Source organism: Pseudoduganella sp. UC29_71 (assembly GCF_042693265.1).
Taxonomy (GTDB): Bacteria; Pseudomonadota; Gammaproteobacteria; order Burkholderiales; family Burkholderiaceae_D; genus Rugamonas.
The window spans coordinates 3413261-3468777 of sequence record NZ_CP170549.1 but is presented as its reverse complement, the minus strand read 5'-3'; the positions used below and the strand labels follow the sequence as shown (position 1 = coordinate 3468777).

51 protein-coding genes and 4 tRNA genes (2 of these 55 running past the window's edge) are annotated in these 55517 nt (G+C 67.2%); 29 read left to right on the top strand and 26 right to left on the bottom strand.

The window, feature by feature from the left end:
- The 3 genes in view from ACFJI2_RS15195 to ACFJI2_RS15185 are tightly spaced (at most 29 nt apart) and all read right to left on the bottom strand, a layout consistent with a single transcriptional unit that may run on beyond the window.
- Positions 1-1026: the 5' portion of a hypothetical protein gene (locus ACFJI2_RS15195; protein WP_377700804.1), read on the bottom strand. Its footprint begins 483 nt before the window's first position; only the first 1026 of its 1509 coding nucleotides appear in the window; the start codon lies at positions 1024-1026; its stop codon lies off the left edge, out of view.
- A 29-nt stretch (positions 1027-1055) separates the two neighbouring features.
- On the bottom strand, positions 1056-1319 hold the full coding sequence (locus ACFJI2_RS15190) for a PAAR domain-containing protein (RefSeq protein WP_107868381.1): 264 nt from the start codon (positions 1317-1319) through the stop codon (positions 1056-1058).
- A gap of 13 nt (positions 1320-1332) precedes the next feature.
- Positions 1333-2151, bottom strand: coding sequence for a M15 family metallopeptidase (locus ACFJI2_RS15185; protein ID WP_377700803.1), 819 nt, complete (start codon positions 2149-2151; stop codon positions 1333-1335).
- 206 nt (positions 2152-2357) lie between these two features.
- Between ACFJI2_RS15185 and ACFJI2_RS15180 the strand changes: the two genes are divergently transcribed.
- On the top strand, positions 2358-3389 hold the full coding sequence (locus ACFJI2_RS15180; RefSeq protein ID WP_377700802.1) for a hypothetical protein: 1032 nt from the start codon (positions 2358-2360) through the stop codon (positions 3387-3389).
- Entirely contained in the window at positions 3386-6400 is a 3015-nt protein-coding gene (locus ACFJI2_RS15175) for a type VI secretion system Vgr family protein (RefSeq protein WP_377700801.1), read from the top strand. Before ACFJI2_RS15180 ends, ACFJI2_RS15175 begins: the two co-directional genes overlap by 4 nt.
- Before the next feature lie 18 nt (positions 6401-6418).
- On the opposite strand, the gene ACFJI2_RS15170 is transcribed toward ACFJI2_RS15175, so the two are convergent.
- The 4 genes from ACFJI2_RS15170 to ACFJI2_RS15155 form a co-directional block, all read right to left on the bottom strand.
- Positions 6419-7144 carry a hypothetical protein gene (locus ACFJI2_RS15170; protein WP_377705774.1) on the bottom strand — a complete coding sequence of 242 codons (726 nt, stop codon included), beginning with the start codon at positions 7142-7144 and terminating at the stop codon, positions 6419-6421.
- A gap of 10 nt (positions 7145-7154) precedes the next feature.
- Positions 7155-8306 carry a hypothetical protein gene (locus tag ACFJI2_RS15165; protein WP_132139022.1) on the bottom strand — a complete coding sequence of 384 codons (1152 nt, stop codon included), beginning with the start codon at positions 8304-8306 and terminating at the stop codon, positions 7155-7157.
- A complete protein-coding gene (locus ACFJI2_RS15160) occupies positions 8303-11353 on the bottom strand; it encodes a type VI secretion system Vgr family protein (protein WP_377705773.1) in 3051 nt (1016 codons plus the stop codon). Before ACFJI2_RS15160 ends, ACFJI2_RS15165 begins: the two co-directional genes overlap by 4 nt.
- 150 nt (positions 11354-11503) lie before the next feature.
- Positions 11504-12316: a hypothetical protein gene (locus tag ACFJI2_RS15155; RefSeq protein WP_377705772.1), complete on the bottom strand. Its 813-nt coding sequence runs from the start codon at positions 12314-12316 to the stop codon at positions 11504-11506.
- Positions 12317-12644: 328 nt separating this feature from the next.
- On the opposite strand from ACFJI2_RS15155, the gene ACFJI2_RS15150 reads away from it, so the two are divergent.
- The 5 genes from ACFJI2_RS15150 (at position 12645) to ACFJI2_RS15130 (ending at position 17345) form a co-directional block, all read left to right on the top strand.
- Entirely contained in the window at positions 12645-13058 is a 414-nt protein-coding gene (locus ACFJI2_RS15150; RefSeq protein WP_377705770.1) for a phosphate ABC transporter substrate-binding protein, read from the top strand.
- Complete coding sequence (locus ACFJI2_RS15145) at positions 13058-15715, top strand: EAL domain-containing protein (RefSeq protein WP_377705769.1); 2658 nt, start codon at positions 13058-13060, stop codon at positions 15713-15715. The genes ACFJI2_RS15150 and ACFJI2_RS15145 overlap by 1 nt, the downstream gene beginning before the upstream one ends.
- Before the next feature lie 74 nt (positions 15716-15789).
- On the top strand, positions 15790-16434 hold the full coding sequence (locus ACFJI2_RS15140) for a heme-binding beta-barrel domain-containing protein (protein WP_107979144.1): 645 nt from the start codon (positions 15790-15792) through the stop codon (positions 16432-16434).
- 67 nt (positions 16435-16501) lie between these two features.
- Complete coding sequence (locus tag ACFJI2_RS15135) at positions 16502-16774, top strand: acylphosphatase (protein WP_377705768.1); 273 nt, start codon at positions 16502-16504, stop codon at positions 16772-16774.
- A 1-nt stretch (position 16775) separates the two neighbouring features.
- Positions 16776-17345, top strand: coding sequence for a dihydrofolate reductase family protein (locus ACFJI2_RS15130; protein WP_377705767.1), 570 nt, complete (start codon positions 16776-16778; stop codon positions 17343-17345).
- Positions 17346-17357: 12 nt separating this feature from the next.
- Here the strand turns inward: ACFJI2_RS15130 and ACFJI2_RS15125 are convergent, their stop codons facing one another.
- The gene (locus tag ACFJI2_RS15125) at positions 17358-18275 is read right to left on the bottom strand and encodes a GNAT family N-acetyltransferase (protein WP_377705766.1); all 918 of its coding nucleotides are present in this window, start codon (positions 18273-18275) and stop codon (positions 17358-17360) included.
- A gap of 104 nt (positions 18276-18379) precedes the next feature.
- Here ACFJI2_RS15125 and ACFJI2_RS15120 point away from each other — a divergent pair, with 104 nt between their 5' ends.
- The 6 genes from ACFJI2_RS15120 to nagZ all read left to right on the top strand — a co-directional run bounded on the left by ACFJI2_RS15120 (position 18380) and on the right by nagZ (position 24893).
- Positions 18380-18622 carry a hypothetical protein gene (locus ACFJI2_RS15120; RefSeq protein ID WP_377705765.1) on the top strand — a complete coding sequence of 81 codons (243 nt, stop codon included), beginning with the start codon at positions 18380-18382 and terminating at the stop codon, positions 18620-18622.
- A 134-nt stretch (positions 18623-18756) separates the two neighbouring features.
- On the top strand, positions 18757-20019 hold the full coding sequence (locus tag ACFJI2_RS15115; protein ID WP_377705764.1) for an MFS transporter: 1263 nt from the start codon (positions 18757-18759) through the stop codon (positions 20017-20019).
- A gap of 50 nt (positions 20020-20069) precedes the next feature.
- Entirely contained in the window at positions 20070-21542 is a 1473-nt protein-coding gene (locus ACFJI2_RS15110) for a glycosyltransferase (RefSeq protein ID WP_377705763.1), read from the top strand.
- Positions 21543-21634: 92 nt separating this feature from the next.
- On the top strand, positions 21635-22297 hold the full coding sequence (locus ACFJI2_RS15105; protein ID WP_377705762.1) for a GNAT family N-acetyltransferase: 663 nt from the start codon (positions 21635-21637) through the stop codon (positions 22295-22297).
- Position 22298: 1 nt separating this feature from the next.
- Complete coding sequence (locus ACFJI2_RS15100) at positions 22299-23261, top strand: phytanoyl-CoA dioxygenase family protein (RefSeq protein WP_377705761.1); 963 nt, start codon at positions 22299-22301, stop codon at positions 23259-23261.
- Between the two features lie 24 nt (positions 23262-23285).
- Positions 23286-24893: a beta-N-acetylhexosaminidase gene (gene nagZ / locus ACFJI2_RS15095; protein WP_377705760.1), complete on the top strand. Its 1608-nt coding sequence runs from the start codon at positions 23286-23288 to the stop codon at positions 24891-24893.
- Positions 24894-24937: 44 nt separating this feature from the next.
- Here the strand turns inward: nagZ and ACFJI2_RS15090 are convergent, their stop codons facing one another.
- Together ACFJI2_RS15090 and ACFJI2_RS15085 are read right to left on the bottom strand one after the other, a co-directional pair.
- Positions 24938-25963 (bottom strand): transporter, encoded by a 1026-nt coding sequence (locus ACFJI2_RS15090; protein WP_181259849.1) that lies wholly within the window; start codon positions 25961-25963, stop codon positions 24938-24940.
- Positions 25964-26025: 62 nt separating this feature from the next.
- Positions 26026-27012: an aldo/keto reductase gene (locus tag ACFJI2_RS15085; RefSeq protein WP_377705759.1), complete on the bottom strand. Its 987-nt coding sequence runs from the start codon at positions 27010-27012 to the stop codon at positions 26026-26028.
- 101 nt (positions 27013-27113) lie between these two features.
- Here ACFJI2_RS15085 and ACFJI2_RS15080 point away from each other — a divergent pair, with 101 nt between their 5' ends.
- Positions 27114-28031, top strand: a complete 918-nt coding sequence (locus ACFJI2_RS15080; RefSeq protein WP_377705758.1) for a LysR family transcriptional regulator — start codon at positions 27114-27116, stop codon at positions 28029-28031.
- A gap of 3 nt (positions 28032-28034) precedes the next feature.
- Here ACFJI2_RS15080 and ACFJI2_RS15075 read toward each other — a convergent pair whose 3' ends face one another.
- The 3 genes from ACFJI2_RS15075 to ACFJI2_RS15065 are packed head-to-tail and all read right to left on the bottom strand — an operon-like array spanning position 28035 to position 29779.
- On the bottom strand, positions 28035-28412 hold the full coding sequence (locus tag ACFJI2_RS15075; protein WP_107868402.1) for a group III truncated hemoglobin: 378 nt from the start codon (positions 28410-28412) through the stop codon (positions 28035-28037).
- Between the two features lie 27 nt (positions 28413-28439).
- Positions 28440-29030 (bottom strand): hypothetical protein, encoded by a 591-nt coding sequence (locus ACFJI2_RS15070; protein ID WP_377705756.1) that lies wholly within the window; start codon positions 29028-29030, stop codon positions 28440-28442.
- On the bottom strand, positions 29027-29779 hold the full coding sequence (locus ACFJI2_RS15065) for an SCO family protein (protein ID WP_377705755.1): 753 nt from the start codon (positions 29777-29779) through the stop codon (positions 29027-29029). The genes ACFJI2_RS15070 and ACFJI2_RS15065 overlap by 4 nt, the downstream gene beginning before the upstream one ends.
- Before the next feature lie 191 nt (positions 29780-29970).
- Here ACFJI2_RS15065 and ACFJI2_RS15060 point away from each other — a divergent pair, with 191 nt between their 5' ends.
- Positions 29971-30429, top strand: coding sequence for an RrF2 family transcriptional regulator (locus ACFJI2_RS15060; protein ID WP_377705754.1), 459 nt, complete (start codon positions 29971-29973; stop codon positions 30427-30429).
- On the opposite strand, the gene ACFJI2_RS15055 is transcribed toward ACFJI2_RS15060, so the two are convergent.
- Together ACFJI2_RS15055 and ACFJI2_RS15050 are read right to left on the bottom strand one after the other, a co-directional pair.
- A complete protein-coding gene (locus tag ACFJI2_RS15055) occupies positions 30426-31265 on the bottom strand; it encodes an HDOD domain-containing protein (RefSeq protein ID WP_107868406.1) in 840 nt (279 codons plus the stop codon). The two genes, ACFJI2_RS15060 and ACFJI2_RS15055, sit on opposite strands and share 4 nt — an antisense overlap.
- Before the next feature lie 171 nt (positions 31266-31436).
- Complete coding sequence (locus ACFJI2_RS15050) at positions 31437-32720, bottom strand: D-amino acid dehydrogenase (RefSeq protein ID WP_377705753.1); 1284 nt, start codon at positions 32718-32720, stop codon at positions 31437-31439.
- Between the two features lie 106 nt (positions 32721-32826).
- Here ACFJI2_RS15050 and ACFJI2_RS15045 point away from each other — a divergent pair, with 106 nt between their 5' ends.
- Positions 32827-33318 (top strand): Lrp/AsnC ligand binding domain-containing protein, encoded by a 492-nt coding sequence (locus ACFJI2_RS15045; protein ID WP_107868408.1) that lies wholly within the window; start codon positions 32827-32829, stop codon positions 33316-33318.
- A gap of 116 nt (positions 33319-33434) precedes the next feature.
- Entirely contained in the window at positions 33435-34976 is a 1542-nt protein-coding gene (locus ACFJI2_RS15040) for a hypothetical protein (RefSeq protein WP_377705752.1), read from the top strand.
- Positions 34977-34987: 11 nt separating this feature from the next.
- On the opposite strand, the gene ACFJI2_RS15035 is transcribed toward ACFJI2_RS15040, so the two are convergent.
- The 4 genes from ACFJI2_RS15035 to ACFJI2_RS15020 all read right to left on the bottom strand — a co-directional run bounded on the left by ACFJI2_RS15035 (position 34988) and on the right by ACFJI2_RS15020 (position 39671).
- Complete coding sequence (locus ACFJI2_RS15035) at positions 34988-36031, bottom strand: HlyD family efflux transporter periplasmic adaptor subunit (RefSeq protein ID WP_377705751.1); 1044 nt, start codon at positions 36029-36031, stop codon at positions 34988-34990.
- Between the two features lie 142 nt (positions 36032-36173).
- Complete coding sequence (locus ACFJI2_RS15030; RefSeq protein ID WP_377705750.1) at positions 36174-37703, bottom strand: TolC family protein; 1530 nt, start codon at positions 37701-37703, stop codon at positions 36174-36176.
- A gap of 4 nt (positions 37704-37707) precedes the next feature.
- A complete protein-coding gene (locus ACFJI2_RS15025) occupies positions 37708-39174 on the bottom strand; it encodes an MDR family MFS transporter (protein WP_377705749.1) in 1467 nt (488 codons plus the stop codon).
- A gap of 62 nt (positions 39175-39236) precedes the next feature.
- Positions 39237-39671: a MarR family winged helix-turn-helix transcriptional regulator gene (locus tag ACFJI2_RS15020; protein ID WP_377705748.1), complete on the bottom strand. Its 435-nt coding sequence runs from the start codon at positions 39669-39671 to the stop codon at positions 39237-39239.
- Positions 39672-39870: 199 nt separating this feature from the next.
- Between ACFJI2_RS15020 and ACFJI2_RS15015 the strand changes: the two genes are divergently transcribed.
- The 3 genes from ACFJI2_RS15015 (at position 39871) to ACFJI2_RS15005 (ending at position 42621) form a co-directional block, all read left to right on the top strand.
- On the top strand, positions 39871-40698 hold the full coding sequence (locus tag ACFJI2_RS15015) for a transporter (RefSeq protein ID WP_377705747.1): 828 nt from the start codon (positions 39871-39873) through the stop codon (positions 40696-40698).
- A gap of 84 nt (positions 40699-40782) precedes the next feature.
- Complete coding sequence (locus ACFJI2_RS15010; protein WP_377705746.1) at positions 40783-41250, top strand: hypothetical protein; 468 nt, start codon at positions 40783-40785, stop codon at positions 41248-41250.
- A gap of 24 nt (positions 41251-41274) precedes the next feature.
- Positions 41275-42621, top strand: coding sequence for an NAD(P)/FAD-dependent oxidoreductase (locus tag ACFJI2_RS15005; protein WP_377705745.1), 1347 nt, complete (start codon positions 41275-41277; stop codon positions 42619-42621).
- 30 nt (positions 42622-42651) lie between these two features.
- On the opposite strand, the gene ACFJI2_RS15000 is transcribed toward ACFJI2_RS15005, so the two are convergent.
- Together ACFJI2_RS15000 and ACFJI2_RS14995 are read right to left on the bottom strand one after the other, a co-directional pair.
- Positions 42652-43353: a sensor histidine kinase gene (locus ACFJI2_RS15000; RefSeq protein WP_377705743.1), complete on the bottom strand. Its 702-nt coding sequence runs from the start codon at positions 43351-43353 to the stop codon at positions 42652-42654.
- A 96-nt stretch (positions 43354-43449) separates the two neighbouring features.
- Positions 43450-45114 (bottom strand): response regulator, encoded by a 1665-nt coding sequence (locus ACFJI2_RS14995; protein WP_377705741.1) that lies wholly within the window; start codon positions 45112-45114, stop codon positions 43450-43452.
- A 216-nt stretch (positions 45115-45330) separates the two neighbouring features.
- Here ACFJI2_RS14995 and ACFJI2_RS14990 point away from each other — a divergent pair, with 216 nt between their 5' ends.
- Entirely contained in the window at positions 45331-45753 is a 423-nt protein-coding gene (locus ACFJI2_RS14990; RefSeq protein WP_377705740.1) for a hypothetical protein, read from the top strand.
- An 88-nt stretch (positions 45754-45841) separates the two neighbouring features.
- On the opposite strand, the gene ACFJI2_RS14985 is transcribed toward ACFJI2_RS14990, so the two are convergent.
- From ACFJI2_RS14985 to ACFJI2_RS14975, 3 genes are all read right to left on the bottom strand, one after another.
- Positions 45842-46834 carry a diguanylate cyclase domain-containing protein gene (locus tag ACFJI2_RS14985; RefSeq protein WP_377705739.1) on the bottom strand — a complete coding sequence of 331 codons (993 nt, stop codon included), beginning with the start codon at positions 46832-46834 and terminating at the stop codon, positions 45842-45844.
- 153 nt (positions 46835-46987) lie between these two features.
- Positions 46988-49981, bottom strand: coding sequence for an ATP-binding protein (locus ACFJI2_RS14980; protein WP_377705738.1), 2994 nt, complete (start codon positions 49979-49981; stop codon positions 46988-46990).
- Between the two features lie 123 nt (positions 49982-50104).
- On the bottom strand, positions 50105-50953 hold the full coding sequence (locus tag ACFJI2_RS14975) for a response regulator (RefSeq protein WP_377705737.1): 849 nt from the start codon (positions 50951-50953) through the stop codon (positions 50105-50107).
- A 322-nt stretch (positions 50954-51275) separates the two neighbouring features.
- Between ACFJI2_RS14975 and ACFJI2_RS14970 the strand changes: the two genes are divergently transcribed.
- From ACFJI2_RS14970 to ACFJI2_RS14945, 6 genes are all read left to right on the top strand, one after another.
- Positions 51276-51352: transfer RNA gene (locus ACFJI2_RS14970), tRNA-Arg, on the top strand.
- 57 nt (positions 51353-51409) lie between these two features.
- A tRNA-Arg gene (locus ACFJI2_RS14965) sits at positions 51410-51486 on the top strand.
- Between the two features lie 36 nt (positions 51487-51522).
- Positions 51523-51599 (top strand) — tRNA-Arg (locus ACFJI2_RS14960).
- Between the two features lie 60 nt (positions 51600-51659).
- Positions 51660-51736: transfer RNA gene (locus ACFJI2_RS14955), tRNA-Arg, on the top strand.
- A gap of 86 nt (positions 51737-51822) precedes the next feature.
- Complete coding sequence (locus ACFJI2_RS14950) at positions 51823-52980, top strand: L-lactate dehydrogenase (RefSeq protein ID WP_377705736.1); 1158 nt, start codon at positions 51823-51825, stop codon at positions 52978-52980.
- Positions 52977-53453: a cupin domain-containing protein gene (locus ACFJI2_RS14945; protein WP_377705735.1), complete on the top strand. Its 477-nt coding sequence runs from the start codon at positions 52977-52979 to the stop codon at positions 53451-53453. Before ACFJI2_RS14950 ends, ACFJI2_RS14945 begins: the two co-directional genes overlap by 4 nt.
- 26 nt (positions 53454-53479) lie before the next feature.
- Here ACFJI2_RS14945 and ACFJI2_RS14940 read toward each other — a convergent pair whose 3' ends face one another.
- A complete protein-coding gene (locus tag ACFJI2_RS14940) occupies positions 53480-54100 on the bottom strand; it encodes a hypothetical protein (RefSeq protein ID WP_377705734.1) in 621 nt (206 codons plus the stop codon).
- A gap of 327 nt (positions 54101-54427) precedes the next feature.
- On the opposite strand from ACFJI2_RS14940, the gene ACFJI2_RS14935 reads away from it, so the two are divergent.
- Together ACFJI2_RS14935 and ACFJI2_RS14930 are read left to right on the top strand one after the other, a co-directional pair.
- The gene (locus ACFJI2_RS14935) at positions 54428-54871 is read left to right on the top strand and encodes a YciI family protein (protein WP_377705733.1); all 444 of its coding nucleotides are present in this window, start codon (positions 54428-54430) and stop codon (positions 54869-54871) included.
- A 104-nt stretch (positions 54872-54975) separates the two neighbouring features.
- Positions 54976-55275 carry a hypothetical protein gene (locus tag ACFJI2_RS14930; RefSeq protein ID WP_377705732.1) on the top strand — a complete coding sequence of 100 codons (300 nt, stop codon included), beginning with the start codon at positions 54976-54978 and terminating at the stop codon, positions 55273-55275.
- 2 nt (positions 55276-55277) lie between these two features.
- Here the strand turns inward: ACFJI2_RS14930 and ACFJI2_RS14925 are convergent, their stop codons facing one another.
- Positions 55278-55517: the end of a D-2-hydroxyacid dehydrogenase gene (locus ACFJI2_RS14925; protein WP_377705731.1), read on the bottom strand. It continues 714 nt past the right edge of the window; the window shows 240 of its 954 coding nt (coding positions 715-954); its start codon lies beyond the right edge, outside the window; the stop codon is at positions 55278-55280.

Here is a 55517-nt window from a genome sequence, read left to right as displayed (position 1 = left end):
TTCGGCATCGACCAGCAGCAGGCCGGCGGCGGCTTCGCCGGGCATGGCGCCTTGCGGCCGGCTGGCCGTGAACAGGCTGCCGTTCGAGGCCCAGGCGTCCACGGTGGCGTCGCCGAGGTGGGAAGTGCAGGCCAGCAGCACGGTCACGCAGGGCTCGCTGCTGTGCTGAAGCGCAGCCAGCACCGGGCCGGGATGTTGGCCATGGCGCGTGTTGACGGCGATGCGCTGCTGCGGCCAGCCTGTCTGTTCGATTTGGCGGCTCAGCCAGCGGCCCGCCACGTCGCGCCATTGGCTGTTCCATTCAGGCGGCAGCAGGACGATCAGTTGCAGCATCGGCACGGCGTTCAGCGCGCGCGCAGCTTGTGCGGCCGTGCCGCGACCGTTGTCGGCGTCGCCCGCCGCTGCCGCCGCTTCGGCCACGCGCGGGTGGCCGGCGGCGGCTTCGGCCAGGTGCGCGATGGCGGGCGTGGCGAGCGCCATCGCGCGCCAGAATTCATCGCGTGCGTACAGCGCCGGCAGGCCTTGCGTGGCCAGCCATTCGCCGATCTCCTGCTCGGCATTCTTCGCATCGAGGCCGGCGGTGCGGGCGCTCATGACAGGGTAGCCGTCGTCGTCGTACAGTTCCTTGTCCAGGTCCGGACGGGCCTTGTTGTCCGCCATGGCGCCGGCCAGCGCTGCGGCGCTGTCGCCGTGCGGCGTGTGCAGCGCGGCGGCGGCGATGGACAGGCTGGCAGCGGGCGTGGCAGGCGTGCCAGCCGGGGCACCGGCACCGGAGGCGCCGGCGACGTTGGCGGTGCTGGCGGTGCTGGCGGTGCCGGCGCTGCCGTCGGCGGCAGTGGCCGGCCCGGACCCACGCGCGCTCCACGCGGCCGCGCTTTTGCGCACCAGCCAGTAGCCCAGCAGCAGCGACAGCGGCAGCGCCACCAGGTACAGCGCCAGGTCGCCGGTATCCGGCATGCGATTGGTGCTGCGCCAGTACCAGACGGCGCCCGACCAGCTGCCGCCGAAAGCGAGCGTCGACAGCATGATCCCTTTGAGCCAGGCATTCATGCGTGTTATACCTTGTCCGTGGTGGCTTGCTGGCTGGCGATCAGCGTGGCGCCGCAGCTGGTCAGGTCGCCCTGGCGCGCGGCCGGCTTGCCGTCCACCAGCATGGTGGGGTCGCCGGTGGCGATGACCATGGGGCCGTGCAGAGGGCACACTACCTTGTCGCCAAGGCGCGCGATGCCGATGCCGCCGCTGTCGCTGTGCGGCGAGGCTTCCACCACGGCGCCGCCGTGCGTGTGCTTGTCTCCCAATCTGATGAATGGCCCGGCCATCTCGTTCTCCCGTCTATCGTTTCATTACGCCGGCCACACGCAGTTCCGTGTGCCCGAAGTCGCGCATCTTCCAGCGGCCGCCCCAGGTCATTCCCAGGGACTCGGCCACTTGTCCATATAGTTCATATCCGCGCATGGCCCACGGGTCCTGCTCGCTGAGCACCAGCTTGCCGTCGCGGACGAAGGCGCAATCCGCCGCCAGCCCGTACTGGTGCCAGCTCTGGAAGGCGGCCGCGTTGGTCACGCCCGATCCCAGCGCTGCCAGCGTGTTCTGGCGCTCCGGGCTGCGGTAGCCTTCCAGCAGCGCCATGTCATATCCGTGCCGCTCCTTCATGATGCGGAAGGCCATCAGCAACCGCTGCGCATAGGCCTTGTCCAGCATGGCCCAGTCGCGGCTGGCGCTGGCGATCATCGGCCGCGCCCGCTGCACTTCGGCGGTGGTGAAGGCCAGCGGCGGCAGCGCAGGCGGCGGCACCAGCTGCTCGCCTTCCAGCAGGCCCGCCACCTGCGGGTTGACCTCCCGCGTGGATGCTTCAAAGCCGCCGAGGCTCGGTTTGGTCCCGGCCAGTAGCGCCACCAGCGGCGGCACGCACACCAGGGCGAGTCCTGCACCGCACAGTAAATAATGGCGGCGCAGGAATGCCCCCCATTCGGCCAGTTGCGCACGGCCGCTGCGCCGCAGTTCCAGCGCGCCGTTTTCCTGGCGCTGTGCGATGGCTGCCAGGCGGCGGCGCCAGCGCATCCCGGCCCGCTCCAGCGTGCTCACCAGCAGTTCCCGCCCGGCGGGAAACAGCACCAGCCAGCTCAGAAGGCATGCCAGTAGGAAATACATCGCCACCGCCAGAAGAAACACTTTGGACCTCGCCGCCCGATTAAAAATTATCTTAAAAGCATTGCCGTGAGTATATATTTAGTTTCTGACAAGCCCGCGCACGATTGAAATGCCATAGTGCGGCGGGTGCGTTCCGTTGCCGTTCTGCTATGCGCCACGATTTTCTTGTTTCAGGTAAAGTCGCGAAAATTACCAAGGAGGCAACTTTGCAACATGACGAGCCGCGCAGGCCGGGAGCAGCCCGGCCCAGCCTTTTATCTGCCGAGCCGCAGGCGGACGCAGCACGGACCAACATCCTGGGCAATCTGGAGGGCGGGAAGAAGCCCGCGCATGCCGCCGCCCGCGCGGCCGGCCCCAAGCCGGCAGGCAGGGGGATGGTGTGGGGCGGGACGGCGCTGGTCGTCGCATTGCTGGGTGGTGGCGCGGTCTGGTTGGGCACTGAGCCGGACGGCGGGGCCGGGCATGGAAGCGCGCCTATACTGGCCGACGACGCGCGGCCTGCGCCCGCAGCCACGCCGCAGCCAGCCACCGCGGCAACGGCAACCGCGCCCGCGCTAGCGGAGCAAGCCTCGACAGTGCCAGCAGCAGCCGATACCGGTGCTGCGCCAGCCGTTCACGGTGGGGAGGCCACAGCTGCGGGCGCCGCGCAGGCCGCCGCGGCGGCCCCGGGCAATAGCGCCGACCTGGTGGCTGCGCTGGCGGCGCCGTCCAAAGCCAGCACCGCAGCCACCATCCAGGAAGAAGCGCCGGCGCAGCGCCAATCGTTGCGGGATATGCTGAACGCGCCGTCCGATACGAAGGCCGCGCCACCCGCCCCGAAAGTGGCCGGGAACGACAGCAAGGCCAACGCGAAAGCCGGGAAGCCGGCGCGCGCGGCCGACAAGTCCGACAAGTCGGACAAGTCCGCCAAAACCGCCAAGGCTGCCAAATCCGATAAAGCCGATAAAACCGATAAATCCGCCCGGACCGCCCGCGCCGGCAAGCCTGCCGCGCCAGCCAAGGCGCAGCCTGCGCCGGCGCCCGACAGCGACGTCGCGCTGCTGGCCGCACTGGTGGCGCACACCCATGCTTCGACCGCCGCCAGGCAGCCGGAATCGCTGTCGGCCAAACTGAAGCAATGCCGTCAACTGAGCGCCAAGGGCGCGGAACAATGCCGCACGCGGACCTGCGCCACCGCCAAGGACGACCCGCTGTGTAAGCCGGTTGTAACGGCCGCAGTGGAAGGAGCGTTCCCATGACCCTGGCCACTGTGGCGCAAGTCGCTGCGGGACTGGCGCAGTTTTCCAGTGCCACCCGGCTGTACGCGCTGCTGCTTCCGGAAGACGCGGCCGTGCCGGACGCCGGCGAGCTGCTGGTGGAAGCCTTCGTGGCCGACGAGGCGATGCAGGAAACCGGCACGCGCGACGTCATCGTCCTTTCCACCAGCGCCTTCGTGGACCTGCGCAAGCTGCTGGGCAAACCGGCCGCGCTGGAAGTCACCCTGGCCGACGGCAGCCGCACCCGGTTCGGCGGCGAGATCACGCAGGCGGCCATGCTGGGCAGCGAGGGCGGCCTGGCGCGCTACCGGCTGCGCCTCACGCCCTGGCTGTGGCGCCTGACCCAGGTGCGCAACAGCCGCGTATGGCAGGACGCCTCGGTGCTCGACATCGTGGCCGACGTGTTCGACGCTTATGGCGGCGCCGCACTGTGGCGCTGCAGCGAAGACGCGGCCCCCTTCATGGAAGGCGTACCGCCGCGCAGCTACTGCTGCCAATACCGGGAATCCGACTACCATTTCGTGCGCCGCCTGCTGGCCGAGGAAGGCCTGAGCTGGCGCTTCGAAGACGGCGACGACGGCCGCACCCTCGTCATCTGCGCCGACACATTGCAGCGCAGCGCCATCCCCGAGGACGCCAGCAGTGCCGCCGGCGAAGGCGTGCGCTTTCACGGCGTGCGCCCCGGCGAGCAGCAGGACACCGTGCAGGCGCTGCAAGCGCGGCGCAGAGTCGCATCCTCGCTGGCCACGCTGCTGAGCTACGACTACAAGGGCAAGCGGGCCATGGGCGCGGGCGCGCCGTCCACGCTGCCCGCCGCAGCCAGCCTGCCGCCGCTGGAAGACTACGACTTCCCGGGCCAGTACGCCTGGGCCAACGCCGGCCAGGCGCAGCGCTACGCCGAATTCCAGATGCAGGGCCGCGAAGCGCGCAGCCAGCTGTGGCAAGGCCGCTCCACCGTGCGTACGCTGCGTGCCGGCACCCTGCTGCGCATCGCGCAGTCTCCGCTGGCGGGGGCGCCGGACGGCTACACCGTGCTGCGCGTGCTGAGCGTGGGCGTGAACAATCTGCCCACGCCGGTGCAGCAAGGGCTGGCCGAGTTGTTTGGCCCCATCCCGGAGCTGTTGCAGGAATATGCCTCGCAGGAATGGCCCGAAGGCTTTGCGCTGGCCGTGGCGCAGGCGCGCGAGGGCGGTTACGCGAACCATTTCGAAGCGGTGGCGGCGCGCACGCCATGGCGCCCGCAACTGCCCGGCAGCGGCGGCCGCAGCCACCCCAAGCCCACGGCCATGGGCACGCAAAGCGCCATCGTTGTGGGGCCGGATGGCGGCAGCTCGCCGCAAGGCGCGGACGAACTGTATTGCGACCGCCTGGGCCGCGTGCGCATCCGCTATCACTGGCAGACCAGCGGCGACGCCACCTGCTGGGTACGCGTGGCGCAGCGGTCGGCCGGAGGCGGGATGGGCAGCCAGTTCCTGCCGCGCATCGGCCAGGAAGTGCTGGTGCAGTTCCTGGAGAACGATATCGACCGTCCCATCATCGTTGGCGCGCTGTACAACGGCCAGGGTGAAGGCGGCGTGGCGCCCACGCCGGGCGGCGCGGCCGCCGGCGGAGGTGCTGGTGCCGGGGCGGCAGGGGACGGCGGCGTGTTCGCGCGCGCGCACGACCTGGCGCCGTCCGCGCAGGGCAACCTCGCCAGCGGCAACGCGCCGCTGTGGCATGGCGCAGCGGCGGGCAGCGCGGACCACCGCAGCGCGGCCGCGCAATGGGGCGTGCGCAGCAAGGAGTTCGGCGGCGGCGGCTACAACCAGCTGCTGTTCGACGACACGGACGCGCAAGGCCGCGTGCAGCTGCGCTGCAGCCATGCTGCCACTGAACTGAATCTTGGCCATCTGGTGCACAGCGCGGACAACTATCGTGGCAGTTTGCGCGGCCAGGGCGCCGAACTGCGCACCGACGCGTACGGCGCGGTGCGCGCGGGCGCGGGCCTGCTGGTGAGCAGCTACGCCATCGCCCACGCGCCCGGCGCGCGCGAACCGGCGGGGGACAACGCGGCCGGCATCGCGCTGATCAAGCAGGCGGTCCAGCTGGGCGAAGCCTTCAGCAAGGCCGCCGTTACGCACCAGACGGTGGCCTATGCCAGCCACGCTGGCGCGGCGCAAGCCAGTGCCAGCTTGCTGGACCAGGGCGCGGCGCCGCTGAAGGCGCTGCAGACTGCGTTATCGGGCATGGTGGGCGACGCCAGCCTGGAGCAGGCGGAAGCGGACGCGCAGGCACGAAGCACGGCGCCGGGCAGCGGCAAGCTGCCCTACAGCAGCGCGGCGCTGGTGGCCATCAGCGCCAGGGCGGGCCTGGGCGTGACTGCCGGGCAGAGCGTGCAGTTGGCCAGCGGCGAGGGCGTGACCGTGATGAGCGGCGCCGACAGCCAGTTCGCCACCGGCGGCAAGCTGCGCGTGCACGGCGGCCAGGCGATCGGCGTGTTGGGCGGCGCGGTGAAGGCGGGCGAGGGCGATGTCGGGTTGCAGATGATCGCGGCCAAGGACGCCATCGATGTGCAGGCGCAGGCCGGCACGCTGGCGGCGCAGGCGCGCGACGATCTGATGGTAGCCAGCGCCGCCGCGCAGGTGGACTGGTCGGCGGCCAAGAGCATCAAGCTGGCCACGGCCGGCGGCGCCAGCATCACCATCGCGGACGGGAATATCGTGGTAGCCTGCCCCGGCAAGCTGACCATCCACGCCGGCAAGAAGAGCTTCTCGGGGCCGGCCAGCATGGGCGCGAACATGCCGGCGCTGCCGCGCGGCGCGATGAAGTTCGATGAGCAGTTCCAGCTGCTCGATCCGGCAGGCGACCCGGTGAAGAATATGCGCTACGCGATCACCAAGGCGAACGGCGCGCGCATCGAGGGTGTAACGGGGGCGGACGGCAAGATCCCGCTGCTGCAGGGCTTCAGCCCAGAAGACCTCAAGATCCAGATACTGGGGAAGCTGAAGGGTTAACGAAGCGCTAACGAAGGGTCAGCCGTCCACCCACAGCCAGGTAACCGGCTGGCCCTCGTGCTCGGGCAGCGCCTCGCCTTGCGCGAAGCGGCGCCGCGCGGCCAGGCGGTCGGCCACGACCCAGCTGCCGGCCTGCGGGCAGGGCTGGCCGGAGCGCGCCTGCAGCAGCGCCATGTCGCCGCTGCCCGCTGCGCCGCCGGCGCCGATGCCCGCATCGGCCTGGGACGCCGACATCGATGCCATCTCCTCCACGCCGCGCTTCAGGTCCACGAAGAAGTCCCAGCTGCCCAGGTCCCTGTCGCCGGCGGTGAAGTCGGACAGGTAGAGGTCAAGATAGGGCTGCGAGTGGTAGCTCATTTCGTGCAGCACCGTGCCGTCCGCGCCCACCAGCCGGAAAGTGCTGTAGCCGGCGCGCGTGCTGCCGTCGCGCTCGTGGGCGGCGCCCAGTTCCACCGTCATGCCGTGGCGCAGGTCTTCATAGCGCTGGTCGCCCAGGTAGCGGAACAGCGGGTATTCTTTCTCGTCCGGGGTGCGCAGCAGCAGCACCTTGGCGGTGGTCCAGTACATGCAGTAGCGGTGCTCGTTCTCTATCGTATAGCTGCCGGACACGGGATAGCTGTGGCGCCAGGCAATCGCCAGTTCGCCCGGCGAGATCGCGTCGTCCTCGTCCACGTAGTGCCACATGCCGGTGGCCTGATCCAGTTCGATCACGTCGTCGGCGGTGTGGTGGCGGTAAATCTGCATGCTGTGCTTCCTATTTCTTCACTGGGTTGACGATGGCGTTGATTTTCTCCAGCAGCGCATTGGCCGCCTGCTGGTTGCCGCTTTTTTTCAGCTTCCCGAACTCCAGTATCATATCCCAAGGGAAGTCGTCGCCGCCCGCGTTGGTGGCGCCCTCGGCGATCTGCTTGTCCGTCTTGGGCTGGCCGGTACGTCCGATGGGGATGTGGTTGCCCTTGGCGTCCACGCGGTAGCCGCGTTTCAGGTCGTCGTAGCTGGGGCCGAGTTCGTCGCCATAGGTCTTCAGGTTGCGCTTGTAGATCACTTCGCGCAGCTGCGGGTCGGTCTGGTCCTTGAAGCGCTTGCCCAGCGCGCGCCGCTCGTTGTGCGCCCAGCGCGCGATTTCCTCTTCCGACTTGCCGGCCTTGCGCATGCTGCTCACGCCGTCGCCGATGCGCTTCACGCCCACTTCATATTCCAGCCGCATCAGCGGCTTGCTGCTGTGGGCCAGCGTGTTGACCTTGCCGGTGCTGCCTTCCACGCGCGCCGGCTGGGCGTGCGCCAGTAATTCGTCCACCTTGCGCTTGAGCGCCTTCATCGCTTCGGGTATGCGGTCGTGGCCCATCTGCTGCAGGCGCTGCAGCTCTGCTTCCACCAGGCGCAGCTTGCGCGCCGTGCCGCCCAGCGCCCAGTTCAGCCAGCGCGACGACATGTAGTCCACGGCCTTGTTGATGCCCTTGCGGAAGCCGTTCATGATGTCGTTGTAGTTCTTCATCACGTCGCGCGCGTACTGGTCGAACGGCAGCTTGCGCAGGAAGGCCACCGGGTCGCCCTTGCCGGCGCCGCGCAGGATGGCCAGGATGGATTCGAGCGCCTTGGCCGCGTCCTTGCCGCCGCTCTTGGCGAACTTGAACACCACCTTGAACACGCCCTTGAGCGCGCTGCCCAGCACCGGCACCAGGCCGATCAGCGTGATCACCAGGAAGACCCATTTCCATACGTCGGCCGGGTCTTTGCGGATGTTGAGCAGGTTGGCGATGATGTCGCGCACGTCGGCAATCTGGTCCAGCACCGGGATCATGGAAATCACCGTGCCGACGATGATCTGGCTGGTGGTCTGCTCGTCTTCGAAGTCGCCCTTGAGGACGCCCCAGAACCAGTCGAGTGCCGCTTCGAGTTCGTTCATGATTTCATCGGGTTCAGTAGGCGCGCCAGTTCGATCGCCTGTTCGGCGCTCAGGTCCTGGCCGTACGCCGGGTTGGCGATATGCTCATCGGGTTCGCTGATGGTCCACTCGCGCGCGTCCTCGCCGATGTCGATGGCGGCGGTGCCGGGATCGACGCCTTCCAGGCGCGCCTTACCGTCGTCGTCCAGCTTGCCGCGCCGTACCGAGCCGTCGGCGAAGGTCACCTTGTAGGGGGCGCCCTTGACCGGCGTGCCGTCAAAGTATTTGCGCTCCACGCCTATCCACGGCAGCGCGTCCTTGAGGGACGCGCCGGGGAAGCTGGGCAGGCGCGCGCTGGCGCTTTGCGGCCCGGTGAGGTTTTTCAGGCTGGCCTTGAAGTCCACCTTGCCGGGGCTGTGCACTTCGATGTTGCCGCCTTCGAGCTTGAGCCAGGCGCCTTGCGCGGTCATCAGCACATGGGTCTTGCCGCTGATCCGGATGGACTTGCCGGTGCTGGCCACGGTGATGCCCTGATCGGCCGTCACACGCGTGGGGCCGGACTGGCTCTGCGCGCTGAACTTGCCGGCCGCCGCGTGCAGGCGTATGCCGGTTTCCTGGTTCGGTTTTTCCGGCTTGTCGGTCTTGCCGTAGCTGAACAGGGATATGCCCGAGCGCACCGCGTGCAGCGCGTTGCCCTGGGCGGCGAAATCGATGTCCTGCGCAGTGGCGCTGGAGGTCAGCGTGGCTGCCAGGATAGCGCTGCCGGGCGTGAGCGCGGCGATGCCGGATGGCGCGGAGACCTGCAGCTGGCCTTCGCTGTAGGCGGTGACGCTGCCGCCGCCCGCGCCGCTGCCGCCTTCGCTGGCGGCCGCCGCCTTGGCGCTATGCGCAAGCTGGGCGATGGCGGGCAGGGCGTCCGCCTTGCCGGCGCCGCCGCTGCCGCTGCCGCCAATGCTGCCAATGCCACCGTTGCCTCCCGTGTCGGCGTTGTGCTGGTGCGCGTTGTCGGCCAGCGCCACGGCCAGCTGGTGGCTGCTCTCGATCTGCGTGATCGCTTCGCGCGAGTCGAGCTGCTCGCCGGCGGCGTCCTGGCGACGGTCGGCCGACAGCAGCAGGCCGCGCGCGGCGCGCAGCGCGGTGCTGTGCGCGGTTTTCAGTTCCGCCCCGAAGCCGGCCGGCTGCAGCCGCTCGTTGTCGCACTGGTGGCGCAAGTGGCCCAGATTGAGTTCGGCGCTGCCGGTGTGCGGCGCGGCGTGCTGCTGCAGCGCCACGCGCGGCTGGCCTTCGCTGTCGTCGAACAGCAGCTGGCTGTAGGCGCCGCCGCCGGCCTGGCTGCTTTGCATGGCCTGGCTTTTCAGGCCGGAGAACACGGCCGCATGGGCGTGCGCGCCGCCGCTGCCGGGGAACCAGGCCGGCGCGTTGCCGGTAGCGGGCGAGCTGCCTTGCGCCACCTTGTTCTGCGCCGCGTCCGGGTTGCCCTGGCCGTTGTACAGCGCGCCGATCACCACCGGCCGGTCGATGTCGCCTTCGAGGAAATCGATCAGCACTTCCTGGCCCACGCGCGGCAGGCTGCTGGCGCCCCAGTTGGCGCCGGCCACCGGCGCCAGCGGCGTGGCCACGCGCAGCCAGGTGCCGGCGCTGTCGTCGCCTGGCGCGCCGCTGTGGCCGTCCGGGGCGGGATGGGCCAGCCGGCTCTGGCCCGCGTCGCCGCGCTGCCAGTGGAATTGGACTTTCACGCGGTGGTCGCGGTCGGTGTGGACCACGGCGCCGGAGGGGCCGACCACCACGCCGGTCTGCTGGCCGCGCACCGTGGGGCGAGGACGCAACGGCAGGCCGTCGGCGCCGCTGTGCGGGGGACGGTAGGGCGTGGCGCTGCGCAGCGCTTCGATGCGATTGCGGTACTGCGGCCGTTCGCCCGCGCCTTCGCCCACGGCGTGGATGCTGGCCTGCTCCTCCTCGCCGATGGCCAGCGACAGCAGGCTGCGGCCCAGGCGCTGCAAGGCGCCGCCCGTCACGTCCGCGCCCAGGTTGTTGTGCATCAGGTGCACCACGCGCAGCACAGCGTAGTTGTCGTCGCCGCCGGCCAGCGCGTGTTCCTGCAGCGTGAAGGTGGTGCCCGGCGCCAGCGTACGCACGGTGCCCGCGCCGACGTGGATCTCGGCGCTCGCTTCCAGCGCTTCCAGGGCGGCGTTGGCCAGGCGCTGGCCCTGCTCGCTCGTGGCGTAGGCATAGGCGCCGGGCACGTCGCGGCTGGCCAGCGGCACGCCTTCGGCCTGCGTGCCGCTGGCGCTCACCGCCCGCATGTCCAGCGTGCGGTAGTCCCAGCTTTGCAGTTCCACCGCATTGGTCTGCAGGCGGAACTCGGTGCGCCAGCGGTCCATGCTGTCTTCGCTCATGACGGCGCCGGGCTGGGTGAAGCGCACCAGCGCCTGCGGGTTGGGCTGGAAGGCGGCGTTGTGGTCGGCGATCAGCAGTTGGTGGCTGCCCAGCGCGGGCGAGGCGGCGTCGCCGCTGTGCAGGTAGAAATGGAACAGGCCTTCCTCGGCCATCAGGCGCCGGGCGAAGTCCCAGTCGCTTTCCTGGTACTGCGTGGTCAGGCTGCGGCGCGGGTAGGCGGCGCGGTCGCGCAAGGCGTAGCGCCACGCGGGCGCCAGTTTGCCCTGGCCCTGCCAGCGGCTGAAGACCGCGTCCAGGATGTCGAACACCGTCATGTCCTGAAACACGCGGCTGTCGCGGGTATGGGCCAGGAAGGCGGTCCACGGTTCGACCAGCAGCCGGTAGCGCGCCATGCCGCCGTCGGCGCCCGTCATTTCGGCGCTGGTGACGTGGCCGTGGAAGTGGCGCGGGCCGGACGGCGTTTGCAGTTCCAGCAGCGCGGGCTGGCCCAGCAGGGTACGCAGCGCCACGTCGCCCTGCAGCGACAGGACGGAGATGTCGAGCCGGAAGCCGCTGTCCACGCCTTCCTCGGCGCGCACGCATTCGGCCAGCAGCGTATCGGCGCCGATGGGCGTGGTCAGGCGCAGGAGGCGTGCGTTCTGGGTATATAGGCCGGCTGGGAATGCGCTCATGGATGTCGTAATTGTAAATAAAGCATGATTTCGTCCGGCATTACACCTTAGAAACTCAGCCGTTGCAAGAGCGATTCAATTGAATCAGGGGGGCACAGGAGGGGGGGCGCCGCGCTGCGGGCGCGGCGTGCATGCGGCCAGGGCCTGAAGTCAGGCAGGCGAAGTGGCGGCGGTGCGCTCGCCGGTGCCGGTGGACATCGACAGGTCGGCCGGCAGGTTTTCCGTTGCCGGCGCCGGCCAGGCGGGCATGGCTTGCCTGGCCAGGTCCCTCAGCAAGGCGCAGCCAGGCGCGGGTGTGGGCGCTACCTGGCCTTCGCGGCCTTCCGCTACCGATTGCAGCAGCGGATATGGGCCGGAGCCGAGCAGTGCAGCCTGGGCGCCGTCCGCCAGCAGCAAGGCGGCGGCGCCTTCGTCCGCTTGCGATGCGCACGCCAGCAGCAAGGCCAGGCAAGGTTCGGTGCTGTGCTTGAGGGCCGTGAGCACTTGCGGGGGATGCTGATTGCGGCGCGCGTTGCGCTCGATGTGCCCAGGCGGCCAGCCGGCGCTGACCAATTGGTGCTGCAGCCAGCGGCTGGCGGCGTCGCGCCACGGCCCCTTCCATTCCGGGGGCAGCAGGGCGATCAGCTGTAGCCTGGGCAGGGCGGTTTCGGACGGCTGTGCCAGGCCGCAGTGTGCGCCGGCAGCAGCTGCCAGTTCACGCACGGCGGAGGTTGCCAGTGCTACCGCGCGCCAGAACTCGGGATTGGCGGTCAGCTTGCCCTGACCTGTGGCCTTCATCCAGGCCGCCATTTCGGCGCGCACCGCATCGATGTCCACCTGGGCGCCCATGGCGGCTCCGATAAGGTGCAGCGGCACGGCGGGCGGCCTGGCGGCAACCGACTGCGCGGGCACGGCGGATGCCCTTTTGCGGCGCGGCCAATATTTCAGCACCGACAAGAAGATATCTTTCAGCGAGGTTTGCATGGTATTTGTCCCTGTACGTGTTTCCCTGAGTGTAACTTAAGATAATGACAAGAGAAATGGCGCAGAAACGAATGGCGTTTCATAGCAGGTTAATATTTACATAATACAAATAGGTAGTTCTACTGAGAAAGTGATCGACAGTTACTAGCACCTGCGCTAAAGTGGCAGATTCACGCTGGATTCCCCACGACAGGCCTCCTGAACGCCAGTCCTCACCCGGTTACATTTGGTTAGCCTCCGCCCCGGCGGCTGGCATGTTGCTTCTGTCGCAGAAATTCAATAACTCGCAATGTTTAACGTCCTTCTTGCCCGCCGTCTGGCTACGAGCATGCTATGCAGCCTGCTGTTTGCGTGCGCCTGGACGGCGCCGGCCGGGGCGCGGGAGCTGGTGGTGATCGTGTCGGCCAAGAGCCCGGTGACCGTGCTGCAGCAACGCGAGGTAGCGGAGATTTTCCTGGCCGAGGCGGCGCGTCCGCCGGGCGCGGCCTGCGCGGTAGCGGTGGACCAGAAGCTGGGATCGGCCGCGCGCGATGAGTTCTACAGCAAGGTGGCGGCGCGCACGCCTGAATTGATGAAGGCGCACTGGACCAAGATGATGTTCACCGGGCGCGGCCAGCCGCCGCGCGAGGTGGCCGGCAACGCTGCCGTGCGTCGCATGGTGGCCGCCGACCCAACCCTGATAGGCTATATCGACCGCTCCGCGCTGGATGCCAGCGTGCGCGCCGTATTGGTGGTGAAGTGATGGCGCGGCAAGACCATAAGTACGGCGCGGCCAAGCGCGCGCGCTGGCTGCGGCTGGGACTGGAAACCTACGTCACGCTGCCGCTGTTTACGGTGCTGCTGCTGGCGGCCATCTGGGCGTTCACTTTCCACTTCATCGGCATCGAACGCGACGTGGCAGCCAAGGGTGCCGCCGATTCGGTGCGCGAACTGGTGGACACCTATGAGGCGCAAGTAGCGCGCAACCTGGGCGGCATCGACCAGAGCCTGAAAGTGATCGCCTACGCTGTGGAGCGCAAGGGCGCCGCCGATGCGCTGGCGGAGCTGAACCAGCATGGCCTGTTGCCGTCTTCGCTGGTGTTCGCCATCAGCATCGCCGACGCGCAGGGCCGGGTGGTGGCGCGCAACCCCGTGGCGCGGCCGGTATCGGTGGCGGACCAGCCTTATTTCAAGCAGCACCAGGACACGCCGGGCCAGGCGGCTATCGTCGGCGAGACCGTGCGCGATCCGGCCAGCGGCGACGCGCGCCTGCATTTCACGCGCCGCCTGGACGACGCGGCCGGCCAGTTCGCCGGCGTGGCCGTGATCGAAGTCGATCCGGCCTATTTCACCAGCGGCTACGAGCGCCGCCGCCAGGGCGAGCAGGGCATGCTGGCGCTGGTGGGCAACGACGGCGTGGTGCGCGCTCTGCGCGTGGGCGACAAGGTGACCTGGGGCCAGCAGCTGGACCTGCGCGCCGAAGTGGGCGCCAGCCTGGCCAACTCCTGGGATGGCGTAACGCGCTACACCATGGCGCGCCCGCTGCACGGCTTCGCGCTGACGGCGCTGGCCGGCCTGTCCGAACGCGAGCAGCTGGCCGTGTTCGAGCGGCGCCGCGTGGCCAGCCTGTGGGAAGCGGGCGTGGCCAGCGCGGTGCTGATGCTGCTGGCCGCGCTGGCTTGGGTGTGGATCTGGCAGGGCGCCATGGCGCGCCGCCGCATCCGCAACGCGCAGGAAACCTATGCCGCCGCCTCCGAGGCCAGCATGGACGCCTTCTTCGTGCTGCGCGCCGTGCGCGACCGGCGCGGCATGGTGACCGACTTCGACATCGCCGACGCCAACGGCCGCGCCGAGGCGCTGTCCGGCCTGACCCGCGCCCAGCTCAAGGCCATGACCTTGTGCGACTGGCTGCCGCAAGTGCGCGTGAGCGGAAAATTCGAAACGCTGGCCCATATCGCCCAGGTGGGCGGCGTGTATCAGGAAGAGCAGCGCAACGGCATGCCGCAGCTGCACGCCAACTGGCTGCACTGGCAAGTAGTGGGCGTGGACGGCGGCGTGGTGGCCATCGTGCGCGACATCAGCGAGCGCAAGCTGGCCGAGGAGCGCATCGTGCACATGGCGCACCACGACAGCCTGACCGGCCTGCCCAACCGCAGTCTGATCGCGGACCGTCTGCAGCAGGCCATCCTGCACGGCGAGCGCAACGACCTGGAAGTGGCGGTGGCGTTTATCGACCTCGATAGTTTCAAGGTGGTGAACGACGGCCTGGGCCACACCGCCGGCGACCAACTGCTGACCGAGGTGTCGGCGCGCATGGTGGGCTGCGTGCGCCGGCACGACACGGTGGGCCGCTTCGGCGGCGACGAGTTCGTGCTGGTGCTGCCCGAGCAGCGCGAAAGCGAAGGCGCGCTGATGCTGCTGCTGGAGAAAATCCGCGAGGCGGTGATACGGCCGGTGGTGCTGGGCGGGCAGCCGGTGCAGGTGAGCTGCAGCATCGGCGTGGCCATGTACCCGCGCGACGGCAGCGACGCCGACACCTTGCTGATGAACGCGGACTCCGCCATGTACCGCGCCAAGGACACCGGCAAGAACAACGTGCAGTTCTACACGCAGGAGATGAACGCCACGCTGGAGGATAAGCTGGAGCTGATGGACGGCCTGCGCACCGCGCTGGCCGAGGAGCAGTTCCGCGTGCAGTACCAGCCCAAGGTGAACCTGGATACCGGCCTGGTGTTCGGCGTGGAAGCGCTGCTGCGCTGGCAGCACCCGGTGCGCGGCATGATCGCGCCGGACCAGTTCATTCCGCTGGCCGAGGAGAGCGGCGCCATCGTCTCCATTGGCGAATGGGTGCTGCTGACGGCTTGCCGCCAGGCGCGCGCATGGCAGCAGGCCGGCCTGCCGCCGGTGACGATTTCGGTGAACGTGTCGGCGCGCCAGTTCGACGACGCACGCCTGGTGACGCGGGTGCGGCGCGCGCTGGAGCTGAGCGGCCTGGAGGCGCGCTGGCTGGAGCTGGAGGTCACGGAAAGCCTCCTCATGCGCGACCTGCAGCAGGCCATCGACAAGATGCGCGAACTGAAGGCCATGGGCATTTCGCTGTCCATCGACGATTTCGGCACCGGCTATTCCAGCCTGGCCGCGCTGAAGTCCTTCCCGATCAGCAGCCTGAAGATCGACAAGTCCTTCGTGCGCGACCTGGACGTGAGCAGCGACGACCAGGCCATTGCGCGCGCCATCATCTCGCTGTCGCACCAGCTGCAGCTGCGCGTGATTGCCGAGGGCGTGGAAACGGTGCAGCAGCGCAGCTTCCTGCAGGAGAGCGGCTGCGACGACATGCAGGGCTATCTGTTCAGTCGTCCGGTGGCGCCGGAGCTGATCGGCGCCATGCTGGAAGCGCAGGCCGAGGCGGCGGTGTCCTGACGGGCATTCTGACGGGCGTCCTGCGGCGCCCATGCGCTACAATTGCTGAATTGCATCTTCCAATTTCAGCAGCCATGAGCCAACAATTCTCGAACGACATCTACACCGAACCGTCCAATGTGGACGTCAACACGCTGGCCAACCTCGGACCGCTGGCCGCCATGGCCGGCATCTTCGAAGGCGAGCGCGGGCTGGACATCAAGCCCAAGGCGGACGGCCCGCGCAAGCAGGCCTACGTGGAGCGCATCGAGCTGCAGCCCATCGACCCGGTCACCAACGGCCCGCAGCTGTTCTACGGCCTGCGCTACGTCATCCTGATCACCAAGCCTGGCCAGGTGAAGACCTACCACGAGCAGGTGGGCTACTGGCTGTGGGAACCGGCCACCAACACCGTGATCCAGACCCTGGCCATCCCGCGCGGCCAGATCGCCATGGCCTCGGGCACCGCTGCGCCGGACGCGAAATCGTTCGAGCTGGTGGCCTACCGCGAGTCCGACACCTACGGCATCCGCTCCAACCCCTTCCTGGAATTCGGCTTCAAGACGGTGGAATACCGCATCAAGGTCACCATCAACGACGACGGCACCTGGGGCTACGAGGAAGACACCGTCATGCTCATCCGCGGCAAGGAGGACGAGCCGTTCCACCACATCGACCGCAACCTGCTGCGCAAGGTGGCAGAGCCGACGCCGAATCCGCTGGCCCGCCAGGCTGCCTGACGGCCGTTCCGGTCACGCCCGCACGATATTGCTAGAATAAGCAATCCATTGATGGCAAGGAGGGGCGATGGCGAAGCGGCTGACTATAGAAGGGCGGGTGCAGGGCGTGGGCTACCGGGCGTCGCTGGCGGACCGTGCGGCCGCGCTGGGCCTGCGCGGCTGGGTGCGCAACCGGCGCGACGGCGCGGTGGAAGCCCTGGTGGACGGCGACGCGCAAGCCATCGACGCCATCGTCAGCTGGGCCAGGCGTGGTCCGCCTGCCGCCAGGGTAGCCAGCGTGGCCATCGAAGACGCCGCGCCGGCGGAGCCCGGCGCGTTCAATATACTGCCGACGCAATAACATGAAGACGCAATTCTTTTCCGCCACCAGCCTCGATGGCTTCATCGCCACCGAGGACGACTCGCTCGACTGGCTGTTCCCGCTCGGCGACGTGAACGACTCCAGCTACCCCGAATTCATCGCGGAGGTGGGCGCGCTGGCGATGGGATCGGCCACCTACGAATGGATGCTGCGCAATGCGGACAAGGTGGCTGCCGAAGTGGGCTCGGCGTGGCCCTACACGCAGCCCGCCTGGGTCTTCACCAGCCGCACGCTGCCCGTGATAGAGGGTGCGGATGTGCGCTTCGTCAGCGGCCCGGTGCAGCCCGTGCACGCGGAGATGCAGGCTGCGGCGGGCGGCAAGAACATCTGGGTGGTCGGCGGGGGCGGGCTTGCAGGCCAGTTCTACGATGCGGGCCTGCTCGATGAACTCATATTGCAGGTGGGGTCGGTCACGCTGGGCCGGGGCAAGCCGTTGTTCCCGCGCCGCGTGCTCAGCCCCGTGCTGCGCCTGGTGTCGGTCCGCCAGATCGGCACCACCATGGCCGAATTGCGCTATGAAGTCCATCAGGACGCTCCCGGCGCCGCGTGACGCGGGCCGCAATCACAGGTCTCGTGCCAGCACCTGGCCGAGCAGGTCCTTGCCGAAGCTGCGATGGGGCGTTTCCTCGATCAGCTCGAAGCCGGCCTTGTCGTAAATGCGGCGCGCGCCGGTGAGGACGCTGTTCGTCCACAGCACCATCTTCTTGTAGCCGGCCTGGCGCGCGAAGCGCAGGCATTCGTCCACCAGCCTGCCGCCTATGCCCATGCCGCGCGCGGCCGGCTCCACGTAGAGCATGCGCAGCTTGGCCGTACTGTCGTCCTCGCGCACGATGAACACGGAGCCGATTACCTTGCCGTCCTTCTCGGCGATCCAGCAGCGCTCCCTGGCCGGATCGAACTCGCGAATGAACCTGGCGATGATCTCGGCGGTCAGCGCCTCATATTCGTTGTTCCAGCCATATTCCTGCGCGTACATGACGGTCTGCCGGTGCACAATCCAGCCCAAGTCGCCGGGCTGCGGATTGCGCAGGATGTAGCCGGGGGAGGGCGGGCGGAGCAGTGCCTGGATCTGGTCCATGGCATCGGCCAGGTCTTGCTGCGATTGCTGCGGCAGCCGTTCGAGCATGGCGGCGACCTCGCGTTTCGAGGCATCGTTCAGCGGCTCGAAGGTGGCACGGCCTTGGTCGGTCAGCCGTAGCTCGGCCACGCGCGCGTCGGTCTGCGAGCGCGTCCTGGCTATCAGCCCCCGTTTTTCGAAGCCTGCGATCACCCGGCTCAGGTAGCCGGCGTTCAGGCCCAGTTCGCGGCACAGGTCCGAACTTGTGACGCCGCTCCGGTGCGCCAGCTCGTACAGGATGCGCGCCTCGGTCAGCGAGAAGTCGCTGTCCAGCAGGTGCTCGTGGAGCACGCCTATCTGGCGTGTGTAATCGCGGTTGAAGCGCCGGACGGTTTCCACGCGCTCGTCAAGACTGGTATGCATGATGTACCCGGTAGTTTGCCTTAGGCAGATTATTGCTTGCCTGAGGCAACAATGTCAACCGCATCCGGGCGACGGCCATCCGGCGTGCGCGCTACATTGCTTCCATGGAGCGCTATCGAGACCTCAGCGGCACCTCCGGCGTGACCGCCTATGCCATCAAACCCGACGCCATCGACGTGCAATTCGCCGGCGGCGTGGTCTATACCTACACCGTTGCCAGCGCGGGCCGCGCTCACATCCAGCAAATGAAACGCCTGGCGCGCAGCGGAAGTGGCCTCAGCACCTACATCTCCCAGCACGTCCGCGACGCTTACGCCAGCCGCCGAGATCCGCCGGGACACAGATAGTTCCTTGCAGAAAAAGCACAAAAAATAAATACCAATACATTACCAATTGCGCTAGTATACAGTCCAGTTAGATACCAAATTTCAAAGTTGTAGTGACTTGGTGTTGTCCATGGCTGGCTTGCAAAGGGGACGTAATGGTGCAAACGAACAAGCGCTTGCTGTATTTCTGCCTGTTTTTCCTGCTGTACGAAATGGCGGTTTACCTGTCCAACGACATGATCATGCCGGCCATGCCGCAGGTGGTGCGCGAATTCCGCGCGTCCAACCATGCGATCGGGCTGTCCCTCAGCCTGTACATCCTGGGCGGCAGCACGCTGCAGATTTTCCTGGGGCCGGTGGCTGACCGCATCGGCAAGCGCAAGGTGATGTTGGCCGGGAATGCGCTGTTCCTGGTTGCCACGCTGCTGGTGCCGTTCGCGCAGACCATCGCGCAATTCCTCGCCATCCGCTTCTTCCAGGGCATGGGATCGTGCTTCATCTTCATCGGCTACGCGGCGGTGCATGAACTGCTGGACGACGAGCGAGCCGTCAAGATGACGTCCCTGATGGGCAACACCACCGTGTTCGCGCCGCTGATCGGGCCGGTGATCGGCAGCGCGGTGATCGCAGTGGCCGACTGGCGCGCCATTTTCGGCATCGCCTTCGTGCTGGGCGCGGTGGCGTGGGCGGGTTTGTTCCGCACCATGCCGGGGCCGGCAGCGGCAGCGGCACCGGCACCGGCCGGGCAGGCGGCAGGACAGGCCGCGCCGCGCAGCCTCGCGGCCAGCTACCGCGCCATCTTCACCAACCGCACTTTCATGTTCGGCATCTTCACCGCCGCCTGCGCCATCGCGCCGCTGACCGCCTGGATAGGGCTGTCGCCCGCCATCGTCCTGCAGGGCATGGGCGCTTCTTACGGCACCTACATCGCCTGGCAGTGCGCCATCTTCTGCGGCTTTGTGTGCAGCACCATGGCCATCCAGCGCATGGGCGAAGGCTTCTCGCTGGGGCGCCTGCTGCGGCAGGGCGGGGCGCTGGCGCTGGCGGGCATGGCCGGCGCGGGCCTGCTGTACCGGCAGGGCCACCTGTTCGTGCTGTGCATGTTCGTCTATTCGGCGGGCTTCGGCTTGTTCAACGGCGCGCTGATACGCATCGCGCTGACCGCCACCGGGGTTTCCATGAGCCTGACCTCGTGCGCCATGAGCCTGCTGTACTGCCTCTACCTGGCGGCGGGACTGGAGCTGTACAACGCCGTGTGCGCGCATTTCGGCTATACGCTTGCCGCCTATGCATTGATGAACGTGCCGCTCGGCGCCTTCCTGTTCCTTGCGTTGCGCCGTATGGCCCGCAGCCACGCTGCGCGCGGGGCACCCGGTGGCACGCCACCGGCTGCGCTACCGGTGGCGGACGCCGCCTGACGCTGCCTGACGCCGCCTTCTTTTGTCACAGACTGCCCGGAGAGATACCGATGAGTTTCGATCTTGAGTACGAAGTTCTGATCAAAGATTTAAAGTCCGCTTTCGTCACATGCAAGCAATGGGAGGCCTTCTGCCGCCAGGACCCCAGCGCGCAGTGCGAACACAGCGCCCGCCTGCACTTGCTGGAGGAGGGCTACCGGCGGCAGCTGGAGCAGTTGCGCCAGCTGGTACGCGAACAGTTCGCGCTGTTCGATGCGCGGCGCGTGTCGTCGCTGATCGGCATCCCGACGCAGACGCTGGCGCCGGAAGAATTGCTGATGCACCGCATCTGGATGGGCGGCTCCTTGCCGGACGCCGCGCGGCAGGCCATCTGCCAGTGGGAATCCGCGCTGTCGGAGGTGCAGGCGGACGATCCCGAATATGAGCTGGTGCTGTGGGTATGGGACGCGGCGCAGCTGCGCGGCGATCCAGCCTTCCGCGTGGGCCGCGATATCGGCGGCTGGGCGATAGGCGCTTACGTGGTGGGGCGCGATGTGCTGGCCGTGCATTCGCTGCGCAGGCTTGCGCAGGCCCGCGCGCCGCAGCGCCTGGCGCTGTTTGAGCAGCTGCACGCGGCGCGCTGCTACGTGAACCTGGCGGACTATTTCCGCCTGCTGATCCTGTACGAGTGCGGCGGCATCTACCTGGACGCGGACACGATGCCTTACCGCGCGGCCACCGCCTTCCTGGCCAAGCCGGAAGTGCCGGACTACGTGAACTTTGCCTTCGACCCGCAAACGCAGCAGATCAACGCCACCTTCGTCTCCTGGCTCAATCTGATCAAGGACGAAAACGGCATGCTGGTGGCGCGGCGCGGCAACGGCGCACTGCGGCAGATCCTGACAGCGATGGACCGCAACCTGGACGGCATGCCTTGTCCGCCGCCCGGCGTTAGCGTCAGCGCCGGCGCCGGTGCAATGCAGGATTACGCCGCGCTGCTGCACCAGGCCACCTACGGCGAATGGCACCGCCACATCGGCCAGACCTTCCTCGCCTACCACGACATGACGCGGCGCCACGCCGTGCTGCACGACGGCCAGCCGGAAGCGGTGGTAGGCGGCTTGCGCGGCATGCGCCTGCAGGTGGACGCGATCACCGGCGCCGAGGTGCCCTTCAGCGACGACGAGGAGCGCAGCTATGCCGGCTGCGTGGCGGCGCTGGAACGGCGCGGCTGGCGGCTGGAGCATGCGCTTGAACTGGAAACGGTGGCGGAACTGGCGTGGTTCCGCGAAGTGCCGCGCATGGCGTATGCACCGCAGCTGCGCGCACAGCCGGAAAGCTGCAACTACTATTCCTTCTTGTCGCAGGACCAGGTGCTGGACCGCGTCAATGCGCTGTTTGCGGCCTATCTGCTGGCGCGCAATGCGGACCGCATCCTCAGCGGCGATTACTGGTGTCCCACGCGCGGCAGCGGCCAGCGCGAGCAGGTCGTGCTGCGCCTGGCGCGCCACGGCGCGGCGGACGGACGCAGGGGCGCGCAATGAGCGCAAGCAGTGTGCCGCTACGGGCCACGGCAGCAGTCCTCCCGGCGCCGCCCGCGAGCGCAGATGTCCGCGCTCCGGCAGGGGCGGCCTCCGTGCCGGGAGGGCACGCCGCAGTCCCTGGAGGGCATGCCGCCGCCCCGGGAGGGCACATCCCCCACCCGGCCGTCGCACCCGTCGCCTTCGTCCCCGGCGCCACGCTGGACGGCGCGGCACGCAACCGCATGGCCGAGCTGCTGTTCGCCACCAGCTACCTGGAATACTGCTCCGCCGGGAACAAGCTGCGCCTGCCGCTGCGCGAGCTGCAGCGCCTGCAGAATATCGACCCCTACATCGGCCACGTGCACGCCATGGTGGAAAACGGTGGTGGCTTGGCCGGCTTCTTCACTGCCGCCACGGTGCGCGAGTTCGCCGCCGTTCCGGCCGTGTCACACTACCGCGACGAAGTCAGGGCCATGGACGAGGCCTACGACGCCTTCATCGCCCGCAACGCGCGTGACGATGATTTCTTCGTCGGCAGCCTGGCGATAGAGGCCCGCTTTCAGGGACGCGGCTGGTTCACCCACATGCTGACCGAGATCGAACGCCTGGCGCGCAGCCGTGCCTGCCCCCGCATCGTGCTGACAGTGTGGGAAAGCAGCGCCGCCATGCCGCTCTACCTGCGGCGCGGCTTCACGCGCTGCGACAGCTTCGGCTATGCCTACGAGCTGTTCTTCGACCGGCTGCACTTTCTTGGATACCAACTTCGCGGGGACTGATATGCAAAGCATCGAAGCCATCGGCAAAAAGAATATAGCGCGCCGCAACCTGTCCACCGTCGGCAGCAGCGCCGCGCGGTTGAGCGACCGCTCCGGCGGCGCTGCGCTGCGCGTGCTGTCCGAGGAGGACTGGGCCTGCTGGGCGAACAACGGCTACGTGGTCATCAGGCAGGCGGTGGCGGCGCACAAGATCACCGACATCGAACGCCTGATCTGGGAGTTCGAGGACATGGACCCGCAGGACCCGGGCACCTGGTACCCGCCGGACAAATCGCTGCTGCGCAGGACGGAGCTGAGTTTCAACGCCGGCATGGTGGAGCTGTACAACCACCAGCACCTGTGGGATGCACGCCAGTCGCAGCGGGTCTACGACGCCTTTGTGGACGTGTGGGGCCGCGAAGACCTGTGGGTGTCGATAGACCGCGTGAACCTGAACCTGCCGCCGGAGCCAGGTTTCGAGTTCAAGAGTTTCATGCACTGGGACTACGACCCGGACACGGACCCGCAAAACGTGCAGGGCGTGTTGTCCATCAGTGACCAGGTGGACGAGGACGTGGGCGGTTTCGTCTGCATCCCCGAGCTGTTCCGCAACTACGCGGCTTGGCGCGCGCAGCAGCCTGCCGACTGGGACTGGTATCGCCCCAAGGTCGCGGAATTGCCGCACGTGCGCGTGCCGCTGAACAAGGGCGACCTGCTGATCTTTAACAGCAAGCTGTGTCACGGCATCCGCCAGAACCGCTCGGCGGGCAAGGTGCGCATGGCGCAGTACATATCGATGATGCCGGCGCAGGAAAGCAACGCAGAACTGCGCGCGTGGCGCATCCGCTCCTGGCGCGAGCGGCTGGCGCCGGGAGGCTACAGCCTGCACGGCGACCCGCGCCGCAAGGAACAGACCAGCTACGCCACCGCGCAACTGAGCGAACTGGGCGAGCGTCTGCTTGGCCTGCGCGGCTGGAACGAATAACTTTTACACGAGGAGAGCACTGAAATGGCACAAGCAAAGGCAGGGGCAATGGCGGATGAACTGGCGCAAAAAATCGGGCAGCTGTTCATGGTCGGTTTCGACGGGCTGGAGCCCGACGCGGCGATAACGCGGCTGATACGCGAGCGGCGCGTGGGCGGCGTGATCCTGTTCCGCCGCAACGTGCACACGCCGCAGCAGGTGTCAGCGTTATGCCGCAGCCTGCAGGAGATCAACGCGGAAGTGAGCGATGAACCGCTGCTGATCGCGCTGGACCAGGAGGGCGGCATGGTAATGCGCATTGAGCAGGGGGTGACGCCGATCCCGCCGGCGATGGCCTTCCAGGCCGCCGGCTCGGTGCCGGATTGCGAGCAGATGAACTTCGTCAACGGCGACGAAATGCGCCAGATCGGCGTGAACATGCTGCTGGCGCCAGTGCTGGACGTGAACAACAATCCGCTCAACCCTGTGATCGGCGTGCGTGCCTACGGCGAGGATGCTGACACCGTGATCCGTTACGGCATCGCCGCCATGCGCGGCCAGCAGCGCGCCGGCGCCATCGTCACCGCCAAGCATTTCCCCGGCCATGGCGACACGGCGGTCGATTCGCACTATGCCATGGCGTCCGTGCTGCATGGCCAGGAGCGCCTGCGGGCGGTGGAGCTGGCGCCGTTCCGCGCCGCCATCGACGCGGGCGTGGACGCCATCATGACGGCGCACGTGGCATTCCCGGCCTTCGAGCCGGACGCCAGCCTGCCCGCCACGCTGTCGCGCAAGGTGCTCACCGGCCTGCTGCGCGAGGAGATGGGCTACGACGGCGCCGTGATTTCCGACTGCCTGGAGATGGGCGCGATCTCGGAAGGCGTGGGCGTGGCGGCGGGTGCCGTCGCCACGCTGCTGGCGGGGACGGACATCGTACTGGTATCGCACCGCGAGGACCGGCAGCAGGCCGCCATTGCGGCTGTGCTGGGCGCGGTGGAGCAGGGCGTCATTCCGCCGCAGCGCATCGAGGAAGCGCTGCGGCGTGTGCGCAAGCTGAAGCAGGCGCGCGCGGTGGCGGACTGGCGCAACCGTCCTGCCGCGCCGCCGGCCCTGATGACGCCGGAGGCGCTGGCCCTGTCGCGCAAGATCCAGTACGCGGCGCTGACGCAGGCGGGCGCATTCCGACCGCTGGACCTGTCGCTGCCGGTGGTCCTGCTGACCTTCGAGGTGCGTGACCGCACCGAGATCGACGAGGTGGCAACGGGTCGCAACAAGGAAGCGCGCAGCTCCATGCTGCCCGCTCTGCGGCGCGCCGGCGCAGCGGTGCGCGAGTACGCGCTGGCGGCGGATGCGCCGTACAACGAGGTTGCGGAGGCGCTGGCGTTCGCCGAGGGCGCGCAGCAGATCGTGGTGCAGACCTATAACGCCATGCTGGTGTCCGGCCAGCGCCGCCTGCTGGACGCGCTGCCGGCCGAGCGGCTGTGGGTGGTGGCCGGCCGCATGCCGTACGACCTGGACCTGGCGCCCGCCGCGCAAGGCCGCCTCGCGTCCTACGGCTGCCGGCCGGCCGCCCTGGAGCCGGCCGCCGACCGCCTGCTGGGCGCGAGCCTGGCCACGGCCACGGCTACGGCGCCTGGCGCCGTGGCTGCCTAGCGCCCGGCCGCGAGCTCCGTAGTAGCCGGTCCCGGCGTTGCCGGCTACTCCTGGTCCTGCTGCTTGCGGTAGACCAGCCAGCCGGCGACGGCGGTGAACAGTGCCACGATGGTGGCAACGATCCAGAAGCCTTCCGGGTCCTGCGCCATCGGCACGCCGCCCACGTTCATGCCCAGCAGGCCGGCGATGATATTGATGGGCAGGGCCAGCACGGTGACGATGGTCAGCACGTACAGGCTCTGGTTGTTGCTCTCGTTGACCTGCGCCGCGATTTCTTCCTGCAGCAATTTGATGCGCTCCTGCAGCGACGCCATGTCGTTCAACACCACCGCGAATTCCTCGGTGGCGGCGCGCAGTTCTTCGCTGTCCACGTCCGCCACCCAGGCCGGCGGTTTTTGCAGCAATCGGAACAGGGCAGCCGGTTCAGGCGCGAGCAGGCGGCGCAGGCGCACCAGTACGCGCCGCAGCGAACCCAGGTCGGTGCGCTTGCGCTTCAGCTTACCCTGCAGCAGATTGTCTTCGATGCCGTCCACCCGGCCGATGGCGTCGCGCACGATCTTCACCAGCGCGTCCGCCTGGTCGCGCAGCAAATGCGTCAGCAGCTCGACCGGCGAGCGTATCGGCTCTCCGGCGCGCACCGCCTGGCGCAAGCCTTCGATGGCCTTCAGCGGCTGGCGCCGCGCGCTGATCACGACCTGGCGGTCCACGCTCAGCCACAGCGTGGCGATGTCGGACGGATCGAAGGAAAAGTCGTGCACCACGTCGTTGACAACGGCGATCAGGGCATTGTCGGCCAGTTCGATGCGGGTCGAGCGCTGGCCCTCGTGCAGGCTTTCATAGAACTCCTCGGCCAGCACCACGTGCTCCTTCATCCATTTCTCGCTGGCGGTGTTGGCCAGGTTGAAGTGCAGCCAGATGAATTCGCCCTCGTGGTGGCCCGGCTGGTCCAGCCATTCCTGCGCGGCGCCGGCTTCGATCGGCAAAGGCTGATGGTCGCGGCCGAACAGATAGCCGCAGACCAGGCCGGATTGGTCCGATCCGTAGGCAGGCGTGTTGATCAGCATGGGCATCTCCAGGGTTGAGTGCCGCAAGCATAGCAAACTGCTGTTGCCGGTGGAAGCCGCCAGGCCGCTTACCAGAGGTGATGGACATGCGGGGCGATGCGCTCGGCATAGATGCGGCGCAGTTCCGACATGACGTCCGCGCAAAGGGCCGGCAGCGCGCTTGCGCGGGCGTTGGACTGCGCTTGCGAGGCGTTTTTTGCGCCGGGGATGACGGTGCTCACGGCGTCTTCCATCAGTATCCAGCGCAGCGCGAACTGCGCCATCGTGGCGTCGCCCGGCACCAGGCGGCGGATTTCTTCGACGGCTGCCAGCGCCACCTCGTAAGGCACGCCCGAGAAGGTTTCGCCTTTGTCGAAGGCTTCGCCGTTGCGGTTGAAGGCGCGGTGGTCGTCGGCGGCGAAGGCGGTGGCGGCGTTCATTTTCCCTGTCAGCAGGCCGGAGGCGAGCGGCACGCGCGCGATCACGGCGACCTGGCGCCGCTTCGCCTCGGCGAAGAACAGCCCGGCCGGACGTTGGCGGAAGATGTTGTAGATGATCTGGACCGATTGCACATTCGGGTATTCGATCGCCTTCAGACCTTCTTCGGCCTTTTCAACCGACACGCCGTAGTGGCGGATTTTGCCATCGGCCACCAGCTGGTCCATGAAGCCGAACACTTCCGGCTGATAATAGATCGACGGCGGAGGGCAGTGCAGCTGCACCAGGTCCAGGCACTCCGTTTGCAGATTGCGTAGCGAGCGCTCGACGTAGGCGGTCAGGTTGGCCTTGCTGTAGGCTTCCGCCACGTGGGGCGACGAGCGCCGGCCGATCTTGCTGGCCACGAAGGGCCTGGCGCCGCCGCGCTCCTTCAGCACTTCCGCGATGATCTGCTCGGAACGGCCGTCGCCGTAGACGTCGGCGGTGTCTATGAAGGTCATGCCTTCGTCCAGTGCCGCGTGCAGGGCTGCTTTCGCGTCCTCCTGCCAGACGTCGCCCCAGGCGCCGCCGATGGCCCAGGCGCCGAACCCGATTTCCGACGCGCTGCGGCCGGTCCGTCCAAATACTCTTTGCTTCATGAGGCGCTCCTTTATGCAAGCCCGTAGTTATAGCCGGTATTGCGGGCACCGTGATAGCATTTGGAGGTGATTATGATTCATCCTCCGAGTGAAAGTAGTTCATGTCCATATTCGATCGGATCGAGCTGTCCGACCTGCGGGTTTTCCTCACTATTATGCGCACCGGCAGCTTCAAGGGCGCGGCCATCCAGCTGGGATTGACGCCGTCGGCCGTCAGCCATGCCATGCGCAGGCTGGAGGAGCGGCTCGGCGCCAAGCTGCTCAACCGTTCCAGCCGCGCCGTGGCGCCCACCGATACCGGCCGCTCGCTGGCGCTGCGCCTGGAGGAAGGCTTCGACAAGATCGGCCTGGCGCTGGCCGAACTGGATGCGCCGGGCGCGGGCCGGTACGGCGAACTGCGCGTCAACGTGTTCGCGGACGCGGCGCACCTGCTGATCACCCCGGCCATACCGGAGTTCGCGCGGCTCTGCCCGGAGGTCCGGCTCACCGTGGTCGTCGAGGATCGGCCCATCGACATCGTGGCGGAGGGGTATGACGCCGGTATCCGCTACGGGCACTACGTCCCGGAGGATATGATCTCCGTGCCCTTGAGCGGGCCGCAGCGCTGGGTTGTGGCGGCGGCGCCGGCCTACCTGGCGGACCGCAGCGCACCGCAGCATCCGGACGACCTGGCTGGGCATACCTGTCTGCAGCTTCTGCTGGGCGACAATTCGAGCTATAAATGGGAGCTGGCGCGGGGCCGGAACAAGTTCCGCATTCGCGTGCCGGGCGCAATCACCATCAACGACACGGCCACTTCCATCGCCGCCGCGAAAGCGGGTGTGGGGCTGGGCTATTTCCTGGAGCAGCGGATCGCAAGTGAACTGGAAGAAGGCAGCCTTCAGCTCGTGCTAAACGAGTACGCGGCGAAGGGCGAGCCGTTCCACATGTACTACAGCAGCCGGCGCCACAACCACCCCGCGCTGCGCACCCTGGTGAATATCATCCGCGCGCAGCAGGCGCTGGCCAAGCTGCGCTGATGGCTACTGCGCGACGACCTTGCCGAAGAAGCCGTACTGCAGGCTGGCGGCGATGCGGCGCGCGACGATGAGGAATTCGTCCGCCAGCGCCGGCTTGAACAGGCGGGCGGCCGTCATTTCAAACAGCGCGAGCCAGCGGCGGAAGTGCTGCGGTTCGATGCCGCTCAGCTGCATGTGGGTGCCGAACACATTGCCCTGGAATTCCTTGGTGCCCATCATCACGGTGCTCCAGAACTCCACCATGCGCGCCAGGTGCGGGTCCCAGTTGTCGCCGATGGCAGCGTCGAATACGGGGCCGAGCTCCGGATCGGCGCGCACGCCGTCATAGAATTGATGGACCAGGGCAGTGATGGTGGCAGTGCTCAGTTCTTCGTACTGCATGGCTTACTTTCTAGTTTATTTTCTGGCTTATTTTCGGACGGCGGCGGCGTCGGGCGGGGTGGGCGCGTTCAGCGCGGGGAAGCGGTAGATGCACCAGCCCACCGCCGCAGCCACGGCGACGATGATGAGGAAGGCGCCGGTGAGGGCCTGGTTGTCTTTCAGGTAGGCGTTGCATAGCTGCTCGGGCACATCCTGGTACAGCATGCCGCCGATGGCGGTCATGGCGCAGAAATTCCCGAGATAGAAAAGCTGGATGACGATGTTGGCGCGCGCGATAGAGGCGGGCAGCACGGCGCCCAGGAGCGCCCAGGAGGCGAACTTGGCCAGTTCATAGCCCGGCATGGTGAGGCTGAATTCGAGCGCACGCGGGATCATCCAGTAGGCGCTGATGAACAGCAGCGCGGTCAGGCCCGTGAGGCCGTGGCGGTCGTAGCTGGCCAGCAGGGCGCTGTCGCGGATGGCGCGGCCGCCCAGCAGCAGGCCGCCGAAGAAGATCATGGGAATTTGCGCCACCATGTGGCCCAGCATGGTCGCCTCCAGCGCGCCACGGAACAGGAAGGCGCCGCCCAGCAGCAGCACGCCGCAGATGCGGCTGAACAGCCGCAGGCGCGGGCTCATAGCGCGGCTCCGGCTGCCGCAGTGCGCGGTGCGGCCTGGGCTACCGGCGCAGTGCCGGCCGAGGCGGATGCGGGGGCGGGCGCAGGCGCGGCGCCGGCCATGGCGAGGGCGGTGTCGAGGGCGCCCGTGCCGTCGGTGAAGTCCATCACGCGCGCCAGCCGGCCTTGCTTGTCCACCAGGTGGAAGGCGGCGTTGTGTTCGAACTCGCCCAGCGGCGCGGGCAGCACGACGATGCCGAAGGTGTCCAGCACTTGCTGGCGCTGTCTGGCGTCCGGCATGGCGAGGAATTGCCAGCTGCCGGGCAGCGCCTTCTGCTTGCCGGCGTAATTGGCCAGCAGCTGCGGCGTGTCGCGCGGGTCGAAGCTGATGCTGAGCAGGCGCACCTTGTCCTGCAGGCCGCGCTGGCGCAGGGCGTCCTGCATCTGCTGCAGTTCGGAGCCCAATATCGAGCACATGGCATTGCACTGCGTGTAGATGAAGGTGACGATGGCCACGCGCGGATCGTCGCTGAGCGCCTGCTGCAGCGTGAGCGGCTGCGGCTGGCCTTCGGCGGCCACGACGCGCGCCAGCGGCAAGGTGCGCGGGTTTTTCGCGATATCCAGCCGCCGCCCGGCTTCGGTCGAAATGACGCGGAAGCCGGACGTGCCGGCGTACAGGGCCGCCGTGCCGAGCGCGGCAAGCAGCAGCAGGGCTGCGGTAGTGCGGTACGCCGCGCTGCGGCAGTTACCTGGGTTTTTCCAGCTCTTCATCACTTCCATCGGTCTTTGCGGGTCTTTGCGCTGCTTGCCATTATAAGCCGCACCCTTGAGAGTGAGCTTACCTCGCAAATGGGGGAGCTGAGCGATAAGATATATAATGAATGCGTCTTTGCGCATGCTACAGTAGAGGCTGCTCAAAAGCAATACTCGCCTTGCATCTTTCAATCCCGGACCGCCACGCCATGAGACTGACTTCGTTTACCGACTACACCCTGCGTTCGCTGATGTTTCTGGGCATGAATCGAGACAAACTGGTCACCATCCAGGACATCGCGGATTTGCACAACATCTCGAAGAACCACCTGACCAAGGTGATCCACCAGCTGGGCGTGAATGGCCTGGTGGAGACCGTGCGCGGGCGCAACGGCGGCCTGCGGCTCAAGCGCGAGCCGGCAGACATCAATATCGGCGCCGTGGTGCGCGGGAGCGAGAGCGATTTCTACATGGCCGAGTGTTTCGACGGCGAGCACAACACCTGCGCCTTCAACGGCGCCTGCTTCCTGAAGACCAAGCTGGAGGAGGCGACCGACGCCTACCTGACAGTACTGGACGGGGTGACGCTGGCGGACTTGCTGCCCAAGCGCGGCACACGGATGGAACAGCAGCTGCACCCGGTGCAGCTGCGCATAGCGAAGTCTTAAACCAGCAGGGCGGCGTTCATGGCCTCGGCGTCCTTGCCGGCCTGGGCCAGCAATTCTTCCATCATTTCCTCGTCGATGAACAGGTCGATCACGGATTCGGAGTGCGGCGGCAGGTCGCGCGGCGCCGCTTGCAAGGGCGAAGGCACCGGCGACAGGTGATTGGCCAGCAGCAGCGTGTCGAGCAGGGATTCCGGCGGAATCTGCAGGAAGCTGTCGCGCATGCCCTGGATGGCGGTGCTGACCGGCTCGGGGATGTTCAGCTTGTTCAGCACTTCGCGCGTGATGATTTCCTCGCTGGCCGGCTGCCAGTTGTCCGGATCGTCTTCCAGCAGGCCGGGGAACTCGTCGGCGCGCGACAGCAGGTAGAAATTGCCCACCTCGTGCACGATGGCGGCGAACAGCGCCGTATCCGGGTTGGTGTAGGTGACGTCGCGCGCGATGATGCGGGCCAGGCAGGCCACGTTGACCGTGTGCTGCCACAGCTGTTCGGCCTTGGCGCGCAGCGCCGGGTCGGCGATCTTGCTGCCGAACTGGCGCACCACCATGGCGGCGGCCAGCGCAAACAGGTTGTGGTAGCCGATGCGCATGATGGCGGCGCGCACATTCGTGACCTCCGGGCCGCCGGTGCGGTTGAACATGGCTGAATTGGCCAGCGCCACCGTGCGCGCAGCCAGCTGCGGCTCGGCCAGCACCAGGCGGATGGCTTCATCGATGGGGCATTCGGGGTCGTCCAGCGCGAGTTGCACGCGCAGCGCCGCGTTGACGCTGGTGGGGAAGACCAGGTCGCCGCGTATCGCCAGGGCGGCGATGTGGCCATAAGCTTCGAGTTTATTCATGCAAAAATTATACGCAGAGCGCGAAGGGCGCACAACGGCCAATCGCGCTGCGCGTCCGCTGGTGGTTGTGGCACAACGGCGGACGCGGCGGCGGGGGCGGCGGGTTACGCGCGGACCGCGCTAACCCGCCCTACGGGTGGGCGCACCCACGCGCGCAGCGGGGCGTGTTGCTCAGGCGTTGACGAGCTGGGGGGCGCGCTGGCGCGCTTCCTTGCTGTAGCGGCTCACGGACAGATCGTCGGCCAGGATGGCGGGGCGCTTGGCCGAGATGATGTCGGCCAGCAGCTGCGCCGAGCCGCAGGACATGGTCCAGCCCAAGGTGCCGTGGCCGGTGTTGATGAACAGGTTGCGCACGGCGGTGCGGCCGACGACAGGCGTGCCGTCCGGCGTCATCGGGCGCAGGCCGGTCCAGAAGCTGGCCCTGGCGGTGTCGCCGGCGCCGGGGAACAGGTCGTTGACCACCATCTCCAGCGTTTCGCGGCGGCGCGGGTTCAGCTGCGTGTTGAAGCCGGCGATCTCCGCCATGCCGCCCACGCGGATGCGGTCGTCGAAGCGGGTCACGGCGATCTTGTAGGTTTCGTCCAGGATGGTCGAGGCGGGCGCCCTGGCCGCGTCCACGATGGGCACGGTGATCGAATAGCCCTTCAGCGGGTAGACCGGGATCTTGACGATGTCCTGCAGCAGCTGGGTGGAATAGGAGCCCATGGCCACCACATAGCTGTCCGCGTGCACCAGGCCGGTGTCGGTGATGACGCCCTTGATCTCGCCGCCGTCCATGACCAGGCTGCGGATCTCGGTGTTGTAGCGGAACTTCACGCCCAGCTCTTCGGCCATGGCGGTCAGGCGGGTGGTGAACAGCTGGCAGTCGCCGGTTTCGTCGTTCGGCAGGCGCAGGCCGCCCACCAGCTTGTCCTTGTCCAGGCCAGGCTCGGCGCCCACCAGCTGCTCGCGGGTCAGCAGTTCGTAGGGCACGCCGGTTTCCTTCAGCACTTCGATGTCCTTGGCGGCGCCGTCGAGCTGCTGCTGGGTGCGGAACAGCTGGGTGGTGCCTTGCTGGCGGCCCTGGTATTCGATGCCGGTGGCAGCGCGCAACGCCTTGAAGCAATCGCGGCTGTACTCGGCCAGGCGCACCATGCGCTCCTTGTTCACCGCGTAGCGCTCGGCATTGCAGTTCTGCAGCATCTGCCACATCCATTGCAGCTGGAACAGGGTGCCGTCGGGCGTGATGGACAGCGGCGCGTGGCGCTGCAGCATCCATTTCATGGCTTTCAGCGGTATGCCGGGCGCCGCCCAAGGGGATGCGTAGCCGGGCGAGATCTGGCCGGCGTTGGCGAAGCTGGTTTCCTGGGCGGAAGCGGACTGGCGGTCCAGTACCGTGACGTCGTGGCCGGCCTGGGCCAGGTAGTACGCCGTGGTGACGCCGATAACGCCGCTGCCGAGAATCACGATACGCATAACGCTCCCTTATGGATTTTAATGGCTTGCGCCAGATATAACGCTATGATAAGTTGGTTGAGGTAGTGTTTGTTACTATAAAACTTCGGATATTCAGTAAAAAATCATGCGAACACAGAAGGAATCGGTCCGTAGCCTGGACAAGATGGACCGCAAGATCCTGCGCATCCTGCAGGAGGATGGGCGGATTTCAATGAAGGATTTGAGCGAGCAGGTGGGCTTGTCGATCACGCCTGCCATCGAGCGCGTCAAGCGCATGGAGCGGGACGGCGTCATCACCGGCTACCATGCGCGTATCGACCCGCCGTCGCTGGGGGCCAAGCTGCTGGTGTTCGTGGAAATCACGCTCAACACCAAGTCGGCCTCCATGTTCGAGCAGTTCCGGCGCGAAGTGCTGCGCATCCCGGAGGTGCAGGAATGCCACCTGGTGTCGGGCGACTTCGACTACCTGATCAAGGCGCGCATCCACGAAATGGCCGAGTACCGCAAGCTGCTGGGCGAGATGCTGCTGCAACTGCCGGGCGCGGCGCAGAGCAAGAGCTACGTGGTCATGGAAGAGATCAAGGAGACCTTGTTCCTGTCCACCGAAGCGCTCTAGCACACGATTCAGCGTTATCAAGGTTGCCACATCCGTAAGGGCCACTATAATGATTTCGACCGAGGCGCCACGGCGCTTCATCCCCGCCTGTTTGAAACTATGAGCTTGAGTACTGGATGGATGCCGACAAACCGATAGAAATCCGCACGCTGGACGAACACCTGTCCTCCGATCAAAGCTTCGGCTCGGCGCTGGCGCGCACCGTGGGCGCGCTGGCCGCCGCCGACGGCACCGTCACCCTGGGCCAGTTCGCCGCCGTCACCGACCTGGCCGGCGAAGGCAAGGCCTCCGCCGTTTTCACCGCCCTGGTCTTGAACGCCATCGAATCCGGCGTCAGCGTCGACTGGGCGCTCCATGCGCTGGCGCGCTGCTCGCCCGCCGTCGATCAACAGACCCGCGACCACGCTTATGCCATGCTGCGCCCGCTGGTGGCGCTGCAAGGCCCGAAAGCGCGCGCCATGGCGCAGCGCGTGGCCAAGGCGCTCGGGGTGCGCCTGCTCACCGACGAACTGGCCATGCTGCCGCCGGAGGACGAGCGCGGCCTGCTCAGCAACATCGGCCAGCAGGCGCGCAAGCTGGTGAAGGGGCGCGGCCTGGGCGACGTGGTGGCGGACTTCGGCCGCAGCACCGGCCACAACGAACTGCTGGACGGCGCGCGCCGCTTCCAGGGCGGCAAACTGGACCAGGACCAACTGCGCGCCATGGTGCAGCAGGCTGCGGCCAGCATCGGCCAGGGCATCAGCGCGTACCAGGAGCTGGCCGCCGGCATGGCCGCATCGGCCGCCAATGCGGAGCGCATGATGAGCGCGGCGCTGGAACTGCGCGACCAGGTGCAGCAGCGGCTGGCGCTGGTGGACGCGCGCGTGGCCTACGAGCGCAGCACGCTGTTCCAGGATATCGACGACGCCGTGCACGACGCCGGCAACGCCATCGAACTGGCCATTGCCGACCGCCTGGCCACCGACCAGTGGAAGGACGGCGAAGTGTGGGAAAGCATAGGCCGCAACCAGTTCGGCCAGGAGATGGAGCGCCGCCTGGACCGGGTGGTGCGGCGCAAGGAGGAGGCGCTCAAGCTGATGCAGCATGATTTGCGCCTGTTCCAGTCCGGCATGCGGCTGGGGCAGACCGGCGTGTTCCAGCGCGAGCACCACGCGGCACTGGCCAAGCTGATGCCCAGCCTGCGCATCGGCACGCGCTTCGTCAACACGGTCGATACTGCCGCCAGCCTCACGCTGATGGGCGGCGCCGTGGCGGCGGCGGGCACCGGCACTGCCGCCTACCTGTTCGGCGTGGCGGTGGTGATGCCGGTGCTGGCGCCGGCCGCGCCGTTTGTCGGCGGCGCGGTGCTGCTGGCGGGGGCATTCAAATGGTTCTCGGACGGCGGCAAGCGCAAGCGCTCCGAAATCCGCGACAAGCGCCGCGCTTTCGAGGAGGAGCTGCGCGCGCGGCTCAAGGTGGCCGAGCAGTCCTACCTGGCGCAGCTGGACGAGGTGGCGCAGGGCTTCCACGAATCGGCCCGCCAGATGCTCACGCCGCTCATGCTGGAAGCCGAAGCGGCCGGGCGCGTGCAGGGCATGCGGGAGCGCATTGCCGGCAAGGTGATCGCGCAGTCGCGCGCGGCCATCGCACAGCTCGAAGACCACCTGCGGCTGGAGTGATCAGCGCCGCATCAGTGCACCATGTTGCGCGCGATGATGGCGTCGGCCGCTGCGCTGGCCTGCTGTAGCGGCTGCGCCAGCGCGCTGGTGCTGTAGATCGGCGCTTGCGGCATCGGCGCGCCCAGCATGGCGCCGCCGGTGTTGCTGATGTCCACCTTCACCGTGGTGGACAGGCCGATGCGCAGCGGGTGCCTGGCCAGTTCCTGCGGCTCCAGCGCAATGCGCACCGGCACGCGCTGTACCACCTTGATCCAGTTGCCGCTGGCGTTTTGCGCGGGCAGCACCGAGAAGGCGCTGCCGGTGCCGGCCGACAGGCCCAGCACCTTGCCGTGGTATTCCACCTTGCTGCCGTACAGGTCCGCCTCCACCATGGCAGGCTGGCCGATGCGGATGTCGCGCAGTTCCGATTCCTTGAAGTTGGCGTCCACCCACAGCTGGTCCAGCGGCACGATGGACAGCAGCGGCATGCCCGGCGTGATGCGCGCGCCCACCTGCACGCTGCGCTTGGCCACGTAGCCGGACACCGGCGCCACGATGGCGTTGCGGCGCGCGGCCAGCCAGGCTTGCATGTAGTCGGCGCGCGCGGCCTGCACGGCCGGGTGCTCGGCCAGCGCTACGCCGGCCACGCCCGCGTGCGCCGCTTCGCTCTGTTTCAGCGCCACGTCGATGGCGGCCTGCGCGTTGGCGACGGCCTGGCGCGCATGCTCCACGTCCTCGCCGGACACGGTGTGGTCCGACGCCAGCGGCGCGCGGCGCGCCAGGTCGTCCTGCGCGTTCTTCAGGGCCAGCTTGCGCTGGGTGAGGGCAGCGTCATACTGGCCGACGTCGGCATAGCGCTGGCGCTCCTGGCGCACGGCCGCGCCGAGGCGGGCCTGGGCCAGTTCCAGCGCCACTTCGGCGTCCGCCGGGTCGAGCTTGACGATTTGGGCGCCGGCCTTCACCAGCTGGGTTTCATCGGCGCTGATCTCGGCCACATTGCCGGCCACCTGCGAGGACAAGGTAACGAGGTTGCCGCCCACGTAGGCATTGTCGGTCTCCTGCTGTTTGGACAGCACGGCTTGGTAGTAGACGGCGTAGGCCGCGCCGGCGGCGATGAAGGCCAGCGTGATGCCGGCCAGGACGCGGGCGCGCTTCCTGTTGTTGGCTGGGGCTGGGGCGGCGGTGGTTTTCGGGTGCGGTGGTCATGGCGGGCTCGGATTATTTCAGGGTGAATGCGGTGTCGGCGCGGTAGCCGCCGCCGAGGGAGTGGATCAGCGCGACTTCGGCCTGCAGCTGGATCTGCTGCAGGTGCAGGACGGCGTCCTGCTGGCGCAGCGCGTTCAGCTGCGCGGCCAGCACGGCGTGCTGGCTGGCCAGGCCGCCTTGCAGCTTGGCCTGCGCCGACTGCAGCAGGGCTTGCGCGGCGGCGCTGGCTGCGGCTTGCTCGTTGGTCTCGGCTTCCAGCGCCTGTACGGCGGCGGCGTCCTGCGCCACGTCGCGCACGGCGGCGACCACGGCGCGGTTGTATTCGGCCACCAGCGCGTTGCGCTCGCTGCGCGTGCCTTCCAGCTGCGCGGCCAGGCGCTTGCTGTCGAACAGTGGCAGCGTGATGGTGGGGCCGAGGAACAGCGTGCGGCTCGGGGCTTCCAGCAGGTGTTCGAGCGAGATCGAGTTCAGGCCGGCGGCGGCGCTGATGTTGATGTCCGGGTAGAACGCGGCCTTGGCGGCGTCGATGCGGCTCAGCGAGGCCTCCACGCGCCAGCGTGCGGCCTGCAGGTCGGGACGGCGCGCCAGCAGCTCCATGCCGAGCCGCGACGGCAGCGCGTGCGGCCCTGCAGGCAGCGCGCGCGGCTGCAGCGACGCCAGCAACTGCGCCGTGCCGGCGCGGGCTGCGGCGGTAGCGACGGCGGCAGCTTTAGCGCGCGGGGCGGTGGCATCCAACGCACCGGCGCTCGCCGCGCCGTCGCCGCCGAGCAGGGCGCGCAGGGCTTCGCGTTCGCGCAGGTTGTCGCCGTCGAGCTGGGCCAGCTGCTTCCTGAGCTGCGACAGTTCGCCACTGGCTTGCCGTTCTTCGTCGGCTACGCCCAGGCCGCGCGCGATGCGTTTGGCGGCGTCGTCGATCACGGCCTGCTGCGCGGCGATCAGCTGCGCCAGGTTGGCGCGCCGCGCCCAGCCGCCCTGCAGGCGGAAGTAGCTCTGCGCGATGGCGGCGGACAGCGCGCGTTCGGCTTGCGCATAGTCGGCCTGGTGGGCGTTGACTTCGCCCGCCGCCGCCGCCACCTGCGCCTTGTTGCGGCCCCACCAGTCGAAGTCGTAGCGCGCTTCCACGCGCACCGTCTCCTCGGTGAAGTAGCTGCCGCCGATGGGGGCGGGTAACAGGCCGGTGCCGGAGTAGCGCTGGCGGTTCATGCCGCCGTACGCGCCCGCTTCCAGTCCTGCGGCGGCGCGGGTGCGGTCCAGCGAGGAATGGGCCGATGCGATTTGCGCGGCGGCCGCGTCCAGGTCCGGGCTGGCGGCCAGGGCGGCGGCGATCAGGCCGTCCAGCTGGGCGTCGCCGTAGACGCTCCACCAGCGCGCTTCAGGCCAGCCGTCGCGCGCCAGCCTGATGTCGGCGGCGATGGCGGTGGCCGACACGTCGCGCTGCGCCAGCGGCGCGCTGCGTTCGGCGGGCACGTGGGCGCAGCCGGCCAGCGCCAGTGCCAGGGCCAAGGTGGTCGCTGCGGGGAGGGAGAGGTTTTTCGTCTTCATCGTGTCAATCCATGGCCGCGTGGTCGACCGGGGCCGGCGCGGCGGTTTTGGCCGCTGGGCGCACCAGCAGCAGGAGCGGGATCACCGCCAGGGTCAATAGCGTCATCAGCCAGAAGTCGTCCACGTAGGCGATCATCGATGCCTGCCGCGTCACTTCCGCGTTCAGCAGCGCAAGCGCGTCCGGCGCGGTGTCGCTGACGGCCACGCGCTCCGCCAGCGCCGCATGCACGGTCTGCGTATTGCGCACCAGCAGCGTCTGCACCAGCGCGATGCCCACGCTGCTGCCGATATTGCGCACCAGGCTGTAGATGGCCGTGCCTTCGGCGCGCATCTCGGGCGACAGGGTGGCGAAGGTGGCCGCGCTCAGCGGCACGAACACCAGGCCCAGCCCCAGGCCCTGGATCACGCCCGGCCAGATGATGTCGCCCGTGGTCAGCACCAGCGTGTAGCCGCTCATCTGCCACAGCGAGAACGCGGTGATGGCAAAGCCGGCGGCCAGCAGCAGGCGCACGTCGTAGCGGCCCACCAGGCGACCCACCAGCAGCATGGCCACCATGGTCCCCAAGCCGCTGGGCGCCGTCACCAGGCCCGCCAGCGCGGCCGGGTAGCCCATCAGCCCTTGCAGCAGCGAGGGCGTGAGCGCCCGCGTGGCGAACAGCACCAGGCCGACGATGAAGATGAACAGCAGGCCGCTCACATAGTTGGCGTTCTTCAGCAGCCGGTAGTTGAAGAAGGACTTGCCGGCCGGCGTCAGCGCGGTGTGCGCCACGAACCAGGCGAAGCTGAGTGCCAGCACGATGGCTTCGATCCAGGTTTCGGTCGAGCCGAACCAGTCGTTCTGCTCGCCCCGGTCCAGCAGCATCTGCAGCGCGCCGATGGCCAGGCTGAGGGTGGCGAAGCCGAAGGCGTCGAAGCGCATCTTGCGCGCGGCGGGCGTGGGACGGATGTATTTCCAGATGCCGTAGAAGGCCATCGCGCCCACAGGCACGTTGATGAAGAATACCCAGCGCCAGTCATAGCTGTCGGTCAGCCAGCCGCCCAGCGTGGGGCCGAGGATGGGGCCTATCATCACGCCCATGCCCCACACGGCCATGGCCGAGCCGTGCTTTTCGCGCGGGTTGATGTCGAGCAGCACGGCCTGCGATAGCGGTACCAGCGCGGCGCCGAACACGCCCTGCAGCAGGCGCGCGGCGACGATTTCGCCCAGGGTGGCCGACAGGCCGCACAGCACGGAGGCCAGCGTGAAGCCGGCCACCGAGACGAGGAATACGTTTTTCTGGCCGAAGCGGTCGCACAGCCAGCCGGTGAGCGGGGTGGCGATGGCGGCGGCCACGATGAAGGAGGTCAGCACCCAGGTGATCTGGTCCTGCGAGGCGGACAGGCTGCCCTGCATATGCGGCAGGGCCACGTTGGCGATGGTGCCGTCGAGCGCCTGGATCACGGTGGCCAGCATGATGGAGATCGTGATCATGCGCCGGTTGATCGGCGCAGCAGGGGCGCCGGCTGATGTAGCAGCTGAAGTGCCGGCGCTGCTCACAGCTGCGACTCGACTGCGGTTTGCAACTGCTCGAGAAAGCCGGTCACCACGGCCAGCGTGGCCGGATCGGCATCGCCCAGCAGCTCCTGGCGGAAGGCGTCGGCTTCCTTCTTCACGCGGGTGTAGATGTCCTGGCCGGCCGGGGTCAGCGTCACCAGCTTCACGCGGCGGTCCTTGTCGGAGGGGCTGCGCTGCAGGTGGCCGGCTTTCACCAGGCGGTCGATCATGGCCACCATGGTGGGGTCTTCCACGCCCAGCAGGCGCGCCAGTTCGGTCTGCGACAGAGGCTGGCTCTTGGCCACGGCGGCGATCGCCATCCAGCTGGCCTGGCCCATGCCCAGGTCTTTCAGGCGCCGGTCCAGCGCCAGGCGCCAGGCGCGCGCCGTGGTGTGCAGCGCAAGCGAGAAGCGTTCTTCGATAGTGAGTGACATGTTTGCCGTCTAATGGTTAGGTATCTAACGATTAGTTTAGCATGCTACTTTTCCGAGTTGCAAGAGCGGCTGGCCATGGTAGGCTGGCGGTTATCGAATCGGAGGATTTATGGCGTTGCGGATGGGGCTGCGGATTTGGCTGCGTACAAGGGCGGGTTGGCGGGGCGCGCTGGCGGCGTGCGCGGTAGGCCTGGCGGCGATGGCGCCGGCCTTGGCGCAGGAAGCCGGGCCGGCGGCGGGGGCGGCGGAGCAGGCGGGACAGGCGGCGCGCGAGCCGGCGCCGGGCAGCGTATCCGGTGCTGCATCGGGCGGGGCGTCCGACGCGGCCGACGGCCCTCCGGTGCTGCCGTACCGGCCTTCCGTGTCCAGCCCCGCGCAGTTGCCGGCGCCGGGCCAGCTTGAGCTGGAACTCGGCGGATTGGTCGTGCGCGACGGCGGCGCACGCCGCGCCAGCCTGCCTTACACCCTGAAACTGGCGTTCACGCCCGAATGGGGCCTGCTGCTGGGCGGCGAAGCCTGGGTGTCCGACCGCGAGGACGGCGCGCCCCGGCTGCGCGGCGTCGGCGACACCGCATTCGTGCTGAAGCGCGCCTGGCTGCTGGGCGAGGGCAGCGCGCTGGGTCTGGAACTGGGCGCCAAGGCACCCACCGCCCGGGATGGCATCGGCAGCGGCCGCGCGGACTACAGCCTGAACGGCATCGCCAGCCGCGACTTCGGCAGCGTGCACATGGACGCCAACCTCAACTTCACCCGCCTGGGCGGGGCCGAACCCGGCCTGGGCCGTGTGCAGACCGGCGCCTCCGCCTCGTTCTCCGTGCCGCTGGACGACAAATGGGGCGCCACGGCGGAGCTGTCCGGTACGTACCGCAGCGGCGAGCCGGGCACGGCGCAGCTGCTGCTGGCGGCCGCCTACAGCCCCCATCCGCGCCTGACCGTGGACTTCGGCCTGGCGCGCGGCATTACGCGCGCCGCACCGGACTGGCAGTTTTTCAGCGGCATAGTGTTGCCTTTGGCCAAAATTTGGTAGCGCTGTGTGCGCAAGCGTACATACAGAAAGTTGCCGGCGGCTTAGAATTGAGGGGCTGTAAACCCATAACCATAAGATGACACCATGAAAAAACTCCTCATCGCGGCCAGCCTGCTGGCCATTTCCCTGTCCGCCGCTGCGCAGAACGTTTCCATCAGCGTAGGTCAGCCCGGCTTCTACGGCCGTATCGATCTGGGCAATATGGCGCCGCCGCCGGTCATCTATGCGGAACCCGTGATCGTGCACCGCCCGGTGCGTGTGATTGAAGAACCGCTGTACCTGCGCGTACCGCCCGGCCATGCCAAGAAGTGGTCCAAGCACTGCGGCGCCTACAACGCCTGCGGCCGCCGCGTCTACTTTGTGCGCGACGACTGGTATGTGAACGACTACGCCCCGCGCTACCGCTCGGAGCATGGCCACCGCGACCACCGCGACGACCGCCGCGATGATCACCGCGACGACCACCGCGACCACCGCGACAAGCACGACAAGCACGACAAACATGACAAGGGCCACGGAAACGGCCACGGCAAGGGCCACGGCAAGGATTGAGTTTCCTCCAACTTCAGGAGCGCCATGCATAGCAAAATCGTTATCGTAGGAGGCGGGGCAGGCGGCCTGGAGCTGGCCTGCAAACTGGGCCGCAAGCTGGGGCCGCAACAGGTGATGCTGGTCGACAGCCGGCTGTACCACATCTGGAAGCCTTCGCTGCACGAGGTGGCGGCCGGCACCCTGGATATCCACCAGGAGGGCCTGTCCTACCAGATGCTGGCCCACGACAACGGTTTTACCTATGTCTATGGCGCCCTGACGGCGCTCGACGCGCCGGCCAGGCAGCTGACGGTGGCGGCCATCGCCACCACCGAGCACGAGGAAGTGTTGCCCGAGCGCCGCGTCGGCTTCGAATCGCTGGTGCTGGCCATCGGCAGCACGTCCAATTACTTCGGCGTTCCCGGCGCCGAGGAACACACCATTTCCCTGAACGCCACCGAGGACGCCGAACGGTTCCGGCTGACCCTGCTCAAGCTGCTGACCAAGGCCGCGCTGAAAAAGGGCGCGCCGGGCGCCACCGAAGTGGTGGAAGCGCCCCCTGTGCCGCCGGCCTCGGCTACCCAGGCCGGCGTGGATATCGTCATCATCGGTGGCGGCGCCACCGGCGTCGAGCTGGCGGCGGAGCTGCGCGAGGCCAGCGGCGTGTATGCCGCCTACGGCTTCGGTCATCTGGAACCGAAGAAGGACGTGCGCATTACGCTGCTGGAAGGGGCGCCGCGCATTTTGGCGCCGTTGCCGGAACGGGTATCGGCTGCCGCGCTCAAGCTGCTGGAAGAGCGCGCCATCAAGGTGGTGACCAGCACGCGCGTGACCGCCATCGACGCCGATCATGTGACCACCGGCGAAGGGCAGCACTACCCGGCCGACATCGTGGTGTGGGCGGCGGGCATCAAGGCGCCCGCGCTGCTGGCCACGCTGGGCTTGCCGACCGCCAAGGGCGGCCAGCTGGAAGTGGACGGCCACCTCATGGTCAAGGGACATCCCGGCATTTACGCGCTGGGCGATTGCGCGCTGTGCCTTGGCGAGGACGGCAAGCCCGTGCCGCCGCGCGCCCAGGCCGCGCACCAGCAGGCCGACTACCTGCTGCAGACTTTCCTGCGCCAGGCGCAAGGCAAGGCGCCGCAAAGCGAGCCCTATGTGTACAGGGATTACGGTTCGCTGGTGTCCTTCGGCCAGACCTCGTCGGTCGGCAGCCTGATGGGTTCGCTAAAGGGGCTGAACTGGTTTGTCGACGGCTTTGTCGCGCGCCTGATGTACACCAGTTTGCACCTGATGCACCACCAGGCCGTGCTGGGCACGGTGCGCACCGCCGTGCTGGCGCTGGCGCGCTTCCTGATCAAGCGCACCACGCCGCTGGTGAAGCTGCATTGAAAGCGGAAATAAGCGGAATAAGCGGCCGCGCTACGGCGCCGGCTTGGGCAGGATCACCGTGAGGATGGCGCCGCCGCCATCGCTGGACAGCGCCAGCGTGCCGCCCAGGTAAAGGGCGCGCTCGCGCAGCACGCGCAGGCCGTGCTTGGCGCTGTCGGCGCCGATCACGTCGGTTTGCACCGCCAGACCCACGCCGTCATCCTTTACCGTCAGCATGATTTCGTCGTCGTTGTCGTCCACCACCACATGCACCTTGCTGGCCTGGGCATGGCTGACGATGTTGCGCAAGCCTTCCTCCAGCGCGCGCAGCAGCACCACATTGTGGCTGCGCGGGCAGCGCGGTTCGTCTTCCGGCAGGCTGCAGCTGGCGGCCAGCCCGTACTGCTCGCCAAATTGCGTCACCAGCTCGCCCAGCGCCACCCGCACGCCGAGGAATTCCAGCTTGTCGTTCCACAGACGGTGCTGCATCTGGCGGTTGGTTTCGATGATGTTGTGCAGCAAGTTTTTCATCTGCGTGGCGCGCTCCAGCAGCGCCGGGTCGGGCGGCAGCTTTTGCGTCAGCAGTCCGAGGTGCATGGTCAGCGCGGTCAGCGAGGAGCCCATGCTGTCGTGCAGCTGGCGCGACAGCGAGCGGCGCTCATTGTCCCAGCACGCGTTGACGTGGCCGAGCAGTTCGCTCAGCTCGGCGGCGCGTTCGCTGTCGTAGGGGGCGGGATGTACCTGTGCGGACATAAGAAAGGTCTCAGAGTAAGAATGATCTGTTTTTATTCCGCGATCATACCTGAGGAAAAATTTCGCTGTCGCACTGGCGTACCGGGGGCGCCGGCGTCATGTGCGCGCCGGCGCGTTGGATGCGGGCGGGGTCGCCGGGGCTGCCGGCTTGCCGGGCGAGGCCACGCAGCTGCCGATGGCCTTCATCAGGTTGTCGATGTCCACCGGCTTGACCAGGTGCAGGTCAAAGCCGGCTTCGAGCACGCGGCGCTGGTCTTCGGCCAGGCCATAGCCGGTCAGGGCGATCAGCTTCATGCCGCGCGTCTCGTCGCTGGCGCGCAGGCGGCGCGCCACCTCGTAGCCGTCGATGCCGGGCAGGCCGATATCGACCAGCGCCAAGTCAGGATGGAAGGTGGCCGCCAGTTCCAGCCCTTGCAGGCCGTCGGCCGCGTGCCGGACTTCGTAGCCGTAGCAGCTGAGCATCATCGACATCATTTCGCGGCCGTCGTCGTTGTCTTCGATCAGCAGCACGGTGGGCTTGGCGGTTTCAGTGGTGTCCATAATCTCTTGCCTCGGTTCGGGTGGCCGCTCGCCGCGCGGCAGCCGGATAGTGAAGATGCTGCCTTCGCCGCTGCCGGCGCTGTACGCGGCCACGCTGCCGCCATGCAGCTCGGCCAGGCGCCGCACCAGCGCCAGGCCGATGCCCAGTCCGCCCTGCGCGCGGTCCAGCGTGCTCGAGCCCTGGACGAAGACGTCAAAGACGTACGGCAGCAGGTTGCCGGGGATGCCGACCCCGCTGTCCTCCACCGACAACAGCACCTCGCCGTCGTCCTGCTCGCAGCACACGGTGATGCTGCCGCCGGGCGGCGTGTATTTCAAGGCATTGTCCATCAGGTTGCAGAATATCTGTTCCAGCCGGGTGGCGTCGCCCTGTACCCAGCCCGGCCCCGCCTCCAGCGTCACCGCGTAGCCGGCGGTGCGGCCGGTGGTGCGGTAGGTCTCCAGGCAGCTGGCCAGCAAGGCGGCCAGGTCCAGCGGCGCGCGGTTGAGCAGGATCTTGCCGGACATGGCGCGGCTCAGGTCCAGCAAGTCGTCCACGATGCGGCCCAGGTGGCGGCTCTGGCGCTGGATGATGTGCTTGGCGCGCGCCACCGCGTCCGGCGCCACGCCGGGCAGGGCGATCAGCGAGGCGGCGCTGCTGATGGCGCTGAGCGGGTTGCGCAGTTCGTGGCCCAGCATGGCCAGGAACTCGTCCTTGGCGTGGTTTTGCCGCTCGGCCACCTGGCGCTCCTCGATCTCGCGCGTCAGCTTGGTGTTGGCGGCGGTCAATTCCGTGGTGCGCAGGCTGAGCTGCCGCGCCTGCCGCTTCAATTCCTCGTTCTTGACGGCCAGCGCCACGAAGACGGAAATCTTGGCGTGCAGGATTTGCGGAATGATGGGTGTAAACAGGAAGTCCACCGCGCCGCGCTGGTACGCTTTCAGGCGGTCCAGTTCATCGGCCACGAAGGCGGTCACGAATATGATGGGGATGTCGGCCGAGCGGGCGCGCTGGTGGATCGCCTCGGCAGTTTCGAAGCCGTCCATGCCGGGCATGTTGACGTCCAGCAGGATCACGGCGAAATCGTGCATCAGCACCTGGCGCAAGCCTTCCTCACCCGAGCGCGCGGCGATCACGTCGTAGCCTTCCTGGTCCGACCACTGCGCCAGCAGGCTGGTCAGCGCGAACAGGCTGTTGGCGTCGTCGTTGACGACCAGGACTTTGGGTTTGTCTACTTTAGGCACGTTGTTGTTGGAGCTTCGGAAAGGAAGAATTTCGCCTGACAAACTATTGATCGATCATAACAACCGGATAAGTGAAAGTCAAAAGCGTGCACGGCTATCGCGCGCGCGGCCATTGCCGCCGCTTTTGCCCTGCCCAGTGTTCGGCTGCGCACATACAGCGGTGGCGGCGCATGCCATAGTCATTGCAGGCTGACCAACCCATTGAGAGGATGCATCATGAATATCGATACCGTAGTGGACAAGGAATATGTGGGTAAATGCTTCCGCGAACTGGCGGACGCGCCGGTGAGCGCACTGAAGGGCGTGAGCGCCAATGACGCCAAGGCGCTGGCCAAGGCATTCAACGTCAGCACTGTGCGCGAGCTGGCCGAGCTGGACTTCGTCAAATGGGCGCAGGCCATCACCATCCTGGCCGACCATGAGCAGGAAACGCCGGCCCAGATTGCCAAGGAAACGCTGCTGGACGAAGCCGTGGAAATGACCTTCCCGGCCAGCGACCCGATATCCGTCGACGCCGGCATCACCCGCATCGAAGTGCCGCCCGAGATGGTCAACGCGCATGACGACCATCAGCATGCCGCCAAGGTGGAGCAGTCGACCGAAGAGGGCGCAGCCAAGGAAAGCGCTGCGGCGCACTGAACGGCAAGACAGGGAGCGCCGCCCGCCGCGGCGCACACGAAGAGGCCGCGCGGCATGCCGCGCGGCCTTTTGTTTCTGGCGCCCCACGTCAGGCTACCGAGGCGCTGTGCATGCTGGGGTGGCTGGGAACGAAGGTGCTGGCGGCCGCCGCCTCCGGCTGCGCCGCGCAGTGGCGGTTCTTGCCGGCGCGCTTGGCGTCGTACAGGGCCTGGTCCGCCTTTTCGATCAGCGCCTGGACGTTGTCCGCGTGTTCGGGGTAGAGGGCGATGCCGATGCTGGTGGACAGCTGCAAGGTCAGCGCGCCGACCTGGTAGGGCTCGGACACCACTTCAATCAGCTTGGACGCCGGTTCCTGGGCATCGCCCAGCGTGCTCACTTCGCCCAGCACGATGACGAATTCGTCGCCGCCCACGCGCGCCACGGTGTCTTCCTTGCGCGAGGAGCCGACCAGGCGGCCGGCCACCAGTTTCAGGATTTCGTCGCCGCAAGCGTGGCCGTGGGTGTCGTTGATGGCCTTGAAGCCGTCCAGGTCCAGATACATGACGGCCGCCTTGTGCTGGTGGCGTGCGGCATGCTGCAGCGTGGTGGCGATGCGGTCTTCCAGCAGGCGCCGGTTGGGCAGCCCGGTCAAGGGGTCGTGCAGCGCCAGTTCCTGCTGCTGCTTGCTGTACTGCGCCAGTTCCTTGTACAGCAGGCGCACTTCCAGCATGTTGTGGATGCGCTTGTGCACTTCCAGCAGGTCGAAGGGCTTGCTGATGAAGTCGCGCGCGCCCGCCTCCAGGGCGGCGATCTTGAAGCTGGGCTGGGCCGTGAGCGCCAGCACCGGCAGATAGCCGTCCTGCTCGATTTCCTTGAGCCCCTTCATCACCTGGAAGCCGTTCAGCTCGGGCATTTGCAAATCCAGCAAGATCAGGTCGTAGCAGTGCTGGCGGTGCAGGCCGCACACCTGCTCGGGCAGCATCGTGGACGAGACGTTGCTATAGCCGGCATCGCGCAGGATTTCGAGCATCAGGTCGATATTGTCGGCGCAGTCGTCCACCACCAGTATCTTGGCGTTCAAAATCTCGTCCGGGCTAGGCATAGTAATGTCTCGTAAAAACAATTGAGGCGGTCATATTTCTTATGCTCCGAGTGTAGCAAAGGATAGCGGCATTGCCTGTAGGACAGCGCCGCGTCGTCAGGTAGGAGCGTAAGTTATCCCCCATGGAAACAAATATTTCTTTATAAGAAAATATCAACGCTTTTGTGCCGCCAATGCAACAGCCCGTACCAGCTCGGCCGGTTCCACCGGCTTGGAGACGTGGTCGCGGAAGCCGCATTCCAGCGCACGCAGCCGGTCCTCCGAGCGGGCGAAGGCGGTCAGCGCGATGGCCGGCACGGTGCCGCCGCGTGCCGGCCCCAGCGCGCGCACCTGGGCCAGCAGTTCAAAGCCGTCCACGTCCGGCATGCCGATGTCGCTTACCAGCAGGCCGGGGCGCTCGTGCTCGACCAGGCGCAGCGCTTCGGCCGCGCTGGCGGCGGTTAAAACGACGGCGTTGCAGTCGCATAGTATGCGCTTGATCAGGTCTCTTGCGTCAATTTCGTCGTCCACCACCAGCACGCGCAGGCCGTCCAGGTCGCACTGGCCGCTGTCGGCCGGCACCGCCGGCAGGACGGGCGGCTGGGCCGCCTGCGAACGCGCCTGGCGCGCGCTGCTGCTGGGCGCCGTGGCCAGCGGCAGGCTGACCGTGAAGCTGGCGCCGCGCCCCTCGCCCTGGCTGGCCACCGACACGGTGCCGCCGTGCTGCTCGACCAGGTGCTTGACGATGGACAAGCCCAGTCCCAGTCCGCCATGGCGGCGCGTGGTGGTGGAGTCGGCCTGGCGGAAGCGCTCGAACACGTGCGCCAGGAACTCGGGCCGGATGCCGATGCCGGTATCGGCAATCGTGATGGCGACATGGCCGTCCGCCTCCGTCACCGCCACCCGCAGCGCGCCGCCCTTGGGCGTGAACTTGATGCCATTGGTCAACAGATTCCAGATCACCTGCTGCAGCCGGCTCGGGTCGGCGGCCACCAGGCCGGTACTGTGGAAGTCGCGCTCGATCGAAATGTTCTTGGCGTCGGCTGCCGGGCGCACCGTTTCAATGGCCGCGTCGACCACCGTCAGCGGCGACAGGGTTTGCATATCCAGCAACACTTTGCCGGACGTGATGCGGCTCATGTCCAGCAGATCCTCGATCAGCTGGGCCTGGGCGCGCGCATTGCGCTCGATGGTCTGCAGGCCCCGGTGCAGGTCGGCCTCGTCGCGGCTGCCGCGCCGCAGCACCTGCGCCCAGCCCAGGATGGCCGTGAGCGGGGTGCGCAGTTCGTGCGACAGCGTGGCCAGGAATTCGTCCTTCATCTGGCTGGTGCGCTCGGCCTCGGCGCGCGCGCTGCGCTCGCTGTCCAGCAGGATCTTGCGCTCCTCGGCCGCCTGCTGGGCCGCTTCGTACAGGCGCGCATTGTCGATCGCCACGGCGGCCTGGGCCGCGATGCCGCCGATGATGCGTTCGGTGCGCTCGTCGAACATGCGCGGCTCGGGGTGGCCGAAAAACAGCGAGCCGATCACTTCGCCGGAGCGCGACACCACCGGCACCGCCAGGTAGCTGCGCACGGCCGGATGGCCGTTCGGCACGCCGCGGTGCGGCGCGTTCTTGCCGTAGCGCGGATCGCGCAGCAGGTCGTCGCTGCGCAGCGTGCCTTCGCCGCGCATGCTGGGACCGAACAGCTCCGTGGCGCGCGGGTGGGGGAAACGGGCGAATGCCTCGGGCGGCAGGCCGGACAGCGTATACAAGGTCAGCACGCCGCCGTCGCTGCTGGTGCTGTTGTAGAAGAAGGCGCCAAAGCGCGCGCCGCTGATGTGGGTGGCCGCGTCCGTCACCTCCTGCAGCAGCGAGCGCAGGTTGCGCTTGGAGGCCAGCGCGTTGCCGGTGGCGTTCAGCAGTTCCAGGATGGCGCTCTCGTCGCGCAGCGCTTCCTGCACCCGCTTGACCTGGTCGACGTCGGTGCTGGTGCCGAACCAGCGTACCAGGCGCCCGGTGCTGTCGCGCACCGGGTTGGCGCGCGACAGGAACCAGCGGTAATGGCCGTCCGCGCCGCGGATCGGGAATTCCATCTCGAACGGCGTGCCGGTGCGCAGCGCCTGCTGCCAGTGCTGGCGGATGGCGGGCAAGGTTTCCGGGTCGTACACCTCGTCCCAGCCGCTGGCGGGCACCGCGTCGCGCGGCAGGCCGGTGTATTCGTACCAGCGCTCGTTGTACCACACCACGGCGCCGTCGAACCGGGCAATCCAGGCCAGCTGCGGGATGGAGTTGGCCATGGCTTGCAGCTCTTCCTGGCTCTGGCGCAGCGTGTTTTCGGCAGCCTTGCGGTCGGAAATGTCCTGCACCATGCCGGTCATGCCCAGCACGGCGCCGTCCTCGTCGTAATTGCCGTGCCCCACGACCGACAGCCAGCGCCGGTCGCCGCCGGCGCGTTCGATGCGGCACTCGACGTTGAAATCGGTGCGCTTCTGGTAGGCCTCAAGGAAGGCGGCCCGGGCCGGGGCGCGGTCTTCGGCGACCAAATGCTCGCTCAGCGCCTCCCAGGTGAGGCTGGCTTCGCCTTCCAGGTCCAGCAGTTCGGCGGCGCGCCGGCCCAGCGTCACCAGGTTGGTGCCGGCGTCCCACAGCCAGTCGCCCAGCTTGCCGGCCGCCAGCGCCACCTGCAGCCGGTTGGCGCTTTCGCGCAGCGCGCGTTCGTCCAGCTTGCGCTTGGTGATGTTCTGGATGGCGCAGGTCAGGCCTTCGGCGGACGGGTAGGCGCGCACGTCCAGCCAGATCTGGCGCGGCAGGTAATACAGTTCGAAGCCCACCGTCTGCTGGGATTCCATGGCGTGCCGGAACTGCGCCTCCAGCACAGTGCCGCGCAAGCCGGGGAAGGCGTCCCACAGGTTGGCGCCCAACACGTGCTGGCCACCGCTCTCGAGCGGGTGGATGATGTTGGCCGCCTGCGGATTGATGTAGGTGATGGTCCAGTTGTGGTCCAGCACGATGAAGCCGTCGGTGATGCTCTCCAACACCGTTTTCAGGCGCTCGTTGGAACGTCGCAACTCCTCGCGTGCTTCCTGCATTTCATGCTCGGCGCGCTGGCGGGCCAGCAGCACGCTGTTGGCGCTGCGCATGGCCGCAGAATGCATGCGGGCTTCCTCTTCTTTGTCGAGCTTGGCCACTCAGGCTCTCCCGGGAATAGGTGCCTGTGCCGCGCAGGGGTAGGGGTCACAGTAAATCATCAGTGTCCGTGTCTAGGGATGGCCGAACCGGGCCGTGGTGTCATTGTAGTCGGCCTGCGCGCTTTACAACCGCACCGTTGGTATGCGCGCGGCGGCGCTGGCCAGCACCTGGCGCAGCTGGTCGATTTCGTACGGCTTTTGCATGGAAACGGCAGGAAAATCGAGCTGGCTGGTAAAGCCGCCGCCGTAGCCGGAGGCGAACACCACTTGCAGCTGCGGCTGGCCGCGCAGCGCGCAGCGCGCCAGTTCCACGCCGGACATGCCGGGCAGGCTGACGTCGCTAAACAGGATGCCGTAGCGGCTGTCCAGCAGCATGGCCAGCGCCTGTTCGGCGTCGGCCGCCGCCTCCACCTCGTAGCCCAGGGCGCGCAGCATTTCGCACACCAGGTAGCGCGCGTCCGGATTGTCTTCCACCACCAGGACGCGGGCCTGGCCCGGCGGCGGCGCCTCCGGCGCGGCCGGGGCCGGAGCGGCGGCCAGCTGCAGGGCGCACAGCACGCCGCGTACCGCGCCGGCTTCGTCGCGCAGCGGCGTGTAGTGCAGGTCCAGCAGTAGCTCGGAGGGGGCGCCGTCGCGCCACAAGGGCATGGCCTGGCCGGGATAGACCAGCGCCGCGCCGCCCCACACCGCTTCCATGGCGGCGTGGTTCCAGCCGAACACGGGCGGCTGCAAGATGGGCACGCTGCCGCCGGGCACGGACTCGGGACGCACACCCATCAGCGCGGCGTAGGCTTTGTTATACAGCAGGATTTTCTCCGGACCCCAGGCGATGGCCATGGCCAGCGGACAGTTCAGCAAGATGTCGACCGAGAGCCGCAGGCAGGCCGGCCAGGTGGCAGGCTGGCCCAGCGCAATGCGGGACCAGTCCAGCGGCGGCAGGGTATGCAGGCTGATGCTGTCTTGTTGTGTCATCCGGGCGCCCGTCATTGCGAATTTTGCTAGTTGCTTGATGCTACACCAGCATCGGGCGAAAAAAAAGCCCGCTGCAAGAGCGGGCTAAATCTATTTCCCGTTAGGAGAATAGAGGAGACAGGTGTAACTATGCAACATGCCGTACAGAAAATCCAATTGCCGTTCGTGATGAAAGCTATCATCTTCATGAATGAAGTTTTGCCTGCGATTTCCCTGCGATTTCCCTCTGGACAAGCCGAGTGGATATGCCTATAATCTTGCTTCTTTCGACGGGGAACCACAGAAAGAAAGCGAAAACTGCAACTTATCAGCGGTTTCCGATGCGGCTGTAGCTCAGCTGGATAGAGTACTTGGCTACGAACCAAGGGGTCGTGGGTTCGATTCCTGCCAGCCGCACCAGTTTGTTGTAGTAAAATGCGCTGATCGTAAAGCGTATTGCAGTATCAGTAATGACAGGCGGCTGTAGCTCAGCTGGATAGAGTACTTGGCTACGAACCAAGGGGTCGTGGGTTCGATTCCTGCCAGCCGCACCAGTCTTACTGCTTGTTGTACGATGTGATGAAGTTTTTGCGGCTGTAGCTCAGCTGGATAGAGTACTTGGCTACGAACCAAGGGGTCGTGGGTTCGATTCCTGCCAGCCGCACCAGTTTTACCGTAGTACCGATATGAGCAGTATCGAGTAGTAAGAGTGATAAGCAGTAAAAAAGCGGCTGTAGCTCAGCTGGATAGAGTACTTGGCTACGAACCAAGGGGTCGTGGGTTCGATTCCTGCCAGCCGCACCAGAATACGAGGGCCAGATCGGAAGATCTGGCCCTTTTCGTTTTGCGCTCCTGTTATGATTTGCTGATTTGGCAATTCGGGAGCCTGCATGACCATCATCACCTGCGTTGAAGACTTGCGCGTGCTGGCGCAAAAGCGCGTGCCGCGCATGTTTTACGACTACGCCGACGCCGGCTCGTGGACCGAGTCCACCTACCGTGCCAACAGCAGCGATTTCCTTCCCATCAAATTCCGTCAGCGGGTGGCCGTCAACCTGGAAAACCGCAGCCTGGCCAGCAGCATGGCGGGGCAGGCGGTGTCGATGCCGGTGGCGCTGGCGCCGACCGGGCTGACCGGCATGCAGCACGCGGACGGCGAAATCCTCGCCGCGCGCGCCGCCGAAGCCTTCGGCGTGCCGTTCACCTTGTCCACCATGAGCATCTGCTCGATCGAGGACGTGGCCGCGCACACCAGCAAGCCGTTCTGGTTCCAGTTGTACGTGATGAAGGACCGCGAATTCATCAACCGCCTGATCGACCGCGCCAAGGCGGCGCGCTGTTCGGCGCTGGTGCTGACGCTGGACCTGCAGGTGCTGGGCCAGCGCCACAAGGATATCCGCAACGGCCTGTCGGCGCCGCCCAAGCCCACGCTGGCCAACCTGGTCAACCTGGCCACCAAGCCGCGCTGGTGCCTGGGCATGCTGGGCACCAGGCGGCGCGGCTTCGGCAACATCGTCGGCCACGCCACGTCGGTGTCGGACATGTCCTCGCTGTCGGCCTGGACCAGCCAGCAGTTCGACCTGAGCCTGTCGTGGAAAGACGTGGGGTGGATCAAGCAGCGCTGGGGCGGCAAGCTCATCATCAAAGGCATCATGGACGCGGACGACGCGCGCCACTGCGTGGAGGCGGGCGCCGACGCGCTGATTGTGTCCAACCACGGCGGGCGCCAGCTGGACGGGGCGCAGTCTTCCATCGGCGCGCTGCCGGCCATCGTGGACGCGGTCGGCAAGGAAATCGAAGTGCACATGGACGGCGGCATCCGCTCCGGGCAGGACGTGATCAAGGCGCTGGCGCTGGGCGCGCGCGGGGTCTACATCGGGCGCCCGTTCCTGTACGGGCTGGGCGCCATGGGCGAGCAGGGCGTGACGCGCTGCCTGGAAATCATCCGCAACGAGCTGGACCTGACGATGGCCTTCTGCGGCCTGCGCGACGTGGCGCAGGTCAGCAAAAACATACTGCTGCCTGGCAGCTATCCGGGGCAGCCATGACTACACCCGCTGAGCTCCTGACCGCCGCGGCGATTGCCGCCATGCCGGGCAAGTCCAAGGCGCATCTGCTGAATCCGGACGCGGTGCGGGTGTCCAGGCCTCTCGGCGCCGCCACCGGCTTGACCGACCTGGGCTTTCACCTGATGACGGTGCCGCCCGGCCGCGCGTATTCGGAATACCACCGCCACCTGTACGAGGAGCAGTGCTTCTACATCCTGTCCGGCAGCGGCGAGGCGGTGATCGAGGAAGCGCGCCACGCCGTCGGCGCCGGGGACTTTCTGGGCTTTCCCAAAGGCGGCGCGGCGCACACGATAGTCAACACGGGCAGCGCGCCGCTGGTGATGCTGTCGGCGCGCACCAACCTGGAGCAGGACGTGTGCGACTACCCGCGCCTGAAGAAGCGCCTGTATATGAACGGCACCGACGAAGCGGTGGTCGATTACGCCGACGTCCTGTCCATCCCACCCAATTGAGGCCCGTGGCAGTTGAACTGGGCTGACTATGGCCGCGCGCCGCCGCCCTTGCACGCCAGACCGTACTGGGTGGCGGTGCAACCGAGCTGGACGCATTGCGCTGCATGGTAGCCGGCGGCGCGGCATTGCCTGAGCGTTTCAGTCAGCGCGCCGGCGCGCTCAGGCTTTTGGCTGGCGTACTTTGCTTGCACCGCCGCAGCCGGCGGCGTCTTCGTGCGGCTTGCCAATGAGCGAGTGCGGGGGCGTCCGGTCCGTTCGGTCCGGCCAGGCGGCTCGTTGACGGCAGGAGTTCCCGTTGATGCTGCCAATGGGGGTGGTGCGGCCGCTTGCGTTGCCGCCTGCGCCGCTGCCTGAGGGTTTGCCGCTGCCTGAGGGCCTGCCGCTGCCGCTGCCGCTGTTGGTGGCGCGATCGCTGGTGCCGGCAGCGTGCGCACGCCCGGCGCGGGCAGGGCGGGCCGCGCAGGGATGGGCGCCTTCGCCAGCACGGACAGCGATTTGTCGACCTTGTTTTCGTTGTAGACCCACAAGCCGGCGCCCGCCACGGCGAGCGTGGCCAGCAGCGCGGCGGTGCCGGTCGCCGCGCGGCGGCCCCAGCGTTCGAACCAGTCCGGCTCGTCGGCCGCGGGCGCGCGGGCCGGATCGTCCATGCGTTCGCCCGCGCCCCAGGCTGGCGGCGCCTCGGGAGGAGGCGGATCGAAGGTCCACGGACTGGCCAAGCCCGGCGGCGGCGCCCAAGCGTCGGCGGCTTGCGCTGCGGGTTCCGGGCGCGGCGGTGGCGGTGGCTGCCTTGGCGGCAACGGTGCGCGTGGGTGGCTATCGCCTATGTCTTCCAACAGCTGAGCTTTCATCGAACGAACCTGCAATGCTTATGTCGATCAAAGATACTAGCGGATCTGGATTGTTCGGGGTGCCCGCTTGCGCGTGCGGCGTTGTGATAGTGTTCTGAAATATTCTAATAAGAAGGGACCAAAACCATGTGGAAACAAACCCTGGCAATACTGTGCGGATTCCTGGCTTTCTCGTCGCTGCCTGCCGCCGCGCAAAGTGATCCCGAGCTGGCCAAGTCGCTCGGCGGAAACGAAAACGGCATGAAGAAATATGTGCTGGTTATCCTGAGGACCGGCCCGAACAAAATGCCTGCCGGCCCGGAGCGCGATGCCATGTTCAAGGGCCACTTCGCCAACATCACCCGGCTGGCCGATGAGAAGAAACTGGCAGTCGCCGGTCCGCTGGACGGCGTGGACGGCTGGCGCGGCGTGTTCGTGTTCGCCACGCCGGACATCGAAGAAGCGAAGAAACTCGTGGCCACCGACCCGGTGATCATCAATGGAGAAATGATCGCGGAATACCACGCCTTCTACTCGTCCGCCGCCCTGATGGCCGTGGGCGACATCCACAAGAAAATCTCCAGGCAATAAGCCATGCGAAGCCGGGATGACCAGCGCGGACTTTGATGCGGCTCAAGCTTGTTGGCGGGTTCCGGGCGCATAGTGGCTGGAGCTTGCTTGACAAGGAGAAGGGCATGGCCAATGCTGAAATTCCAGATGGACGCGCGCGCGATTTGGAGAAACGCATGAACTCTGCCGAGACCGAGCTTGCATTGATACGCGCCACCATGGCCACCAAGCAGGATATTGGCGAACTGAACGCGCGTTTGACGGCAATCGAAGTGCAACTTCCCTATCTGGCGACGAAGGCGGATCTGAAGTACGAGATCGACAAACTGCGCACCTGGATGATAGGCGTCGCCATCGGCCTGTTTTTCTCGCAGGCCGGCATGAGTATCACGCTGTTCTTCCTGCTGAAGCAGTCGCTCGCCTAAACTTATCCCACCACGTTCACCGGCTTGTTCGCCGCGAATGATTCGATGTTGTCGATCAGCTGATCGGCCAGGATCTGCATGGCTTGCGTGCTGGCCCAGGCGATGTGCGGGGTCAGGATGAAATTGGGCAGGTGCAGGTTGAGCAGCACGTTGTCTTCCGGCGGCGGCTCCTTTACTAGCACGTCGAAACCCGCGCCGGCGATCACGCCGGTGGTCAGCGCCCTGGCCAGCGCCGCTTCGTC

Bases quoted from the DNA above. Each gene is read 5' to 3' on its own strand.
- ACFJI2_RS15110 (WP_377705763.1), top strand. From the start codon at position 20,070: ATGAGTTTCGATCTTGAGTACGAAGTTCTGATCAAAGATTTAAAGTCC.
- ACFJI2_RS15190 (WP_107868381.1), bottom strand. From the start codon at position 1,319: ATGGCCGGGCCATTCATCAGATTGGGAGACAAGCACACGCACGGCGGC.
- ACFJI2_RS15100 (WP_377705761.1), top strand. From the start codon at position 22,299: ATGCAAAGCATCGAAGCCATCGGCAAAAAGAATATAGCGCGCCGCAAC.
- ACFJI2_RS15090 (WP_181259849.1), bottom strand. From the start codon at position 25,963: ATGCCCATGCTGATCAACACGCCTGCCTACGGATCGGACCAATCCGGC.
- ACFJI2_RS15130 (WP_377705767.1), top strand. From the start codon at position 16,776: ATGAAGACGCAATTCTTTTCCGCCACCAGCCTCGATGGCTTCATCGCC.
- ACFJI2_RS14950 (WP_377705736.1), top strand. From the start codon at position 51,823: ATGACCATCATCACCTGCGTTGAAGACTTGCGCGTGCTGGCGCAAAAG.
- ACFJI2_RS15065 (WP_377705755.1), bottom strand. From the start codon at position 29,779: ATGAAGAGCTGGAAAAACCCAGGTAACTGCCGCAGCGCGGCGTACCGC.
- ACFJI2_RS14985 (WP_377705739.1), bottom strand. From the start codon at position 46,834: ATGCCTAGCCCGGACGAGATTTTGAACGCCAAGATACTGGTGGTGGAC.
- ACFJI2_RS15115 (WP_377705764.1), top strand. From the start codon at position 18,757: ATGGTGCAAACGAACAAGCGCTTGCTGTATTTCTGCCTGTTTTTCCTG.
- ACFJI2_RS14935 (WP_377705733.1), top strand. From the start codon at position 54,428: ATGTGGAAACAAACCCTGGCAATACTGTGCGGATTCCTGGCTTTCTCG.
- ACFJI2_RS14940 (WP_377705734.1), bottom strand. From the start codon at position 54,100: ATGGACGATCCGGCCCGCGCGCCCGCGGCCGACGAGCCGGACTGGTTC.
- ACFJI2_RS15010 (WP_377705746.1), top strand. From the start codon at position 40,783: ATGAAAAAACTCCTCATCGCGGCCAGCCTGCTGGCCATTTCCCTGTCC.
- ACFJI2_RS15030 (WP_377705750.1), bottom strand. From the start codon at position 37,703: ATGAAGACGAAAAACCTCTCCCTCCCCGCAGCGACCACCTTGGCCCTG.
- ACFJI2_RS15000 (WP_377705743.1), bottom strand. From the start codon at position 43,353: ATGTCCGCACAGGTACATCCCGCCCCCTACGACAGCGAACGCGCCGCC.
- nagZ (WP_377705760.1), top strand. From the start codon at position 23,286: ATGGCACAAGCAAAGGCAGGGGCAATGGCGGATGAACTGGCGCAAAAA.
- ACFJI2_RS15155 (WP_377705772.1), bottom strand. From the start codon at position 12,316: ATGCAAACCTCGCTGAAAGATATCTTCTTGTCGGTGCTGAAATATTGG.
- ACFJI2_RS15085 (WP_377705759.1), bottom strand. From the start codon at position 27,012: ATGAAGCAAAGAGTATTTGGACGGACCGGCCGCAGCGCGTCGGAAATC.
- ACFJI2_RS15120 (WP_377705765.1), top strand. From the start codon at position 18,380: ATGGAGCGCTATCGAGACCTCAGCGGCACCTCCGGCGTGACCGCCTAT.
- ACFJI2_RS15005 (WP_377705745.1), top strand. From the start codon at position 41,275: ATGCATAGCAAAATCGTTATCGTAGGAGGCGGGGCAGGCGGCCTGGAG.
- ACFJI2_RS14930 (WP_377705732.1), top strand. From the start codon at position 54,976: ATGGCCAATGCTGAAATTCCAGATGGACGCGCGCGCGATTTGGAGAAA.
- ACFJI2_RS15165 (WP_132139022.1), bottom strand. From the start codon at position 8,306: ATGAACGAACTCGAAGCGGCACTCGACTGGTTCTGGGGCGTCCTCAAG.
- ACFJI2_RS14975 (WP_377705737.1), bottom strand. From the start codon at position 50,953: ATGACACAACAAGACAGCATCAGCCTGCATACCCTGCCGCCGCTGGAC.
- ACFJI2_RS15175 (WP_377700801.1), top strand. From the start codon at position 3,386: ATGACCCTGGCCACTGTGGCGCAAGTCGCTGCGGGACTGGCGCAGTTT.
- ACFJI2_RS15015 (WP_377705747.1), top strand. From the start codon at position 39,871: ATGGCGCCGGCCTTGGCGCAGGAAGCCGGGCCGGCGGCGGGGGCGGCG.
- ACFJI2_RS15075 (WP_107868402.1), bottom strand. From the start codon at position 28,412: ATGCAGTACGAAGAACTGAGCACTGCCACCATCACTGCCCTGGTCCAT.
- ACFJI2_RS15135 (WP_377705768.1), top strand. From the start codon at position 16,502: ATGGCGAAGCGGCTGACTATAGAAGGGCGGGTGCAGGGCGTGGGCTAC.
- ACFJI2_RS15070 (WP_377705756.1), bottom strand. From the start codon at position 29,030: ATGAGCCCGCGCCTGCGGCTGTTCAGCCGCATCTGCGGCGTGCTGCTG.
- ACFJI2_RS15080 (WP_377705758.1), top strand. From the start codon at position 27,114: ATGTCCATATTCGATCGGATCGAGCTGTCCGACCTGCGGGTTTTCCTC.
- ACFJI2_RS15025 (WP_377705749.1), bottom strand. From the start codon at position 39,174: ATGATCACGATCTCCATCATGCTGGCCACCGTGATCCAGGCGCTCGAC.
- ACFJI2_RS15055 (WP_107868406.1), bottom strand. From the start codon at position 31,265: ATGAATAAACTCGAAGCTTATGGCCACATCGCCGCCCTGGCGATACGC.
- ACFJI2_RS14945 (WP_377705735.1), top strand. From the start codon at position 52,977: ATGACTACACCCGCTGAGCTCCTGACCGCCGCGGCGATTGCCGCCATG.
- ACFJI2_RS15160 (WP_377705773.1), bottom strand. From the start codon at position 11,353: ATGAGCGCATTCCCAGCCGGCCTATATACCCAGAACGCACGCCTCCTG.
- ACFJI2_RS15045 (WP_107868408.1), top strand. From the start codon at position 32,827: ATGCGAACACAGAAGGAATCGGTCCGTAGCCTGGACAAGATGGACCGC.
- ACFJI2_RS15170 (WP_377705774.1), bottom strand. From the start codon at position 7,144: ATGCAGATTTACCGCCACCACACCGCCGACGACGTGATCGAACTGGAT.
- ACFJI2_RS14990 (WP_377705740.1), top strand. From the start codon at position 45,331: ATGAATATCGATACCGTAGTGGACAAGGAATATGTGGGTAAATGCTTC.
- ACFJI2_RS15050 (WP_377705753.1), bottom strand. From the start codon at position 32,720: ATGCGTATCGTGATTCTCGGCAGCGGCGTTATCGGCGTCACCACGGCG.
- ACFJI2_RS15150 (WP_377705770.1), top strand. From the start codon at position 12,645: ATGCTATGCAGCCTGCTGTTTGCGTGCGCCTGGACGGCGCCGGCCGGG.
- ACFJI2_RS15140 (WP_107979144.1), top strand. From the start codon at position 15,790: ATGAGCCAACAATTCTCGAACGACATCTACACCGAACCGTCCAATGTG.
- ACFJI2_RS15020 (WP_377705748.1), bottom strand. From the start codon at position 39,671: ATGTCACTCACTATCGAAGAACGCTTCTCGCTTGCGCTGCACACCACG.
- ACFJI2_RS15040 (WP_377705752.1), top strand. From the start codon at position 33,435: ATGGATGCCGACAAACCGATAGAAATCCGCACGCTGGACGAACACCTG.
- ACFJI2_RS15125 (WP_377705766.1), bottom strand. From the start codon at position 18,275: ATGCATACCAGTCTTGACGAGCGCGTGGAAACCGTCCGGCGCTTCAAC.
- ACFJI2_RS15145 (WP_377705769.1), top strand. From the start codon at position 13,058: ATGGCGCGGCAAGACCATAAGTACGGCGCGGCCAAGCGCGCGCGCTGG.
- ACFJI2_RS15060 (WP_377705754.1), top strand. From the start codon at position 29,971: ATGAGACTGACTTCGTTTACCGACTACACCCTGCGTTCGCTGATGTTT.
- ACFJI2_RS15185 (WP_377700803.1), bottom strand. From the start codon at position 2,151: ATGTATTTCCTACTGGCATGCCTTCTGAGCTGGCTGGTGCTGTTTCCC.